Origin of the sequence: Microlunatus spumicola (assembly GCF_039536445.1) — a bacterium.
Lineage (GTDB): Bacteria > Actinomycetota > Actinomycetes > Propionibacteriales > Propionibacteriaceae > Microlunatus > Microlunatus spumicola.
This window is the reverse complement of sequence record NZ_BAAAYR010000004.1, coordinates 493207-550877: the sequence shown is the minus strand read 5'-3', so window position 1 is coordinate 550877 and position 57671 is coordinate 493207. Positions and strand designations below refer to the sequence as shown.

The 57671-nt window shown below is 74.2% G+C and carries 50 protein-coding genes (2 of these 50 only partly in view); 37 read left to right on the top strand and 13 right to left on the bottom strand.

What is annotated here, in order from left to right; all coding sequences use genetic code 11:
• From alr to guaA, 17 genes are all read left to right on the top strand, one after another.
• Nucleotides 1-269 carry the end of an alanine racemase gene (alr, locus tag ABD665_RS15615; RefSeq protein ID WP_344742502.1) on the top strand. 934 nt of this gene lie to the left of the window's left edge, so 269 of the gene's 1203 nt are visible here — the last part of the coding sequence; its start codon lies off the left edge, out of view; its stop codon occupies nucleotides 267-269.
• Nucleotides 269-1378: an alpha/beta fold hydrolase gene (locus tag ABD665_RS15610; RefSeq protein WP_204913539.1), complete on the top strand. Its 1110-nt coding sequence runs from the start codon at nucleotides 269-271 to the stop codon at nucleotides 1376-1378. The genes alr and ABD665_RS15610 overlap by 1 nt, the downstream gene beginning before the upstream one ends.
• A complete protein-coding gene (locus ABD665_RS15605) occupies nucleotides 1375-2064 on the top strand; it encodes a nucleoside/nucleotide kinase family protein (protein ID WP_204913538.1) in 690 nt (229 codons plus the stop codon). Before ABD665_RS15610 ends, ABD665_RS15605 begins: the two co-directional genes overlap by 4 nt.
• A gap of 302 nt (nucleotides 2065-2366) precedes the next feature.
• Nucleotides 2367-4751, top strand: a complete 2385-nt coding sequence (locus tag ABD665_RS15600) for a DEAD/DEAH box helicase (protein ID WP_204913537.1) — start codon at nucleotides 2367-2369, stop codon at nucleotides 4749-4751.
• Nucleotides 4752-4877: 126 nt separating this feature from the next.
• On the top strand, nucleotides 4878-5834 hold the full coding sequence (gene tsaE / locus ABD665_RS15595; RefSeq protein WP_344742501.1) for a tRNA (adenosine(37)-N6)-threonylcarbamoyltransferase complex ATPase subunit type 1 TsaE: 957 nt from the start codon (nucleotides 4878-4880) through the stop codon (nucleotides 5832-5834).
• Nucleotides 5827-6564 (top strand): tRNA (adenosine(37)-N6)-threonylcarbamoyltransferase complex dimerization subunit type 1 TsaB, encoded by a 738-nt coding sequence (tsaB, locus tag ABD665_RS15590; RefSeq protein WP_204913536.1) that lies wholly within the window; start codon nucleotides 5827-5829, stop codon nucleotides 6562-6564. Before tsaE ends, tsaB begins: the two co-directional genes overlap by 8 nt.
• Nucleotides 6561-7166 (top strand): GNAT family N-acetyltransferase, encoded by a 606-nt coding sequence (locus ABD665_RS15585; RefSeq protein WP_204913535.1) that lies wholly within the window; start codon nucleotides 6561-6563, stop codon nucleotides 7164-7166. The genes tsaB and ABD665_RS15585 overlap by 4 nt, the downstream gene beginning before the upstream one ends.
• Nucleotides 7163-8218 carry a tRNA (adenosine(37)-N6)-threonylcarbamoyltransferase complex transferase subunit TsaD gene (gene tsaD / locus ABD665_RS15580; protein ID WP_204913534.1) on the top strand — a complete coding sequence of 352 codons (1056 nt, stop codon included), beginning with the start codon at nucleotides 7163-7165 and terminating at the stop codon, nucleotides 8216-8218. The genes ABD665_RS15585 and tsaD overlap by 4 nt, the downstream gene beginning before the upstream one ends.
• Nucleotides 8219-8398: 180 nt before the next feature.
• Complete coding sequence (locus ABD665_RS15575) at nucleotides 8399-9583, top strand: THUMP-like domain-containing protein (protein WP_204913533.1); 1185 nt, start codon at nucleotides 8399-8401, stop codon at nucleotides 9581-9583.
• A gap of 351 nt (nucleotides 9584-9934) precedes the next feature.
• Entirely contained in the window at nucleotides 9935-10231 is a 297-nt protein-coding gene (groES, locus tag ABD665_RS15570) for a co-chaperone GroES (protein WP_091072411.1), read from the top strand.
• A 42-nt stretch (nucleotides 10232-10273) separates the two neighbouring features.
• On the top strand, nucleotides 10274-11887 hold the full coding sequence (gene groL, locus ABD665_RS15565; RefSeq protein WP_204913532.1) for a chaperonin GroEL: 1614 nt from the start codon (nucleotides 10274-10276) through the stop codon (nucleotides 11885-11887).
• A gap of 527 nt (nucleotides 11888-12414) precedes the next feature.
• Complete coding sequence (locus tag ABD665_RS15560; protein WP_344742500.1) at nucleotides 12415-13050, top strand: sigma-70 family RNA polymerase sigma factor; 636 nt, start codon at nucleotides 12415-12417, stop codon at nucleotides 13048-13050.
• Between the two features lie 344 nt (nucleotides 13051-13394).
• Nucleotides 13395-14882, top strand: coding sequence for an IMP dehydrogenase (gene guaB / locus ABD665_RS15555; protein ID WP_204914983.1), 1488 nt, complete (start codon nucleotides 13395-13397; stop codon nucleotides 14880-14882).
• Between the two features lie 246 nt (nucleotides 14883-15128).
• Nucleotides 15129-16238, top strand: coding sequence for a GuaB3 family IMP dehydrogenase-related protein (locus ABD665_RS15550; RefSeq protein WP_204914981.1), 1110 nt, complete (start codon nucleotides 15129-15131; stop codon nucleotides 16236-16238).
• A 103-nt stretch (nucleotides 16239-16341) separates the two neighbouring features.
• Nucleotides 16342-19167 carry a S8 family serine peptidase gene (locus ABD665_RS15545; RefSeq protein ID WP_204913531.1) on the top strand — a complete coding sequence of 942 codons (2826 nt, stop codon included), beginning with the start codon at nucleotides 16342-16344 and terminating at the stop codon, nucleotides 19165-19167.
• A gap of 74 nt (nucleotides 19168-19241) precedes the next feature.
• Nucleotides 19242-19541 carry a chorismate mutase gene (locus ABD665_RS15540; protein WP_204913530.1) on the top strand — a complete coding sequence of 100 codons (300 nt, stop codon included), beginning with the start codon at nucleotides 19242-19244 and terminating at the stop codon, nucleotides 19539-19541.
• 100 nt (nucleotides 19542-19641) lie between these two features.
• On the top strand, nucleotides 19642-21252 hold the full coding sequence (guaA, locus tag ABD665_RS15535) for a glutamine-hydrolyzing GMP synthase (protein ID WP_425562170.1): 1611 nt from the start codon (nucleotides 19642-19644) through the stop codon (nucleotides 21250-21252).
• Nucleotides 21253-21363: 111 nt separating this feature from the next.
• Here the strand turns inward: guaA and ABD665_RS15530 are convergent, their stop codons facing one another.
• On the bottom strand, nucleotides 21364-22083 hold the full coding sequence (locus ABD665_RS15530; RefSeq protein WP_204913529.1) for a DUF1275 family protein: 720 nt from the start codon (nucleotides 22081-22083) through the stop codon (nucleotides 21364-21366).
• Nucleotides 22084-22232: 149 nt separating this feature from the next.
• On the opposite strand from ABD665_RS15530, the gene ABD665_RS15525 reads away from it, so the two are divergent.
• Genes ABD665_RS15525 through ABD665_RS15505 form a run of 5 tightly spaced genes read left to right on the top strand, consistent with a single transcriptional unit; the run spans nucleotide 22233 to nucleotide 29367 of the window.
• On the top strand, nucleotides 22233-23954 hold the full coding sequence (locus ABD665_RS15525; RefSeq protein WP_204913528.1) for an ABC transporter substrate-binding protein: 1722 nt from the start codon (nucleotides 22233-22235) through the stop codon (nucleotides 23952-23954).
• Nucleotides 23955-23958: 4 nt separating this feature from the next.
• A complete protein-coding gene (locus ABD665_RS15520) occupies nucleotides 23959-24912 on the top strand; it encodes an ABC transporter permease subunit (protein ID WP_204913527.1) in 954 nt (317 codons plus the stop codon).
• Nucleotides 24912-25832: an ABC transporter permease subunit gene (locus tag ABD665_RS15515; RefSeq protein WP_204913526.1), complete on the top strand. Its 921-nt coding sequence runs from the start codon at nucleotides 24912-24914 to the stop codon at nucleotides 25830-25832. Before ABD665_RS15520 ends, ABD665_RS15515 begins: the two co-directional genes overlap by 1 nt.
• Nucleotides 25832-27670 (top strand): gamma-glutamyltransferase family protein, encoded by a 1839-nt coding sequence (locus ABD665_RS15510; protein WP_344742499.1) that lies wholly within the window; start codon nucleotides 25832-25834, stop codon nucleotides 27668-27670. The genes ABD665_RS15515 and ABD665_RS15510 overlap by 1 nt, the downstream gene beginning before the upstream one ends.
• Entirely contained in the window at nucleotides 27670-29367 is a 1698-nt protein-coding gene (locus ABD665_RS15505; RefSeq protein WP_204913525.1) for a dipeptide ABC transporter ATP-binding protein, read from the top strand. Before ABD665_RS15510 ends, ABD665_RS15505 begins: the two co-directional genes overlap by 1 nt.
• Nucleotides 29368-29374: 7 nt before the next feature.
• Here ABD665_RS15505 and ABD665_RS15500 read toward each other — a convergent pair whose 3' ends face one another.
• From ABD665_RS15500 to ABD665_RS15490, 3 genes are read right to left on the bottom strand one after another with little or no spacing between them, the layout of a single operon-like run.
• Nucleotides 29375-29746 (bottom strand): PspC domain-containing protein, encoded by a 372-nt coding sequence (locus ABD665_RS15500; protein ID WP_204913524.1) that lies wholly within the window; start codon nucleotides 29744-29746, stop codon nucleotides 29375-29377.
• A gap of 14 nt (nucleotides 29747-29760) precedes the next feature.
• On the bottom strand, nucleotides 29761-29937 hold the full coding sequence (locus tag ABD665_RS15495; protein WP_204913523.1) for a hypothetical protein: 177 nt from the start codon (nucleotides 29935-29937) through the stop codon (nucleotides 29761-29763).
• Complete coding sequence (locus ABD665_RS15490; protein ID WP_204913522.1) at nucleotides 29934-31325, bottom strand: PspC domain-containing protein; 1392 nt, start codon at nucleotides 31323-31325, stop codon at nucleotides 29934-29936. The genes ABD665_RS15495 and ABD665_RS15490 overlap by 4 nt, the downstream gene beginning before the upstream one ends.
• A 174-nt stretch (nucleotides 31326-31499) precedes the next feature.
• On the opposite strand from ABD665_RS15490, the gene ABD665_RS15485 reads away from it, so the two are divergent.
• Both ABD665_RS15485 and ABD665_RS15480 read left to right on the top strand, forming a co-directional pair.
• Nucleotides 31500-32918, top strand: coding sequence for a PspC domain-containing protein (locus ABD665_RS15485; protein ID WP_204913521.1), 1419 nt, complete (start codon nucleotides 31500-31502; stop codon nucleotides 32916-32918).
• A complete protein-coding gene (locus tag ABD665_RS15480; RefSeq protein ID WP_204913520.1) occupies nucleotides 32915-33622 on the top strand; it encodes a response regulator in 708 nt (235 codons plus the stop codon). The genes ABD665_RS15485 and ABD665_RS15480 overlap by 4 nt, the downstream gene beginning before the upstream one ends.
• A gap of 334 nt (nucleotides 33623-33956) precedes the next feature.
• Here ABD665_RS15480 and ABD665_RS15475 read toward each other — a convergent pair whose 3' ends face one another.
• Nucleotides 33957-34226 carry a GlsB/YeaQ/YmgE family stress response membrane protein gene (locus tag ABD665_RS15475; protein ID WP_204913519.1) on the bottom strand — a complete coding sequence of 90 codons (270 nt, stop codon included), beginning with the start codon at nucleotides 34224-34226 and terminating at the stop codon, nucleotides 33957-33959.
• 169 nt (nucleotides 34227-34395) lie between these two features.
• Between ABD665_RS15475 and ABD665_RS15470 the strand changes: the two genes are divergently transcribed.
• The 3 genes from ABD665_RS15470 to ABD665_RS15460 all read left to right on the top strand — a co-directional run bounded on the left by ABD665_RS15470 (nucleotide 34396) and on the right by ABD665_RS15460 (nucleotide 36283).
• Nucleotides 34396-34737, top strand: a complete 342-nt coding sequence (locus tag ABD665_RS15470) for a hypothetical protein (RefSeq protein ID WP_204913518.1) — start codon at nucleotides 34396-34398, stop codon at nucleotides 34735-34737.
• Nucleotides 34738-34822: 85 nt separating this feature from the next.
• Nucleotides 34823-35269 (top strand): Rrf2 family transcriptional regulator, encoded by a 447-nt coding sequence (locus ABD665_RS15465; RefSeq protein ID WP_204913517.1) that lies wholly within the window; start codon nucleotides 34823-34825, stop codon nucleotides 35267-35269.
• A 117-nt stretch (nucleotides 35270-35386) separates the two neighbouring features.
• A complete protein-coding gene (locus ABD665_RS15460; protein WP_204913516.1) occupies nucleotides 35387-36283 on the top strand; it encodes a TSUP family transporter in 897 nt (298 codons plus the stop codon).
• A 227-nt stretch (nucleotides 36284-36510) separates the two neighbouring features.
• Here the strand turns inward: ABD665_RS15460 and ABD665_RS15455 are convergent, their stop codons facing one another.
• Nucleotides 36511-37743, bottom strand: coding sequence for a phospholipase D-like domain-containing protein (locus tag ABD665_RS15455; RefSeq protein WP_204913515.1), 1233 nt, complete (start codon nucleotides 37741-37743; stop codon nucleotides 36511-36513).
• Nucleotides 37744-37814: 71 nt separating this feature from the next.
• On the opposite strand from ABD665_RS15455, the gene ABD665_RS15450 reads away from it, so the two are divergent.
• Nucleotides 37815-40310 carry a UvrD-helicase domain-containing protein gene (locus tag ABD665_RS15450; RefSeq protein ID WP_204913514.1) on the top strand — a complete coding sequence of 832 codons (2496 nt, stop codon included), beginning with the start codon at nucleotides 37815-37817 and terminating at the stop codon, nucleotides 40308-40310.
• Between the two features lie 804 nt (nucleotides 40311-41114).
• Here ABD665_RS15450 and ABD665_RS15445 read toward each other — a convergent pair.
• Nucleotides 41115-42035 (bottom strand): peptidoglycan DD-metalloendopeptidase family protein, encoded by a 921-nt coding sequence (locus ABD665_RS15445; RefSeq protein WP_204913513.1) that lies wholly within the window; start codon nucleotides 42033-42035, stop codon nucleotides 41115-41117.
• Nucleotides 42036-42246: 211 nt separating this feature from the next.
• The gene (locus tag ABD665_RS15440; protein WP_204913512.1) at nucleotides 42247-43212 is read right to left on the bottom strand and encodes a peptidoglycan DD-metalloendopeptidase family protein; all 966 of its coding nucleotides are present in this window, start codon (nucleotides 43210-43212) and stop codon (nucleotides 42247-42249) included.
• A 252-nt stretch (nucleotides 43213-43464) separates the two neighbouring features.
• On the opposite strand from ABD665_RS15440, the gene ABD665_RS15435 reads away from it, so the two are divergent.
• The 4 genes from ABD665_RS15435 (at nucleotide 43465) to ABD665_RS15420 (ending at nucleotide 47453) form a co-directional block, all read left to right on the top strand.
• A complete protein-coding gene (locus tag ABD665_RS15435; RefSeq protein ID WP_204913511.1) occupies nucleotides 43465-43914 on the top strand; it encodes a cobalamin-dependent protein in 450 nt (149 codons plus the stop codon).
• 73 nt (nucleotides 43915-43987) lie between these two features.
• Complete coding sequence (sucC, locus tag ABD665_RS15430; RefSeq protein ID WP_204913510.1) at nucleotides 43988-45178, top strand: ADP-forming succinate--CoA ligase subunit beta; 1191 nt, start codon at nucleotides 43988-43990, stop codon at nucleotides 45176-45178.
• A gap of 42 nt (nucleotides 45179-45220) precedes the next feature.
• On the top strand, nucleotides 45221-46102 hold the full coding sequence (gene sucD / locus ABD665_RS15425; RefSeq protein WP_204913509.1) for a succinate--CoA ligase subunit alpha: 882 nt from the start codon (nucleotides 45221-45223) through the stop codon (nucleotides 46100-46102).
• Between the two features lie 118 nt (nucleotides 46103-46220).
• The gene (locus tag ABD665_RS15420; RefSeq protein ID WP_344742498.1) at nucleotides 46221-47453 is read left to right on the top strand and encodes an FAD-binding domain-containing protein; all 1233 of its coding nucleotides are present in this window, start codon (nucleotides 46221-46223) and stop codon (nucleotides 47451-47453) included.
• Nucleotides 47454-47464: 11 nt separating this feature from the next.
• On the opposite strand, the gene ABD665_RS15415 is transcribed toward ABD665_RS15420, so the two are convergent.
• From ABD665_RS15415 to ABD665_RS15405, 3 genes are all read right to left on the bottom strand, one after another.
• Nucleotides 47465-48112 carry a response regulator gene (locus ABD665_RS15415; protein WP_204913508.1) on the bottom strand — a complete coding sequence of 216 codons (648 nt, stop codon included), beginning with the start codon at nucleotides 48110-48112 and terminating at the stop codon, nucleotides 47465-47467.
• Nucleotides 48100-49815: an ATP-binding protein gene (locus tag ABD665_RS15410; RefSeq protein WP_204913507.1), complete on the bottom strand. Its 1716-nt coding sequence runs from the start codon at nucleotides 49813-49815 to the stop codon at nucleotides 48100-48102. Before ABD665_RS15410 ends, ABD665_RS15415 begins: the two co-directional genes overlap by 13 nt.
• A 75-nt stretch (nucleotides 49816-49890) precedes the next feature.
• A complete protein-coding gene (locus ABD665_RS15405; protein ID WP_204913506.1) occupies nucleotides 49891-51672 on the bottom strand; it encodes a hypothetical protein in 1782 nt (593 codons plus the stop codon).
• Between the two features lie 184 nt (nucleotides 51673-51856).
• Between ABD665_RS15405 and ABD665_RS15400 the strand changes: the two genes are divergently transcribed.
• From ABD665_RS15400 to ABD665_RS15380, 5 genes are all read left to right on the top strand, one after another.
• On the top strand, nucleotides 51857-53218 hold the full coding sequence (locus ABD665_RS15400; protein WP_204913505.1) for a cell division protein PerM: 1362 nt from the start codon (nucleotides 51857-51859) through the stop codon (nucleotides 53216-53218).
• A 10-nt stretch (nucleotides 53219-53228) separates the two neighbouring features.
• The gene (purN, locus tag ABD665_RS15395; protein ID WP_204913504.1) at nucleotides 53229-53882 is read left to right on the top strand and encodes a phosphoribosylglycinamide formyltransferase; all 654 of its coding nucleotides are present in this window, start codon (nucleotides 53229-53231) and stop codon (nucleotides 53880-53882) included.
• Nucleotides 53879-55471, top strand: coding sequence for a bifunctional phosphoribosylaminoimidazolecarboxamide formyltransferase/IMP cyclohydrolase (purH, locus tag ABD665_RS15390; protein ID WP_204913503.1), 1593 nt, complete (start codon nucleotides 53879-53881; stop codon nucleotides 55469-55471). Before purN ends, purH begins: the two co-directional genes overlap by 4 nt.
• A 66-nt stretch (nucleotides 55472-55537) precedes the next feature.
• Complete coding sequence (locus ABD665_RS15385) at nucleotides 55538-56395, top strand: bifunctional methylenetetrahydrofolate dehydrogenase/methenyltetrahydrofolate cyclohydrolase (RefSeq protein ID WP_204913502.1); 858 nt, start codon at nucleotides 55538-55540, stop codon at nucleotides 56393-56395.
• A 10-nt stretch (nucleotides 56396-56405) separates the two neighbouring features.
• Complete coding sequence (locus ABD665_RS15380; RefSeq protein ID WP_204913501.1) at nucleotides 56406-56720, top strand: DUF3017 domain-containing protein; 315 nt, start codon at nucleotides 56406-56408, stop codon at nucleotides 56718-56720.
• A gap of 31 nt (nucleotides 56721-56751) precedes the next feature.
• Here the strand turns inward: ABD665_RS15380 and ABD665_RS15375 are convergent, their stop codons facing one another.
• Nucleotides 56752-57498, bottom strand: coding sequence for a DUF4190 domain-containing protein (locus ABD665_RS15375; protein ID WP_204913500.1), 747 nt, complete (start codon nucleotides 57496-57498; stop codon nucleotides 56752-56754).
• Between the two features lie 84 nt (nucleotides 57499-57582).
• Nucleotides 57583-57671, bottom strand: the end of a protein-coding gene (locus ABD665_RS15370) for a malate dehydrogenase (RefSeq protein WP_204913499.1). It continues 901 nt past the right edge of the window; the window shows 89 of its 990 coding nt (coding positions 902-990); its start codon lies off the right edge, out of view — the gene reads right to left on this strand; its stop codon occupies nucleotides 57583-57585.

Sequence of the window (57671 nt, the reverse complement as noted above, 5' to 3'; positions counted from 1 at the left end):
GGCACGCCGGCAACGTCGCGGAGGTCGCCGTCCGCGGTCGGCGGGCGCCCGTGCGCGGCCGCATCTGCATGGACCAGCTGGTGGTCGAGCTCGGCCCCGGCGCGCGCGACGAGCCCGGCGACGAGGTCACCCTCTTCGGGACGGAGGCCGACGGCCCGACGGCGGCGGACTGGGCCGCGGTGTGCGGGACCATCGGCTACGAGATCGTCACCCGGGTCGGGGCCCGCGTGCCAAGGCACCACCTCCACGCGACGCCGCAGGACCGCTGATGGCGCGCCCGGCCCCGCGCCTGCCGTCGGTCGCGGGCGTCCTCGCGCTCGCCGCGGGCGCCGTCGCGGTCGGGCTGGAGCTCGAGCAGCGCCTGATCGGCCAGCGGGTCGGGCGGGCGGCCGGGGGCGGCGACAGGATCGTCCTGCCTCGCTCGGAGGGCCCGACGGTCCGGACCCCGGACGGCGTCCCGCTGCACACCGAGGTCGACGAGCGCGCGGACGACCCGCGGGCCGCGTACGGGACGGAGGGCGAGCCGCTGCCCCCGGACGCGCCGACGCTCGTGCTCGTGCACGGCTACGCGCTCAGCCTCGACTGCTGGCTCTACCAGCGGCAGCACTTCCGCGGGCGGGTGCGGCAGGTCCTCTACGACCAGCGCTCGCACGGACGTTCCGGGCACTCCTCGGCCGAGTACTGCCGGGTGCCGCAGCTGGCCGAGGACCTGCGCCAGGTCCTCGCCGAGCTCACCGACGACGGCCCCGTCGTGCTCGTCGGGCACTCCATGGGCGCGATGACGATCATGCACCTGGCGCTCTCCTACCCCGACCTCTTCGGGCCGCAGGTCAGGGGCGTCGCCCTGTTCTCCACGTCGGCGGGGGAGATGGCCGACTACTCGCCGGTCCGCGCGATCCCCGGCTGGGCGTTCTCCAAGGTCGCCCCGCCGCTGCTCGCCGGGCTGAACCGCGTGCCCGAGCTCGTGCAGCGGGGCCGGCAGGCGGGCAGCGACGTCGGCTATGTCGTCACCCGGCGGATGGCGTACGGCTCCGACGTCCCCGGGAACCTGGTCGAGCTCACCAGCGAGATGCTCGGCGAGACCTCGCTCGAGGTGGTCGCCGACTTCTACCCGACCTTCTCCGAGCTCGACGAGTACGAGGCGTTCGCGGTGCTGGGCCGTGTTCCCTGCGCCGTGGTCGGCGGGATCGACGACATGATCACGCCGATCGAGCACACCGACAAGATCATCGAGCTGCTGCCGGGCGCGGCCGCCACCCGCGTGGAGCACTGCGGCCACCTCGGCCTGATGGAGCACCCCGACGTGTTCTCGCAGGCGATCGAGGACCTGTACGCGCGTGTCCTCGCCGGCGCGCGCGATGGCAGGGTGGGGCCATGAGCGTCGCGTCCGCCGGTCCCGCCCGTCCCGAGCCCGGGGCGGACGGGAGCCCCGTGCCGGTGCGGCTGAGCGTGGCCGAGCTGGTCGAGCGGGCCCGACGGATGGCCGTGCCGGGGCAGCGGGCGCTGCTCGGCGTCACCGGTCCGCCCGGGGCCGGCAAGACGACCCTGGCCAGCGCCGTCGTCCGCGCGCTCGGTCCCGACCTGGCCGTGCTCGTGCCCATGGACGGCTTCCACCTCGCCGACCCGACGCTCGTCGCCTGGGGCCGTCGGGAGCGCAAGGGCGCCCCGGACACGTTCGACGTCGGCGGCTACGTGGCCCTGCTGCGCCGGCTGCGCGACCAGCACGAGGACGTCGTGCACGCCCCCGAGTTCGACCGGGCCCTGGAGGCGTCGCTCGGGTCCGCCGTCCCGGTGGCGCGCGAGGTGCCGCTCGTCGTCACCGAGGGCAACTACCTGCTGAGCACCGAGGGCGCGTGGGCCGAGGTCGCCCCGCTGCTCGACGAGAGCTGGTACCTGCAGCTGCCCGACGACGTGCGCGTGGGCCGGCTGGTCCGGCGACGCGAGGGCTACGGCAGCGACCACGACGAGGCGGTCGCGTGGGCGCTGGGCAGCGACCAGGCCAACGCCGACGTCGTCGCCCGCGGCCGTTCCCGCGCGGACCTGCTCGTCAGCCTCGTCGGCTGAGCCCGGCGCCCGACGCGGCTCGCTCGCGATCGGCGTACGCCGGCACACGGTCGCCACCAGGGTGACGAGGGTCGCGCGCGCACGTTTCGACGTGAGGGGCGAAGGACTGTAGACTCGGATCACCCGAGCGGCAAATCCACCTTCGGGACACCCGCGCCCTCCACCGAGAGCGGCGCACCTGGGTTCGTCTTCCCCCTCCTGCTCACGCCTCCCTCCCATGACGGTGGGGTGCGGCAGTCGATCACGGTCGTGGACGTACCTGACCGAGCGGCCCCGTTGTCGGGGCGAGAAGTGAGACACGCATGTCCCCGAAGTCCCAGGGTGCCGACGGCATCCCCAAGAAGCGTTGGTCGGCCGCCGAGCGCGCCGCCCGCGGTCACAGCACCCGCCGGAGCGGCGGCCAGCCTCGTCCGCCCCTGCGCGGCGAGCGCCCCGCCCGCGACAGCGGCGGTCGGAACGACACCGGCCGCGCCCGCGGCGAGTGGTCCACGCGCCCGCCGCGTGACGACCGTCCCCAGCGCGACGACCGCCCCCAGTACAACCGCGACGACCGTCCCGCGTTCAACCGCGACGACCGTGCGCCGCGCAACGACCGTCCGTCGTTCAACCGCGACGACCGGCCGTCGTTCAACCGGGACGACCGCCCGCAGCGCAGCGACCGTCCGTCGTTCAACCGGGACGACCGGCCCCAGCGCAGCGACCGTCCGTCGTACAACCGCGACGACCGTCCCTCGTTCAACCGGGACGACCGCCCGCAGCGCAGCGACCGTCCGTCGTTCAACCGCGACGACCGGCCCCAGCGCAGCGACCGTCCCTCGTACAACCGGGACGACCGTCCCTCGTTCAACCGGGACGACCGCCCGCAGCGCAACGACCGTCCCTCGTTCAACCGGGACGACCGTCCGCAGCGCAGCGACCGTCCGTCGTTCAACCGGGACGACCGTCCGCAGCGCAGCGACCGTCCGTCGTTCAACCGCGACGACCGCCCGCAGCGCAGCGACCGTCCGTCGTACAACCGCGACGACCGTCCCTCGTTCAACCGGGACGACCGCCCGCAGCGGAACGACCGTCCGTCGTACAACCGGGACGACCGTCCCTCGTACAACCGCGACGACCGCCCGCAGCGTGACGACCGTCCGCAGCGGACCTCGTCGGGTCGTCCGTCCTTCTTCGACTCCTACGACGACAAGAAGGCCGGGAACCGGGCGTACGCGGACCGGTCCGACCGGGCGCACCACGCCTCGAGCCCGAACATCAGCAAGGTCCGCCCGCCCCGCGAGCGTGACACCGACCGTGAGCCCGAGAACGTGGACGAGATGACGACCGAGACCGAGAACGTGACCCCGACGCCCGCCTTCGAGGGCACCTTCGCCGACCTCGGCGTCCCCGCCGACATCGTCGCCACGCTGGACGCCCAGGGCATCAGCACCCCGTTCCCGATCCAGGCGGCCACGATCCCCGACGCGCTCGCCGGGCGCGACGTGCTGGGCCGCGGCCAGACCGGGTCGGGCAAGACGCTGGCCTTCGGCCTGCCGATGATCGCCAACCTCACGGGCGGTGGCGGCAAGCCCCCGCGCGGCCTGGTCCTGGTCCCGACCCGCGAGCTGGCCATGCAGGTCAACGAGGCGCTCGAGCCGCTGGCCCGCGTGACCGGGCTGTCGACCGTCCTGATCGCCGGCGGCATGTCCTACGTCCCGCAGCTGCGGGCCTTCTCGCGCGGCGTCGACATCGTCATCGCCACGCCGGGCCGGCTCATCGACCTCATGGAGCAGGGCGAGCTCGACCTCAGCCAGGTCAAGGTCACCGTCCTCGACGAGGCCGACCACATGGCCGACCTCGGCTTCCTGCCGGCCGTCACGACGATCCTCGACACCGTCCCCGGCGACGGGCAGCGCCTGCTGTTCTCGGCGACGCTCGACTCGGGCGTCGGCCGGATCGTCCGGCAGTACCTGAACGACCCGGTCACCCACGAGGTCGACTCGGCGCGGGCCAGCGTCACGACGATGTCCCACCTGCTCGTCCAGGTCGCCCCGCACGACAAGGCGCCCCTGACGGCCGAGATCGCGGCACGTGAGGGCCGGACCATCGTGTTCGCCCGGACGCAGCGCGGTGCCGACCGCGTGGCCGAGCAGCTCCGCGACGCCGGCGTCCTCGCCGGTGCGCTGCACGGCGGCCTGACCCAGGGCGCCCGCACCCGCATCCTCGAGGCGTTCAAGGAGGGGCAGCTGCCCGTCCTCGTCGCCACCGACGTCGCGGCCCGCGGCATCCACGTCGACGACGTGGGCCTGGTCCTGCAGATCGACCCGCCGGCGAGCTCGAAGGACTACCTGCACCGCGCCGGTCGTACGGCGCGCGCCGGCGGCACCGGCGTCGTGGTCAGCCTCGTGCTGCCGCACCAGCGTCGTGAGGTCACCCGGCTGCTCAGCCAGGGCGACGTGCACGCCGACACCATGATCGGGAGCCAGGGCTCGCCCGAGCTCGAGGCGCTCACCGGCGGGCACCGCCCGACCGGCGAGCCGATCGGCGACGCGCAGTTCCGGGCGATCGTCGACCCGCCGGCCCGTCGTCCGGGTCGTGGCCGACCGGCCGGTCGCGGTCAGGGTGGCCCCCGTGGCGCCCGTCCGCCGCGTCGCGGTCCGCGTACGGACCGTCCCGCGCGCAACGAGACCTGGGGCGCCAAGGCCTGACCCCGGCACGACTGATCGTGGAGACCTGTGCACCGACATCGGTGCACAGGTTTCCGCGTTCCCGGGTTCCTCGCCCCCGCTGGAACGTGACCGGAGGCCCGTCCGCCCGTGAGTAACCTCGCTGGCGTGAGCGTGCCCCTGCCCGAACCCGTGGTGGTGGTGGCGTCCCCGGACGACGCGCCGGCCATGGTCGAGGTCGTCCACGCCGCGTTCGGCGCCCGGCCCGCCGTCGACCCGCCGTCGACGGCCGGGGCCGAGACGGTCGGGACGATCGCCGAGGCGCTGCGCCGCGGCGGTGGCGTCTACGCCTCCGTCGACGGGCGGCCCGCCGGCGCGATCCTCGTCGGCAGCACGGCCGAGGGCGTGGCGACGTTCGCCCGCGTGTCGGTGCACCCGGACTTCCAGCGGCACGGCATCGCCTCGGCGATGGTGGCCGCCGCGGAAGACCTCGCCGCCCTGCAGGGCCACCACCGGGTCGACCTCTTCGCCCGCGAGGAGTTCGGCGAGCTGATCACGTTCTGGAGCCACCGCGGCTTCCGGGTCGCGCGACTGGCGCCTCACGGCGTCGTGCTCAGCAAGCGGCTCCCGCACGCGGTCGTCCTGCGCACCGGCGAGGACACGCACGCGCTCGGTCGGCGCCTGGCCGAGCTGGTGCGGCCCGGCGACCTGGTCGTGCTCAGCGGCGAGCTCGGCGCGGGCAAGACCACCCTCACCCAGGGCCTCGGCGAGGGTCTCGGCGTGACGGGTCCCGTCATCTCGCCGACCTTCGTGCTGTCGCGCGTGCACGCCACGCCCGGCGGCCGGCCGACGCTGGTGCACGTCGACGCGTACCGCCTGCGCGGACCCGGAGAGCTCGACGACCTGGACCTCGACCTCAGCGCCCCGACCAGCGTCACCGTCGTCGAGTGGGGCCGCGGCCTCGTGGAGCACGCCTGGGACGACCGGCTCGAGGTCGACCTGCTGCACGACCCGGAGGGTGGCCGCATCGCCCTCGTCCGCCCCGTCGGCGACCGCTGGACCGCCGCCGACCTGTCCGAGCTCGGCCGGACCGCACCCGCCGACGAGGAGGCCCTCCGTGCCTGAGCCCCGTCCCGGCCTCGTCCTCGCGATCGACACGACGACGGACGTCACCGTCGGCGTCGCCCGCGACGGCGTCGTGCTCGCCGGCGACCGCGTGACCGACCGGATGGCCCACGTCGAGCAGCTGGTCCCGCTCGTGCACCGCACCCTCGCGGCCGCGGGCGTCTCCCTGGCCGGCGTCGACCACGTCGTCGTCGGGCTCGGCCCGGGACCGTTCACGGGGCTGCGCGTCGGGATCGTGACGGCCCAGGTGCTGGCCCACGTCCGGAAGGTCGGCCTCCACGGCGTCTGCAGCCTCGACGTGATCGCGCTGGCCCACGCCGCGGCGCAGGACCCGAGCTCCGCGAGCGCCAGCGAGTGGAGGTCATCGGGGGGTGTGGGGGGTCGTCCCCCCTCAGGACAGGGCTTCGTCGTCGCCACGGACGCCCGTCGTAAAGAGGTCTACTGGGCGCGCTACGACGCGGACGGTCGGCGCGTCCAGGGTCCGGAGGTCTCCAGCCCGGACGACTTGCCGCGCCTGCCCACGGTCGGTCCGGCCGCGGACCTCTACGCCGACCGGCTCGACGCCGTGCCCGGTCCCCGCACCCTCGACGCGGGCCTGCTCGCCGCCCACGGTCTCGACCTGCCGTCCGCGGGCACCGAACCGCTCTACCTCCGTCGGCCCGACGCCGCCGAGCCCGCCCGCCGCAAGTCCGTCCTGCGGCTGCCGCCCGGCCAGGCGGTGCGCCGGTGAGCGCCACCGGCCTCGAGCCCAGCGAGGCGTCGCTGCGCTTCAGCCTGCTGCCGGCCCGGCTCGACGACCTCCCCGCGATCCTGCGGCTGGAGGAGGAGGGCTTCGGTCCCGAGGAGCGCTGGAGCGAGCGCAGCTGGTCGGGCGAGCTGCTCGGGCAGGGCCGGACGACGCTGCTCGCCCGCGGTGCCCAGCCCGCCGGCGTCATCGCCCTCAGCACGGTCGGGGAGGTGGCCGACCTGCACCGCGTCGTCGTCGCGCCGGCGTACCGCCGCCAGGGCCTCGCCCTGCGCATGGTCCGCGCCGGGCTGCTCGCCGTGCAGCACCTCGGCGCGCGCCTGGTGATGCTCGAGGTCGAGTACACCAACCTCGGCGCCATCGCGCTCTACCAGCGGCTCGGGTTCGAGCAGGTGCGCGTCCGGCGCGACTACTACGGCACCGGCCGCGACGCCCTCATCCTGCGCCTGTACGACCTGGAGACCTGGCCGGGGCGGTTCGCCCGGGCCGTCGAGGAGACCGAGGCGGACCTGCAGGCCGAGCGAGCCGACGTCCGCGGTGCGGAAGCACTGTCGGGCGGACCCGACCTGACGGAGGAGCGTTCGTGACCGGCCCCTTGGTGCTCGGCATCGAGTCCTCCTGCGACGAGACGGGCGTCGGGATCGTCCGCGGTCACGAGCTGCTCGCCAACGAGGTCGCCTCGAGCGTCGAGGAGCACGCGCGGTTCGGCGGGGTGGTCCCGGAGATCGCCAGCCGCGCGCACCTCGAGGCGATGCTGCCGACGCTCGAGCGGGCCTGCGCCACGGCGGACGTGGACCTGACCGAGGTCGACGCCATCGCCGTCACCGCCGGGCCCGGGCTGATGGGCGCGCTGGTCGTCGGCGTCGCCGCGGCGAAGGCGCTGGCGTTCGCGCTGGACAAGCCGCTCTACGGGGTCAACCACCTCGCCGGCCACGTCGCCGTCGACCTGCTCGAGCACGGGCCGCTGCCCACCCCCTGCGTGGCGCTGCTCGTCTCCGGCGGGCACACCTCGCTGCTGCTGGTCGACGACATCGCGGGCGTCGCCGGGCGCGGCATCGTCGAGCTCGGCTCGACCATCGACGACGCGGCGGGGGAGGCGTACGACAAGGTCGCGCGCCTCCTCGGCCTGCCCTACCCCGGGGGACCGGTGGTGGACCGTGCGGCGGCGACCGGCGACCCGCGCGCGATCGCCTTCCCGCGGGGGCTGACCTCGGGGCGCGACCTCGAGCGGCACCGGTTCGACTTCTCCTTCTCCGGGCTCAAGAGCGCCGTCGCGCGCTGGGTCGAGACCCGGGAGCGGGACGGGCTGGACGTGCCGCTGCCCGACGTCGCGGCGAGCTTCCAGGAGGCGGTCTGCGACGTCCTGACCGCGAAGGCGATCGACGCCTGCGCCGCGACCGGCGCGAAGCACCTGCTGATCGGCGGCGGCGTGGCTGCGAACGGCCGCCTCCGCTCCCTGCTCGCCGAACGGGCGGACGCGGCCGGCGTGACCCTGCGGACCCCGCGGCCCGGGCTCTGCACGGACAACGGCGCCATGATCGCCGTCCTCGGGGCCGAGGTGGTGAACGCCGGCGGTCGCCCGTCGGGACCCGAGCTCGGCGCCGACTCGTCCCTCCCGGTCTCCCGCGTCCTGGTCTGACCCTCCTGCCCGCACCCACCGCCTCCTGCCGCTCGACCCTCGTGACCACTGGTCGGTCCGGGGGCGCGGGGGCTCCGTCGGGCGCTCCGAAGTGACCACTGGTCAGCCAGAGGAAGGGGGCAGGGGCGAGGGGGACAGGGGAGAGGCGACAGGGGTGAGTCCGAGGGGAAGGGGGCGGCGGTGGTGACACGGTTGCCGTACGGGCTCACGCCGGAGGTCCTGGCCGCGGCGGAGGCCGAGGCGGACCCCGGTTCGCTCGGCGCGGGCACCCGGCTGCGCGCGCGCTTCGGGCCCGAGCTCGCGGCGGCCGCGCTGACCCAGGTGACGCTGCGGCGCCGGGCCCGGGCCAAGTTCGGTGACGCGGCCGGCGCGCTGTGGTTCACGCGCGAGGGCCTCGAGCAGGCCACCCGTCCGCAGGTCGCCGACCTGCACGCCGCCCGCTTCGTGGCGGCCGGCGTCTCCCGCGTGGTCGACCTGGGCTGCGGCGTCGCGTCCGACGCGTCGGCGTTCGTCCGGGCCGGGCTCGACGTCGTAGCCGTCGAGCGGGACCCGGCGACGGCCGACGTGGCCCGCGCGAACCTCGCCGTCGCGGTCGCCGCGACCGGCGGCCGGGTCCGGGCGGAGGTGGTCGTCGCCGACGTGGCGGACGTGCTGGCGGCCGGCGTCGAGCCGGGCGCCGGGGTGTTCGCCGACCCCGCCCGCCGGGACGCCCGCGGCCGCGTGTGGCGGGCCCAGGACTTCAGCCCCGACCTCATCTCGCTCCTCGCGCTGGCCGAGGACGGCCGGGCCCTCGGGCTCAAGCTGGGGCCCGCGCTGCCGCACGCCCTCGTGCCGCCCGAAGCCGAGGCCGAGTGGGTGAGCCACCACGGCGACGTCGTCGAGGTGGGCGTCTGGAGCGGTCCCGGCAGCACCCCGGGACGGCGCAGCGCCCTGCTCTGGCCCGGCCTCCGCCTCGTCGCCGAGGGCGGCCGGCCGCCGGTCCGCCCGCCCGGCGCGTACGTCTACGAGCCGGACGGTGCGGTGATCCGGGCGGGTGTCGTCGGCGTCCTCGGCGACCGGCTCGGCGCGGGCCTGCTCGACGAGCAGATCGCCTACCTCACCGCCGACACGTTCGTCGCGACGCCGTACGCCACCGCGTTCGCCGTCGAGCGCGTGCTCCCGTACGACCAGAAGGTCCTGCGCCGCTGGGTGCGGGAGGCGGGTGTCGGCCGGCTCGAGGTCAAGCGCCGGGGCCTGGACGTCGACCCCGCGCAGCTGCGCCGCGACCTCCGGCCGAAGGGGTCCGCGGCGGCGACGCTGCTGCTGAGCCGGACGCCGGAGGGCGCCGTCGCCCTCGTGGTGACGCGGCTGCCTCCGGCGGTGTGAAGCGCACCGCATCGTTTGGCTATTCGCACACAGGTCGTCACAATTGGTACCGGCGCGTGACCCCCGTCGTGCACACGGGGTCCGTCCGCGCCGGTCGTGCCTGCCTCCTGCCCCCCGGAGGTGGAGCCGACGTGCGGCCCCGGATCCCCTCGACCCGGGGCCGTTCACGTACCCGCGCCCGGGTCGCTCGTTCTGGCACTCCGTCTGGGCGAGTGCTAATGTCGGATTAGCACTCCGGACAGGAGTGTGCCAGCGCCGGCCGACGGTCAGCGCCGGCGGACGGGACGGCACCGCGACGACGTCCCGGCCACCTACACCCGTTCATCCGTACACACGTGAAAGGGGCCTGACGTGGCCAGCACGATCAAGCCGCTCGAGGACCGCATCCTCGTCCAGCCGCTCGAAGCAGAGACCACCACCTCCTTCGGTCTGGTCATCCCGGACACCGCCAAGGAGAAGCCGCAGGAGGGCAAGGTCATCGCGACCGGCCCCGGCCGCATCGACGACAACGGCCAGCGCGTCCCGCTGGACGTCGCCGAGGGTGACGTCGTCATCTTCAGCAAGTACGGCGGCACCGAGGTGCGCTACGACGGCAACGACCTGCTGCTGCTGAACGCCCGCGACATCCTCGCGGTCGTCACCAAGTAAGTCCGGCAGCAGCCGAAGACCCAGGACAGAGGAACAGCACACATGGCCAAGATCCTCCAGTTCGACGAGGAGGCGCGCCGCTCTCTCGAGCGTGGCGTCGACATCCTCGCCAACACCGTGAAGGTCACGCTCGGCCCGAAGGGCCGCTACGTCGTCCTCGACAAGAAGTGGGGCGCCCCCACGATCACGAACGACGGCGTGACCGTCGCCCGTGAGGTCGAGCTCGACGACCCGTACGAGAACCTCGGCGCGCAGCTCGCCAAGGAGGTCGCGACCAAGACCAACGACGTCGCCGGTGACGGCACGACGACCGCGACCGTCCTCGCCCAGGCCCTCGTGCACGAAGGCCTCCGCGCCGTCGCGTCCGGGGCCAACCCGGTCGGCCTCAAGCGCGGCATCGACGCGGCCGTGGCGGCCGTGACCGAGCGCCTGCACGCCGACGCCCGCGAGATCCAGACGACCTCCGACATGGCGTCGGTGGCCACCATCTCGGCGCGTGACGCCGAGATCGGCGCGCTCATCGCCGACGCGTTCGACAAGGTCGGCAAGGACGGCGTCATCACCGTCGACGAGTCCAACACCATGGGCACGGAGCTCGAGTTCACCGAGGGCATGCAGTTCGACAAGGGTTACCTGTCGCCGTACTTCGTGACCGACCCGGAGCGGATGGAGGCTGTCCTCGACAACCCCTACATCCTGATCAACTCCGGCAAGATCTCCTCGATGACCGACCTGCTCCCGCTGCTGGAGAAGGTCATCGGCGCGTCCGGCACCCTCTTCGTGGTGGCCGAGGACGTCGACGGCGAGGCGCTCTCCACGCTGGTCGTGAACAAGATCCGCGGCACGTTCACCTCGGTCGCCGTCAAGGCGCCGGCGTTCGGTGACCGTCGCAAGGCCATGCTCGAGGACATCGCGATCCTCACCGGCGGCACCGTCGTGGCGCCCGAGGTCGGGCTCAAGCTCGACCAGGTCGGCCTCGAGGTGCTGGGCCGTGCCCGCCGCGTCGTGGTGACCAAGGACAACACCACGATCGTCGACGGTGCGGGGGAGGGTGACGCCGTCAAGGCGCGCGTCGCCCAGCTCTCCTCCGAGATCGAGCGGACCGACTCCGACTGGGACCGCGAGAAGCTGCAGGAGCGGGTCGCCAAGCTCGCCGGCGGCGTCTGCGTGATCAAGGTCGGCGCGGCCACCGAGGTCGAGCTCAAGGAGAAGAAGCACCGCATCGAGGACGCCGTGTCCGCGACGCGTGCGGCCATCGAGGAGGGCATCGTCGCCGGTGGCGGCTCCGCCCTCATCCACGCCGTCAAGGCGCTCGAGGGTGACCTCGGCCTGACGGGCGACGAGAAGACCGGCGTCGGGATCGTCCGCCGCTCGGCCGTCGAGCCGCTGCGCTGGATCGCCGAGAACGGTGGCGTCCAGGGCTACGTCGTCACCGCGAAGGTCGCCGAGATGGAGCCCGGCTCGGGCTACAACGCGGCCACCGACGAGTACGTCGACCTCATCGCCGCGGGCGTCATCGACCCGGTCAAGGTCACGCGCTCCGCGCTGGCCAACGCCGCCTCGATCGCCGCGCTGCTGCTCACCACCGAGACCCTCGTGGTGGAGAAGCCCGAGGAGGAGGAGCCGGCTCCGGCCGGTGGGGGTCACTCGCACTGACCCCAGGTCCGAGCCTGGAGCTCGAACGCCCGAACGAGGCCGTCCCGCCACCCGGCGGGGCGGCCTCGTCCGCGTTCCGGGGGCTGCTGCGGGCCCGCGTACGCGGAGGTCGGCGTGGGGTTCGTCAGGCGGTCGCGCCGCTCACCGGTCGCGAGGGCCGGGCGGTCGAGAGGTACACCCGCCGGGAGGTCCGGGCGGTCGAGAGGTGCAGCGGCTGGGAGGTCGGCCCGGCCGAGAGGTGCACCCGTGACGAGGACCGTCCCGCTGAGTAGCACGCCGGCTGTGAAAAGCGGCCAGTCAAGTAACGCAACAGGTGAACAATCACAAGTTGGTAACGATGCACGAAATTGGTACGTATGACAACGTTAGTCATTGAGAATTGACCATGAAGCGGTCGGGGGATCCTTCAAGCAGGACTCAGGTCAGCTCGTGACCTCGCAGGACCTGTGATCACCTCGGCGGGGGCCCAGGGTGCCACGGGAGCTCGTACCAGCTAACCATCCACTCGGGGAGTGAATGGAGTTCCGGTGCCGAACACCGACCTCAGCCAGGCCCTCTCAGACCACGACCTCGTCGCCCGTGCACGCGCCGGGGAGGTCGTCGCGATGAACCTGCTCATCACGGCGGTCCGCAAGGCCGTCCACCGCTACACCCGGGCCCGCCTGTCGACGTACAGCGGCGGCGCCGAGGTGGCCGAGGACGTCACCCAGGAGGTCTGCCTCGCCGTCGTGGACGTGCTGCCGCGCTACCAGGACCACGGTGCGCCCTTCGCCGCGCTCGTCTACGCGATCGCCTCGAACAAGGTCGCCGACGCCCAGCGCCGCTACGCACGGACCCCCGTCCACGTCGTGGAGGAGCTGCCGGAGCAGGCCGAGCCGGCGCTCGGCCCGGAGCAGCAGACCATGGTCCGCTCGGACGTCGAGGCCGCGCTTGCGCTGCTCGAGCGGCTCCCCCCGCGGATGGCCCAGGTCGTCCGGCTGCGCGCCGAGGGCCTCAGCGCGGACGAGGTCGGCGCGATCGTCGGCCTGACCGCCAACGCCGTCCGCGTCACCCAGCACCGCGCGCTCACCCGCCTGCGTCGGCTGGTGGCGGACTCCGCCGACCACCGCGAGCGCTTCTCCGACCGGGCGACGACCCGGCCGGACGTCCGGGTCGCGGCCTGAGACCCGGTCGCCCGCACCAACGCCCGTCCGTGGTCGTCGTCGCGCCCTGCCCGCGTCCGCACACCCCTCCCGGTGTGCCCACGCGAGCAGGGTGCGTCGGCGCCGGGCGGCGGGGGAGCGGGCCGCTGCCCACGTCCCCGGCCCGCACCCCGGCGCGCGTCCCGGCCTGAGGCCCGGCCGCCCGTCCGCGGGACCGGGCCGGCCTCCGCGCGCGGCTAGAGTGGGACCTCCGCCCGTGCGAGAAGGAATGTGCCGTGCCGTTGTTCCCCGGACACCAGCCCTCCGGCGACGGAGGCCGTGAGGCCCCGCAGCCCGACCACGACGACTGGGCCTCCGGACCCGGGGTGCCCGCCCCGTTCGCGGCGCTCGGCCTGACCTTCGACGACGTCCTGCTCCAGCCGTACGAGAGCGACGTCATCCCCTCCGAGGCCGACACCTCGACCTGGGTGTCCAAGCGGATCCAGGTCAAGGTCCCGCTGATCTCCTCGCCGATGGACACGGTCACCGAGTCCCGGATGGCCGTGGCCATCGCCCGGCACGGCGGGCTCGGGATCATCCACCGCAACCTGTCGATCGAGGACCAGGCCCACCAGGTCGACGTGGTCAAGCGCTCCGAGGCCGGCATGGTCGACGAGCCGATCACCATCTCCCCGGACGCGACCATCGGCGAGGCCGACGCACTCTGCGGGCGCTACCGCATCTCCGGCGTCCCCGTCGTCGACCGCGACCTGCGCCTGCTCGGGATCGTCACCAACCGCGACATGCGCTTCGAGAGCGACGCGTCCCGCCTGGTCCGCGACGTCATGACCCCGATGCCGCTCGTCACCGGCGAGGTCGGCATCAAGGGCGAGGACGCCATGCGGCTGCTCGCCACGCACAAGATCGAGAAGCTGCCGCTCGTCGACGCCGGCGGCCGGCTGCGCGGCCTGATCACGCTCAAGGACTTCGTCAAGGCCGACCAGTACCCGGACGCCAGCAAGGACGACCAGGGCCGGCTCCGCGTCGGCGCGGCGGTCGGCTTCTTCGGCGACTCGTGGAAGCGCGCGATGTCGCTGGTCGAGGAGGGCGTGGACCTGCTCGTCGTCGACACCGCCCACGGCCACTCGCAGGGCGTGCTCGAGATGGTGCGCCGCCTCAAGGCCGAGCCGACGGCCGCGCACGTGGACGTCGTCGGCGGCAACGTCGCGACGTACGCGGGGGCCAAGGCCCTCGTCGAGGCGGGCGTCGACGGCGTCAAGGTCGGCGTCGGGCCGGGCTCGATCTGCACCACCCGCGTCGTCGCCGGCGTGGGCGTCCCCCAGGTCACCGCGATCCACAACGCCGCCCGCGCGTGCGGCCCGGCGGGAGTTCCGCTGATCGGCGACGGCGGCCTGCAGTACTCCGGCGACATCGCCAAGGCCCTCGTGGCCGGCGCGGACACCGTGATGCTGGGCTCGCTGCTCGCCGGCTGCGACGAGAGCCCGGGTCAGCTGATCTTCGTGAACGGCAAGCAGTTCAAGACCTACCGGGGCATGGGCTCGCTCGGCGCCATGGCCTCCCGCGGGCGCTCGGCGTCCTACTCCAAGGACCGCTACTTCCAGGGCGACGTCACCTCGGACTCCAACCTGATCGCCGAGGGCATCGAGGGCCAGGTGCCCTACCGCGGCCCGCTCGCGGCCGTGGCGTACCAGCTCGTCGGCGGCCTGCGGCAGTCGATGTTCTACACCGGCGCCGCCACGATCCCGCAGCTCCAGGAGCGCGGCTCCTTCGTCCGGATCACCTCCGCCGGCCTCCGCGAGTCCCACCCCCACGACATCCAGATGACCGTCGAGGCGCCCAACTACTCCGGCTGAGAGCTCACGCTGCTCGTCCGTCGCGTCACAGGACTTTCACGTTTACGTGAAAGACCTCTGCTCTGCACGGCAGATCTGCCGTGGTGAGTACCGGACTTTCACGTTTACGTGAAACTCCTGGGACTCGTACGCACGGCTGACGCACGGCTAACGCGCAGCGCTCGCGGCAGGGCGGGCCCGGCGAGCGCCCGTGGGGTGGCGCAGGTTCGCGGTCGGTGCGGGCGATGCAGGAGGATGGGGCCCATGGTGGTCGAGATCGGGCGGAACAAGCGGGCCCAGCAGGCGTACGCGTTCGACGACGTGTCGATCGTGCCCTCGCGGCGTACGCGGGGGGACGAGGAGGTGTCGCTGGCCTGGCGCATCGACGCCGGGACGTTCGAGTTCCCGCTGCTGGCCGCGCCGATGGACTCGGTGATGTCGCCGCAGACGGCGATCCTGCTCGGCCGCCTCGGCGGGCTGGGCGTGCTGAACCTCGAGGGCCTGTGGACCCGCTACGAGGACCCGGAACCGCTGCTGGAGGCGATCACCGCCGAGCCCGACCCCGCCGCGGCGACGCGGGCGATGCAGGAGATCTACGCCGAGCCGATCAAGCCCGAGCTGATCGGGGCGCGGATCGCCGAGATCCGGGCCGCCGGGGTCGTCGCCGCGGGCGCGCTCTCGCCGCAGAACACCCAGGCCTACGCCAAGCACGTCGTCGACTCGGGCGTCGACTTCTTCGTCATCCGCGGCACGACGGTCTCCGCCGAGCACGTCTCGCGCGACGTCGAGCCCCTGAACCTCAAGCAGTTCATCTACGACCTCGACGTCCCCGTGATCGTCGGCGGCTGCGCGACCTACCAGGCCGCGCTGCACCTGATGCGCACCGGTGCGGCCGGCGTGCTCGTCGGCTTCGGCGGGGGAGCGGCGGACACCACGCGGTCGGTGCTCGGCGTCGCCGTCCCGATGGCCTCGGCCACGTCCGACGTCGCGGCCGCCCGCCGCGACTACCTCGACGAGTCCGGCGGCCGCTACGTGCACGTCATCGCGGACGGCTCGGTCGGCCGTTCCGGCGACATCGCGAAGGCGATCGCCTGCGGCGCGGACGCCGTCATGGTGGGCTCGCCGCTGGCCAAGGCCGAGGAGGCCCCGGGACGCGGGTTCCACTGGGGCCCCGAGGCGTGGCACGCGACGCTGCCGCGCGGCGAGCGGGTGCACTACGGCACGGTCGGGACGCTCGAGCAGATCCTGCTCGGCCCGTCCACCGTCCCGGACGGCACCATGAACCTCGTGGGTGCCCTGCGCAAGGCGATGGCCACCACCGGCTACTCCGACGTCAAGGAGTTCCAGCGCGTCGAGGTCGTGCTCGACCGCCTCTGAGGCATCAGGAGAACCCCCGGGGCATTAAGAGAACCCCCAGCAGAATTGCCCGAACTCCCTTAGCGTCGTCCGCGTCAACCGGCGGGGCGATCAAGGGAGAACCATGCCTGCAGCACGCGCGTGGGCGGCCGTCCTGGCCGGCGTCGTCGTCGGGGTGACGGTCGTGACCGTGCCGACCGCCACCGAGGCCGCACCGTCGACGCCCGCGGCGTACCGCAAGGTCGACCGGACGCTCGGCAACGGCCTCGGCCGCCTACTCGCCCCGATGAACAAGCCCGGAACCCCCACGGCGAGCCCGAACGCCCGGTCCGGCCGGCAGCGTCCGAGCGGCCTGCGGGTCGACCAGGAGTCGCTGGCCGTCCGCGACGCCGAGGGTCGGGTGCTGGTCGACCTGACCCCGCAGGCGGGCGTGGACCGCGCGGGCTTCCGTCGTGCCGCGGAGGCGGCGGGCCTGGTGGTGCAGGCCGTCGACCCGGGGCGCGGCACCCTCGAGGGGTTCGTCGGGCCGGCGGACGTCCCGGCCCTCGCCGGCCTCGCGGGTCGCGGCAGCCTGGCGCAGGCGGTCCGGCCGCGGGCGAGCGTCGGTGACGTCACGTCGCAGGGCGTCGCGCTGCAGCGCGTGGACCGGGTCCAGCGTTCCGGCGTCGACGGAGCCGGCGTCACCATCGGCGCCCTGTCCGACTCGTACGACACCGCCACCCGCACCGTCACCGGGCAGCCCCTCACCGTGCACGCCGCGGACGACGTGGCGAGCGGCGACCTGCCCGGCCCCGGGAACGCGGCCCACCCCGACCCGGTGGTCGTGCTCGACGACCGCGGCCTCGGCGGGCTCGACGAGGGCCGCGCGATGCTGCAGATCGCTCACGACGTGGCGCCCGCCGCCAGGCTCTGCTTCGCGAGCGCGCAGGTCGGGGAGGTGCAGTTCGCCGAGAACATCCGCCGCCTCGCCGACCCGCAGGGCCCCTGCGGCGCGGACGTCGTCGTCGACGACATCGCCTACTTCGACGAGCCGATGTTCTCCGACGGCATCCTCAGCGACGCCGTCGACGACGTCGCCGGGCAGGGCGTCCACTACGTCACCTCGGCCGGCAACCAGGGCAGCAACCAGGCGTGGGACGCCCCGCTGCGCCTCGTGGACGTGGACGACGCGGTGAAGGGGTCGAACCTCGATCTCCGTGCCGTCGACCCCGCCCTGTACGACGGCGGGTTCGTCGACCTGAAGCAGGGCAGCGGAGTCGACGTCGCCCAGAACCTGGCGCTCGGGCCGGACGGCGGGCTGATCGACCTGCAGTGGGACGACCCCGTCGACCTCGACGGCCCCACCCTCGGCCGGCCGTGGTTCTCCGGCTCCGGCACGATCACGAGCGCCGAGCGCACCGCCACCTTCGCCTTCACCCCGACCGACGAGCAGGAGGGGAAGACCGTCCAGTTCCGGGCGGACGGCATCCCCAGCGGCACCACGGACCTCGTCATGACGGTCACCGCGCCCGACGGCACCGTGCTCGCCACCTCCGACACCGGCAGCTCGGAGACGTTCGCGGCCGAGCTGGACCAGGCGGGGGCGTACCGGGTCGACGTCTCCGGCTACGAGGGCGAGACGGGCGACTTCACGGTCGACGTCAGCCCGGTCGAGGAGCCGTCGGGCGTCACCACCGACCTCAACGTGCTGCTCTTCGGCCCGGACGGCACCTTCCTCGGCGACGCGGCCGACGTGAACGCGGCCACCGGGCGTCCCCTGGAGCTGCTGCCGATCTCCGGCCTGCCCGAGGTGCAGATGGTCGTCAGCCGGTCCGGGACCGGCGCGGTCGGGGCGCACCGGCTGCGCACGGTCCTCTTCGGCGACGCCGAGCTCGCCGAGCACGTCGACCCGGGCGACGCCGGCGTCTTCGGCCACGCGACGGCCCGTGGGGCGACGGCGGTGGCGGCGTACGACCCGTTCGGCCCCTTCCTGCCCGAGCCCTACACCGCGGTGGGCGGGACGCTCACGGTCACCTACGACTCGGCCGGCCGCCGGCTCCCGGCGCGCGACCGGCCGCGCAAGGTCCCGCAGGTCGCCGGGGCCGACGGCACGGACACCACCTTCTTCGGCGCCGACAGCCCGGCCGACGCCGACGACGCACCGAACTTCTTCGGCACCAGCGCCGCCGCCCCACACGTCGCGGGGATCGCGGCCCTCGTGGTGCAGCAGGCGGCCCGGAAGGGCGCGACCCTCACCCCCGTCGAGCTGCGCGAGCGGCTGCAGGACGCCGCGTACGCGCACGACCGGGACCCGTTCGCGGCCGAGGGGAAGGCCGCCGGCGTCACGCTGGGCGCCGAGGGGGCGCAGTCCCCGGAGACCGGCCGGGTGCCGGGGTCGATGACGGACACGCACTTCTTCACGCTGCGCAACCGGACCGGGAAGACGATGCGCTCGGTCACCCTCGACGGGTCCACGGCGAGCCCCAGCGCGCTCGGACTGCAGGGGACCTCCCCCTCGGCGGGTGTCGTCTTCGACCCCCGTCCGTACGACGCCACCGGTCCGCGCGGCGACGTCGGGTTCCCCTTCACGATCGGCTCGACCGCCGGCGGGCTGAAGGCGTCCACCGTCTCCGCGGCGTACGAGGGTCCGACGGGCGACGGCCGCTACCGCCGGCTCGTGCTGACCTTCGCCAAGGGCCTCGAGCGGGGCGACCGGCTCGAGTTCGGCGTCGACCGCGACCTGGCCCGCTCCGGCGACGGCACGGCGGACGAGGGCAACGGCGCGGACGAGCTGGGTGGCGCGACGCTGCTGCCGTCGGGCAAGAAGGTCAAGGACGGGCTGACGTTCACGGTGCGGCGGACCAGCGGCGGGCGGACCGCCGGCGAGCTGCGCAACGACCTCGGACACGGCTTCGAGCGGGTGGACGGCTACGGGCTGGTGGACGCCGAGGAGGCCGTGCTCGGGCGCTGAGGCCCGCCACGGGGTCGTCCGAGGGGGACGTGCGGGGCGGGTGCCCGATCCGGACGTTCACTACGATGACCGCCATGGACCAGGACGTGGCGGCCGAGCTGGCCCGGTTGCGGCACAGCATCGACAACATGGACGCCGCCCTCGTCCACCTGCTCGCGGAACGTTTCGCCGTCACGCAGCAGGTCGGGGTGCTCAAGGCCGCGCACGGGCTCCCGCCCGCCGACCCCGCCCGCGAGGCCCAGCAGATCGCCCGGCTCCGGGCCCTCGCGGTGGACGCGCGGCTCGACCCGGAGTTCGCCGAGAAGTTCCTCGGCTTCATCGTCGCGGAGGTGGTCCGGCACCACGAGGCCGTGCTGCGGGACAGCCCGGTCTGAGGACCAGCCGGCCCGTCGTCGTGCGCCTCGAGGACGTCGTCCCGTGCCGTCCGGCCGCACCCCTAGACTCGGTCCTCGCCCGCGAGAGAAGGACGTCCGCATGAGCACGACCGACCCGACCGAGCCGACGCCGCTGCAGGCGGTGGGGGACCACGACCTGGTGGTGGTGATCGACTTCGGCGCCCAGTACGCGCAGCTGATCGCGCGCCGCGTCCGCGAGGCCCGGGTCTTCTCCGAGATCATGCCGCACACGGCCACGGTCGAGCAGATCATGGCCCGCCGCCCCAAGGCGATCATCCTCAGCGGCGGACCGCAGTCCGTGTACGCGCCGGGCGCCCCGCAGGTCGACAGCGCCCTCTTCTCGTCCGGGGTCCCCGCGTTCGGGATCTGCTACGGGTTCCAGGCCATGGCCTCCGCGCTCGGCGGCGACGTCGCCCGTACGGGACTGAGCGAGTTCGGCCGGACCAAGGCCCGCGTCGACGTCCCCGGAACCCTCCTGCAGGGCCTGCCCGACGAGCTGGCCGTCTGGATGAGCCACGGCGACTCGGTCGAGTCGGCGCCGCCCGGGTTCACCGCGCTGGCCGGGTCGGCCGGGGCGCCGATCGCCGCGTTCGAGGACACCGACCGCGGGTTCGCGGGCGTCCAGTGGCACCCGGAGGTCCTGCACACCCAGGCGGGCCAGAAGGTGCTGGAGCAGTTCCTCTTCGACATCGCCGGCTGCAAGCCGGACTGGACGCCGGCCAGCATCCTCGACGACGCGATCGCGGCCGTCCGCGCCCAGGTCGGCGACAAGCGCGTGATCTGCGGGCTGTCCGGGGGCGTCGACTCCGCCGTGGCCGCCGCGCTCGTGCAGCGCGCGGTCGGCGACCAGCTCACCTGCGTGTTCGTCGACCACGGCCTGCTCCGGGCCGGCGAGGCCGAGCAGGTCGAACGGGACTTCGTCGCTGCGACCGGGGTCGACCTCGTCGTCGCCGACGCGGCCGACCAGTTCCTCGACGCGCTCGCGGGCGTGACCGACCCCGAGACCAAGCGCAAGATCATCGGGCGGGAGTTCATCCGGACGTTCGAGGCCGCCGCGCGTGGCGTCGTCGAGCGGGCGGGGGAGGCCGACGGCGGGGACGTCGAGTTCCTCGTGCAGGGCACGCTCTACCCCGACGTCGTCGAGTCCGGCGGCGGCGAGGGCGCGGCCAACATCAAGAGCCACCACAACGTGGGCGGCCTGCCCGACGACCTGCAGTTCGCGCTGGTCGAGCCGCTGCGCACGCTGTTCAAGGACGAGGTGCGCGCGGTCGGGCTCGAGCTCGGCCTGCCGCCGGCCATCGTCTGGCGCCACCCCTTCCCCGGTCCCGGGCTCGCGATCCGGATCATCGGCGAGGTCACCCGCGACCGCCTCGAGATCCTCCGCGCGGCCGACGCCGTGGCCCGCGCCGAGCTGACCGCCGCCGGGCTCGACCGCGACGTCTGGCAGTTCCCGGTGGTCCTGCTCGCCGACGTCCGCTCGGTCGGCGTCCAGGGCGACGGGCGCACGTACGGCCACCCCGTCGTGCTGCGTCCCGTCACCAGCGAGGACGCGATGACCGCCGACTGGAGCCGCCTCCCGTACGAGGTCCTCGAGTCGATCAGCACCCGGATCACCAACGAGGTCCGCGAGGTCAACCGCGTCGTCGTCGACATCACCAGCAAGCCCCCGGGCACCATCGAGTGGGAGTAGGCGAGGCCTGATCCGCCCGGGCGTACCTTCCGCGCCCGCGCGCACCCTGCAGGGTGCGCCTCACCGCAGAAGGTGCGCCTCGCGGGTGGAGGAGCGCCCCGCAGGTGCCGGTCAGGCGGCGGAGCCCGCCTCGGCGTGGCGGAGGTCGGCGCGCCGGGCGCGGTGGAGCAGGCCGAGGGCGACGGCCATCAGGACGCCGGCGAGGACGAGGGCGTACGAGCCGCTGAGGTAGCGGATCACCGCCGCGGACGCCAGGGCGCCGAGGCCCATCGTGACGATCGCGCCCACCCGACGGAACCAGGCGGCCCCGGCCCCGCCGGCGAGGCGGCTGTCGCCGGCCAGGTTGACCATGGTCATCGTCACGACGACCGTGGACAGGTCGCGGATGCCGGTGTGCTTGACCGCCGAGGCCTGCGCGCCGAGCAGGAGCGCGAGCACGCCGGTGATCACGATCATCTCGGTGGTGCCGAGCCGGCCCAGCACGAACCACAGCCCGGCGAGCACGAGCGTCCCGACGGTCGTGCCGAGCAGCACCCACATCGACGACCGCGGCAGCTTCACCCCGGGCGTCGCGCCGCGGCGGGTGAGGCGCGAGCCGAGGGCCGCGCCGAGCAGGAAGGTCAGTAGCGCGACGAGGTTGTTGAGCACCGGGATGTCCGCGACGCCCATCAGCCCGAACCCGATGAACAGCACGTTCCCGGTCATGTTGCCCGTGAACACCCGGTCCAGGGCGAGGTAGCTGACGCCGTCCACCGCCCCGGTCGCCGCCGTCAGGACGAGGAGCGCGGTCGTGTACTCGCGCTCCGCCCAGGTCTGCCCGTGTGCCGCCATCGTCCGTCCACCCGCCTCGAGTCCTGCGTACGGCCGCGGACGTTACCCGCCGTCCACCCTCCGGACAGCGGGGGCCGTCCCCACGGGACGAAACCCAAGGAAATGCTGAAGCCCCTTCCCCTCGGAGGGTCCGGCGTGCTTGGTTTTCGTTGAACGATTCGCGAACGGGTCGTGAACCAGCCCCGTACGGCCACCCCGAGGAGCCCGTCCTGCCCACCCACGCCGGTACCGCCCCGACGCCCGCGACCCGGGCGCGCGGCCCGCTGCTGGTCCTCGTCGCCGCGGTCCTGCTGCTGCTGCCCGGCTGCTACGCCGTGCAGCGGCCCGAGGCGGCGCCGCCGCGGCCGGACCACCCCTCGGACCCGGTGGGGGACCGTGCGGTCGAGGGGGGCGGGGACCTGGTGATGGGCCTGTCGGCGGAGCCGGACAAGCTCGACCCGACGACGTCGTCCTCGCTCTACACGCGCTACGTGATGAACACGATCTGCGAGAAGCTCTACGACATCGACGCCTCCGGCAAGGTCGTGCCGCAGCTCGCGAGCGCGCTGCCCGAGGTCTCGAAGGACGGGAAGACCGTGACCATCGGGGTCCGCGACGGCGTGCGGTTCGCGGACGGCACCCCGCTGGACGCCGAAGCCGTGAAGACGACCCTCGAACGGAACCTCACGCTCAAGACCTCCGCCCGCAAGAGCGAGCTCGGGCCCGTCGCGTCGGTGGAGGCGCCCTCGGCGCGCGAGGTGGTGGTCCACTACGAGACCCCGTTCGCCCCGCTGACCGCGGCGCTCGCCGACCGCGCCGGCATGATCATGTCGCCGAAGGCGCTGGCCGACCTCGGCGACAAGTTCAGCGAGCACCCGACCTGCGTGGGCCCGTTCAGCTTCGTCTCGCGGGTCCCGCAGACGTCGATCACCGTGCAGCGCGACCCGATGTACTACGCGGCCGACCAGGTGCACCTCGACACGATCACCTACCGGATCATGTCCGACGCCAACATCCGCGCCGCCAACCTGCGCTCCGGCGACATCCAGGTCGCCGACTCCATCTCCACCCAGGACGTCGACGCGCTGGTCAAGGAGCGCGACGTCGGCCTGCTGCAGACCAGCTCGCTCGGCTACCAGGCGATGACGATCAACCTCGCCAACACCGACGGCGCCGGCGAACCGCCGAAGCAGATCGACACCCCGCTGGCCAGCGACCCGCGCGTGCGGCTCGCGCTCGCGTACGCCGTCGACCGCGGCGCGCTCGTGAACTCCGTCTTCAACAACTGGTACGAGCCGGCCTGCTCGCCGATCCCGCCGACCTCGCCGTACGCCAGCCCCGGCGGCGAGGCGTGCGTGCCGCACGACCCGGCCAAGGCGCGCGAGCTGCTCCAGCAGGCCGGGGTGCCGATCCCGTTCCCGATCACGGTGAAGACGTCGAACACGGCGGAGGCGCTGCGCTACGCGGCGGCCCTGCAGGCGGCGCTCGAGCCCGGCGGCTTCGCGATGCGGATCGAGCCGGTGGAGTACTCGACGCTGCTCGACCAGCAGACCGCCGGCGACTTCGACGCGATCCTGCTCGGCTGGTCCGGCCGCATCGACCCGCACGGCAACATGAACAGCTTCCTGGTCACCGGCGGCGGCAACAACTACGCGGGCTACAGCAACGAGGTCGTGGACGACGGCATGGCCGAGGCGGCCCGGTCCACCGACACCGCCGAGCGGGCCCGGATCTACGCCGGCGTCATGGAGCAGGTCCGGAAGGACAACCCGATCATCTACCTCTACCGCGTCCGCAACCTCGCCGCGTACACGAGCACGGTCGGCGGCGTCGAGGTGTTCCCCGACGGGGTCGTCCGGCTCAGCCGCGCGGCCTTCCTGAGGGAGGGGTGACGACGTGGCGCGCTACCTGCTGAACAAGCTGTGGCAGGCCGTCGTGACGCTGCTGCTCTCGGCGCTCGTCGTCTTCGTCGGCGTCCGGGCGCTGCCCGGCGACCCGGCGCTCGCGCTGGCGGGCGAGGAGGCCGACCCGGCGACGCTGGCCGCGGTCCGCGCCGACCTCGGGCTCGACCAGCCGGTGATCGTGCAGTTCGGGCGGTTCCTGTCGAACCTCGCCCACGGCGACCTCGGCACCTCGATCCGGACGGGCACCCCGGTCACCGACCTGCTCGCGGCCACCCTGCCCGTGACGATCTGGCTGGCGCTGTACGCGACCGTGCTCGCGGTGATCATCGGCGTCGCCGGCGGGGCGCTGGCCGCGACCTACCGCGGCCGCTGGCCGGAGTGGGTGGCGAACGCCTTCTCCCTCGGCGGGCTCTCCGTGCCGCACTTCTGGCTCGGGCTGCTGGCGATCCTCTACCTCGCGGTCTCGCTCGGGGCGTTCCCCGCGTCGGGCTACGTCCCGGTCAGCCAGAACCCGCTGCGTGCCCTCTACTACCTGACCCTGCCCGCGGTGATCCTCGGCACCGGCCTCGCCGCCGTGGTGATGCGGCAGACCCGCTCGTCGATGCTGGAGACGCTGTCGACCGACTACGTCCGGACGGCCCGCGCGAAGGGCCTGCCGCGGGGGAAGGTGCTGCGCGACTACGCCCTGCGGAACTCCCTGATCGTCGTCGTGACGATCATCGGCCTGCAGCTCGGCGGCCTGATCAGCGGCGCGGTCGTCACCGAGCGGATCTTCGGCCTGCCCGGCTTCGGCAAGCTCACGCTCGACTCCGTGTTCAGCCGCGACTACCCGGTGATCCAGGCCGTCGTGGTCGTCGTCACCGCCGCGTACATCGTGATCAACCTCGCCGTGGACGTGCTCTACTCCGTGATCAACCCGCGGATCCGTGTCGGAGGGGAGTCCTGATGGCGATCCAGGTGGTGCCCGCGGAGGCGGTTCCGGCGTCCTCCGGCGAACCGTCGGCCCCGGACGGGAGCGGCCTCGGCGACGGACGCCGCCGCGTGCTGCGCAGCCTCCTGCGGAACCCGCTCGGGCTGGTCGGCGGGGGGCTGCTGCTCCTGATCGTCCTCGTGGCGGTGCTCGCGCCCCTACTCGCGCCCTACCCGCCCACGCAGGTGCACTTCGACACCCCGTTCCAGCGGATCGGCACGGTCGGCTTCTGGCTGGGCAGCGACGACCTGGGCCGCGACACGATGTCGCGCGTCATCTACGGCACGCGCGCCTCGCTCGAGGTCGGGGTGCTGTCGGTGGCGCTGGCCGTCGTGCTCGGGGTGCCGCTCGGCCTGGTGTCGGGCTGGTGGCGGACGCTGGACGCCTTCGTGGCCCGGCTGACCGACCTGCTGCTGGCCTTCCCGTTCCTCATCCTCGCCGTCGGGCTGGCGGCCATCCGCGGGGCGAGCCTCACCAACGCGGCGCTGGCCCTCGGCATCGCCCAGGTGCCGACCATGATCAGGGTCGTCCGGGCGGAGACGCTGCGCTGGCGGAGCGCGGACTTCGTCTCGTCGGCGCGGGCGATGGACGCGAGCAGCGGCTGGATCCTCTTCCGCCACATCCTGCCGAACGCGGCCTCGGCCGTCATCGTCCAGGCCACGGTGATCATGCCCGTCGCGATCATCGGGGAGGCGACCCTGTCGTTCCTCGGGCTGGGCATCCGCCCGCCGGCGCCGAGCCTCGGCATCATGCTGTCCGACGCGCAGCAGTACATCTTCCGTGCGCCGTCGGCCGCGGTCATCCCCGGTGTCGCGATCGCCGTGATCTGCCTCGCCTTCAACTTCTTCGGGGACGCCCTGCGCGACGCCCTGGACCCGACCACCTCGAGCCGCTGATGCCTCCCACGACCTCCGCGTCGTTCTCCTCGCCCTTCACCTCCACGCCGCCGGCGCCCCTCACCCGGCCGGACCTGCGCGGCACGTTCGGCATGGTCGCGAGCACCCACTGGGTGGCCAGCGCGACCGGGCAGTCCGTCCTCGAGCGCGGTGGCAACGCCTTCGACGCCGCCGTCGCGGCCGCCTTCGTGCTGCACCTGGTCGAGCCGCACCTCAACGGGCCGGGCGGCGACCTGAGCGCGTTGATCCACGTGCCGGGGGAGGGGCCGCAGGTCCTGATGGGCCAGGGGCCGGCGCCGGCGGGCGCGACGATCGAGCACTACCGCGCCGAGGGCCTCGACCTCGTGCCGGGCGCGGGCGGCCTGGCGGCGGCCGTGCCGGGTGCGGTCGACGCGTGGCTGCTGCTGCTGCGCGACCACGGGACGTTCGAGCTGGCCGACGTCTGGTCGTACGTGCTGGGCTACGCCGAGAACGGCTACCCCCTCGTCGAGCGGGTCGCCGCCACGGTCGCCTCGGTCCGCGAGCTCTTCACGCGGCACTGGACCACGTCGGCCGACTTCTGGCTCGTCGACGGCGAGCCGCGGCCGACCGGCACCCTGATGACCAACCCCGCGTACGCGGCCGTGCTCCGCGGGCTCCTCGACGCCGGTTCCGGCGCGGGCAGCCGCGAGGAACGGATCGACGCGGCGCGGACCGCGTGGGCGACGGGCGTGGTGCCGCAGGCCGCCTGCGCGCTGCTCGCCGAGCCGCACCGGCACTCCGACGGCCGCGACCACGCCGCGGTCGTCACCCCCGCGGACTTCGCGGCCCACCGGGCGAGCTGGGAGCCGGCGACCACCGCGCAGTTCCGGGGGTGGACCGTCGCGAAGAACGGGCCGTGGGGCTCGGGACCCGTGCTGCTCCAGGCCCTGAAGATCCTCGAGGGCTACCCCGACGACGAGCTCGACCCCGGGACGGTCGTCGGCGCGCACCACCTCGTCGAGGCGCTCAAGCTCGCGCTGGCCGACCGCGACGCCTGGTACGGCGACCCCGACCCGGCCGCGGGCGAGGCCCCCGTCCCGCTCGACGTCCTGCTGTCCGACGCGTACGCCGCCGAGCGCCGGGCGAGCATCACCGACGACGCGTCGGAGCGCCCCCGTCCCGGCGACGTGCCCGGACGGACCGCGTACGAGGCCCCGCTGCGCGAGCAGTCGCCGGACCCCGACGCCGAGGGCGTGGGGGAGCCGACCGTCTCGCGCGTCGGGGCGACCCGCGGCGACACCTGCCACCTCGACGTCGTCGACCGCTGGGGCAACCTCGTCTCGGCGACCCCCAGCGGCGGCTGGCTGCAGTCCTCGCCGCACGTCCCCGAGCTCGGCTTCTGCCTCGGCTCGCGGCTGCAGATGGTGTGGCTGGACGAGGCCTCGCCCTCGCGGCTGCGCCCGGGGCGTCGGCCGCGCACGACGCTGAGCCCGACCCTGGTGCTCCGCGACGACGCCGGCGTCGCCGCGCTCGGCACGCCGGGCGGCGACCAGCAGGACCAGTGGCAGCTGGCCTATCTGCTGCGCACGCTGGTCGGCGGATGGACGCCGCAGCAGGCGATCGACGCGCCGACGCTGCACACGACGGCGATGGCCGGCTCGTTCTGGCCGCGGACCTGGACCCCCCGCGGCGTCGTCGCGGAGGACCGGCTCGGCGCCGAGGTGCTGGACGGCCTCGCGGCCCGCGGGCACGCCGTCACCCCCGCCGGCGGCTGGACCCTCGGCCGGCTCTCGTCGGTCACCCGTGACCCGGAGACGGGCGAGCTCGGCGCGGCGGCCAACCCGCGCGGCGAGCAGGGCTACGCGGTGGGGCGCTGATGAGCACGCCCGAGACCGCCCCGGAGACGGTGCCGGTGCTCGAGGTCCGCGACCTCGAGGTCGGCTACCGCACCGAGGGGCAGCTACGCACCGTGCTGCACGGGGTGTCCTTCACGATCGGCGCCGGCGAGCGGCTGGCCGTCGTGGGGGAGTCCGGCTCGGGCAAGTCGACGACGGCCGCCGCCGTGCTGGGGCTGCTGCCGGGGTCCGGCCAGGTCACCGGCGGCTCGGTCGCGTTCCGCGGCGAGGACGTCACCCGCCCCTCGTCCGCGCGCCTGCTGCGGCTTCGCGGCCGCGAGATCGGGCTCGTCCCCCAGGACCCGATGTCCAACCTCAACCCCGTCCTGCGGGTGGGGCGCCAGATCAGCGAGACCCTCGTGGCGCACGGCGTCGCGACCGGGGCCGCGGCGCAGCAGCGGGCCGTGGAGCTGATGGGCGAGGCGGGCATCCCCGACGCCGCGCGCCGGGCCCGGCAGTACCCGCACGAGTTCTCGGGCGGGATGCGCCAGCGCGTGCTCATCGCTATCGCGCTCGCCTGCAACCCCCAGCTGCTCGTCGCCGACGAGCCGACGTCGGCCCTGGACGTCACGGTCCAGCGCCAGATCCTCGACCACCTGGAGACCCTGCGGGCGGCGCACGGCACGTCGCTGATGCTGATCACCCACGACCTCGGGCTCGCCGCGGACCGCGCCGACCGGGTGATCGTCATGTCCAAGGGGGCGATCGTCGAGACGGGGCCGACGGCACAGATCCTGCGCGACCCGCAGCACGAGTACACCCGGCGCCTGGTCGAGGCCGCCCCGTCCGTGTCGTCGGCCCGGGCCCGCGCGTCCCTGCGGACGCAGGCCCGCGCGGCCGGTCCCGACGCCGCCCACGAGGGCACGGCCGGGGAACCGCGTACGGACGTGCTGCTCGAGGCGGTCGGGCTGACGAAGCGCTACCGCCTGCGGGGGCAGCGGGGCCAGGAGGTCCTCGCCGTCGACGGCGTGTCGTTCGACGTGGCCCGCGGCACCACCACGGCCGTGGTGGGGGAGTCCGGTTCCGGCAAGACCACGGTGGCGCAGCTCGTGCTCGGCCTCGAACGGCCGACCGAGGGCGAGGTGCGGATCGACGGCGAGGTGGTCGAGACGGCTCGCGGTGCGCGGCGCCGCGCGATCCGGCGGGCCATGCAGCCCGTGTTCCAGGACCCCTACGCCTCGCTCGACCCGACGTACTCGATCGAGCACGTCGTCGACGAGCCCCTGCGGGTGGCCCGGGTCGGCGACCGGGCGTCGCGCCGCCGCCGCGTCGGCGAGCTGCTGGACCAGGTGGCTCTGCCCGGCTCGGTGGCCCAGCGACGCCCGAGCGAGCTCTCCGGCGGCCAGCGCCAGCGCGTGGCCATCGCTCGCGCGCTCGCCCTGGAACCGCGCCTGGTCGTCTGCGACGAGGCCGTGTCCGCGCTCGACGTGCTCGTCCAGGAGCAGACGCTCACGCTGCTGTCGGACCTGCAGGACCGGCTCGGCCTGACCTACCTCTTCATCACCCACGACCTCGCGGTCGTGCGCCAGATCGCCGACGACGTGCTGGTCATGCAGCGCGGGCGGGTGGTGGAGCGGGGCAGCGTCGACGACGTCTTCGCGGCCCCGGCCACCGACTACACCCGCAGCCTGCTCGACGCGATCCCCGGGGCGGAGTTCTTCGCCGAGCAGGCGGTCTGAGCCGGGCTCAGAACGGGCGGTCCTCACGCCGGGGCGGGTCGGCCGGGGCCGCCGGCGCGGCGGGCGGCGTGCCCCAGGTGCTCGGCGGGGTCTGCGCGCTGGGGTCCTGCGCCCACGGCGGGCCGCCCGCGCCCCAGACCGGGTCGCCGACCTGGCCGACGGGGGTCCGCGGGGCCACGTCCTCCTCGGGCAGCAGGAAGAGCGCCACGAGGTAGGCGACGACCGGGATGCCGGTGAAGAGCGTGAGGACGACGGTGAGGACGCGGACGAGGTTCGCGTCCATGTTCAGGTACTCGGCGACCCCGCCGCACACCCCGCCGACGTAGCGGTCGGTCCGGCTGCGACGCAGTCGGCGCGGTCCGGTGGTGGGCTGGCTCATGGGTGGTTCCTTTCCTAGGGGCGACGGGACAGGGCGAGGCCGGCGACGCCGACCACGACGAGGACGACCGGGGCGACGATCTTGACCAGCGCCCAGCTCACCGGGCCGACGAGGGCGTTGGCGAGGACGGCGAGGGCGAGGCCGAGGAAGCAGACCCCGGTGACGAGGGCGACGACGTCGAAGCGCTTCACGAGCGGACCTCCACGACGCCGGTGTCGACCCGCAGATCGAGGGTCAGGGTGTGCTGGCCGGCGGCCGCCGGGACGACGACGCGGTCGCCCTTCAGCTCCGACCCGCTGGCCAGGTGGCTCCCGTACGCCTGCACGTCCCCGGTGTCGACGACGTAGCGCAGGGCCACGCCGGTGCCGGGCGGCGTCCGGACGACCACGCGCCCGGTGTCGACCACGGCGGTGTACGTCGCGTCGGAGGTCAGCGTGACCCCGGTCAGGTCGACCTGCAGGTCGCCGGTGTCGAGGTTGTCGCCGCCGGCGGGGAAGGCGGCGGCCGAGGTGTAGGCGACGGGGTGGTCGAACATCCTCGCCGGACCGTGCCCGGCCCCGGCCTGCGTCGGCGTGCCGAAGCCGGAGAGGACGACGGCCGTCACGGCGAGGAGGGCGGCCGCAGGCAGCATGCCGCGCGCCCGGCCCCAGCGGGTGGCGGCGACCAGGCCGAGCGCGAGCACCAGCAGCCCCGTGCCGGCGTAGACGGCGAGGCCGACCGCGAACCCGAGTGCGTCGGCGACGCCGAGACCGATCCAGGCCAGCCCGAGCACGGTGACCGTGACGAGCCGCAGCCGACGGGCGGAGAGGCGGGAGCCGGGGCGGACGGCCGGCACCGGAGCCACGTCCGGCTCGGCGTAGAGCCCGACGGGGTCCGGCTCGGCGAGGAACGCGTCCCGTGCGGCCTGCTCGGGATCCACGGGCGGGAAGGGCGGCGGGGGCGGCGGCGCGGCGGTCGGCGCCAGCGGCCAGGTCGTCTGCGGCTGCGTGGAGCCGGTCGGCGGGGCCGCCGGGCCCCAGACCCCGCTGCGGACCTCGCGGACCCGGGCCTGCCAGGCGGTGGCGGCTTCGCTGAAGGGCGTCGGCGGACCGGCCCAGGTGACCGGCGGAGCCTGCGGCGCGGGGGCGTCGGCGGCCGGCGTGCCCGGGATGGGCGCGGGCTGGCCCGAGAAGGCCGACTGGGCCGAGCGGTTCCGGCGTACGCGGGGGCGGTGGAAGCCGAACCACCACAGGGCCAGCAGCGCGAACGCCGGGGCCAGGCCGAAGGGGCTGACCGCCGAGAAGACGGCGAACGACACGACGCAGGCGACGACCACGAGCGTGGTCCACAGCTCGCGCGGCCAGCGGGCGACCGCCCCGCCGAGGACGTCGTCGACCGCGGCCCGGCCCGTCGTGCCCACGGGGAGGAGCAGCCAGCCGGCCAGGTAGAGGACCACGCCGACGCCGCCGGTGAGCGCCAGGAGGACGAAGCCCACGCGGACGAGGACCGGGTCGAGGCCCCAGCGGGCCGCGACGCCGCTGCACACGCCGGCCAGCTTGGCGTCGCTGACCGATCGTCGGAAGGTGCTCGTCGGGGGCATGTGCCCATCGTGCCCACCCGAGGGGCCCCGGGGCATCGGGGACGACCCCCGTCCGCCCCGTACCCGTACGTCCGGGGGGCCGTCGTCGGACCGGTGGGGGACGAGGCTCTCGGGGACGGTTCGGGGACGTCCCTGCTGGCCGCGTCCCCTCCCGGGTGGGACCCTGGAGGGGAGATGACGACACTCGAGCCCGGACGCGCGCCCCAGGCGGTCGACGCACGGGACGATGCCCAGGACCACGCGCGCGACGACGCGCGGGAGCTGACGGAGGGCGCCACGACCACGCCGGTGCCGAGCATCGCCCCCGTCCCGGCGCCCGTCGGTGGGCCGGCCCCGGGTGCCCCGTCCGCGAACCCGGCCCCGGTCCGCCGGGCCGCGCGGGTCAGCGAGGGCGCCGTCCTCGGGGGCGTCTGCACCGGGCTCGCGCAGTACTTCGGCTGGCCCGTCCTGGTCGTCCGGATCGTGTTCGTCGGGCTGGCCCTGGCCCAGTTCTTCGGGGTGCTCGCGTACGGCGCCCTCTGGCTCCTGATGCCCGCGGCCAGCTCCGTCGCCGCCCCCGGCCTCGAGTCCGCGACGCGCAGCGGCATGCGGCCGGGCGGCAGGCCGCGGCGACGTTCCGTGGACTGGGGCACGGTGCTCGCGCTCTCCGCCCTCGGCACCGGCCTGCTGTGGCTGGTCCAGACCAGCGGGCTCGGGGTGTCGCAGCGCCTCTTCTGGCCGGTCGCCTTCGCGTGCGCCGGTGCCGCGCTGGTGTGGCGGCAGGCCGACACGTCCGCGCAGCAGCGCTGGCGCGCCGAGGCCGGCGGTCGCGTCTGGCTCGCGCCGTTCGTCGCCCGGGGTGGCTGGCCCGCCCTCGTCCGGGTGATCGTCGGCCTCGGGCTCGTGGGGGCGGCGTTCGGGCTCGTGCTGGCGCAGTACAGCCAGCTCGCCCAGCTGCCGCAGGTCCTCGCGATGACCCTGCTGGCCCTGGCGGGCCTCGCGGTCGTGCTCGCACCCTGGCTGCACCGGTCGCGTACGGCGCTGAACGAGGCCCGCGCCGAGAAGGTCCGCGCCGACGAGCGGGCCGACATGGCCGCCCACCTGCACGACTCGGTGCTGCAGACGCTGGCCCTCATCCAGCGCCAGGCCGAGGACCCGCGGGCCGTGTCCCAGCTCGCCCGCCGCCAGGAGCGCGAGCTGCGCGGCTGGCTCTACGCCGACGACGTGCCCGAGGCCAGCCTGCGCGCCGCGTTGACAGCCGCCGCCGCCGAGGTCGAGGACGAGCGCGGCATCCCCGTGGAGGTCGTGATGGTGGGCGACTGCGACACCTCCGACGCCGTCCAGGCCCTCGTCCGGGCGGCCCGCGAGGCCATGGTCAACGCCGCCAAGCACTCGGGCGCGGACAAGATCGACGTCTACGCCGAGGTCACCGACGCCGAGGTCGAGGTGTTCGTCCGCGACCGCGGGGCGGGCTTCGACGTCGACGCCGTCGCCGAGGACCGCTACGGGGTCCGTGGCAGCATCCTGAACCGCATGACCCGGCACGGTGGCCGGGCGAGCATCCGTTCCCGCCCCGGGGACGGCACCGAGGTACGACTGGAGGTCACCCGATGACGCAGCCCGACGGCCTGGCCCAGGGCGGTCCGAGCGCGGCGCCCGCCGCACCGTCCCCCGACCGCGCACCGCTGCGCGTCGTCGTCGTCGACGACCACGCGATGTTCCGTACGGGGGTCAAGGCCGAGATCGGCCGTTCGCTCGACGTCGTCGGCGAGGCCGAGGACGTCGACTCCGCCGTCCGGGTCGTCCTCGCGCACCGGCCCGACGTGGTCCTCCTCGACGTCCACCTGCCCGGCGGCGGCGGGGCCGAGGTCCTGCGCCGCGTCCACGAGCGCGAGCCCGACCAGCGCTTCCTCGCCCTGTCGGTCTCCGACGCGGCGGAGGACGTCATCGGCGTGATCCGCGGCGGCGCGCGCGGCTACGTCACCAAGTCGATCAGCGGCCCCGAGCTCGTCGACGCGGTCCGCCGCGTCGCCGAGGGCGACGCCGTGTTCTCGCCGCGCCTCGCCGGCTTCGTCCTCGACGCCTTCTCCGGCGCCATCGACGTCGCCGCCGTCGACGAGGACCTCGACCGCCTCTCCGTCCGCGAGCGCGAGGTGATGCGCCTGATCGCCCGCGGCTACGCGTACAAGGAGGTGGCGAAGGAGCTGTTCATCTCGATCAAGACCGTCGAGACCCACGTCAGCAGCGTCCTCCGCAAGCTCCAGCTCTCCAACCGCCACCAGCTCACCCGCTGGGCCACCGACCGCCGACTGGTCTAGCCCCGGCTGGCCCGTGCCCCAGAAACGCTGACTCCCGACCACCGAAGCGGTCGGGAGTCAGCGTTTCCTCGTTCGGGCACGGTGGGGAAGCGCGTACGCCGGCGTCTGCTCGCTCTTGCGACGCCTGCGCGTGTTCAAACACGCGCAGACGACACAAAGGCGAGCAGACGCGAGCCTGGGGCGACTCGGTGGCTCGGGCGACGCGCTTCGTTGCTGCGTCTTCGCCTTCGGCTCGGGAGCGACCAGGCGCAGCAGCCGTGCGCCCGCGAAGACCCCAGAAAGCACGACACCCCGACCGGTCCAGAGGACCGGTCGGGGTGTCGAGGGTGGTGCGTCAGGCGCGGGCGCCGCGGGCGCGCACGCGGGTGTAGATCAGGAGCACGATGATCGCGCCGATGATCGACCCGATGATCCCGGCGGGCTGCAGGAAGCCGTTGCCGTTGTGGAAGATCAGGTAGCCGATGAAGCCACCGACGAACGAGCCGATGATCCCGAGCAGGATGGTCATCGGGATCGACATGGACTGACGGCCGGGGACGATCAGACGCGCGAGCGCGCCGGCGATGAGGCCGATGACGATGAGGCTGATGATGAGTCCGAGCATGTGGTTCTCCTGTGTTCGTGGGACCGCGCCTCGTGGGGTTCCGGCAGGTGCCGGTCGGCGCGGTTCTCGCGACTCAACGTTAGTGCACAAGCCTTCTCGACAGCGGTGTCTGAGGGGCGCGTCCGCGTCGCAACCAGGGGTGGTCAGGTCTTTCCCGTAGGGTCGCGCCATGGCCGTGGCGCAGCACCTCCTGGTGCTGCTGCACCTGGTGGCGTTCGCCGCCCTGCTGGGCGGCTCGCTCGTGCAGCTGCGCACCCGGGACCCCGAGATCAGCACGGCGATGCTGCACGGCGCGTGGGTCGGCCTGGCGAGCGGCGTGGCCCTGTGGGTGCTGGCCGGGACGTTCGACCTCCGGGTCGAGCTGTGGGCCATGGTCGTCAAGACCGCGGTCGCCGCGTTCGTCACCCTGCTGGTCGTCCTGAACCGCCGGTTCTTCTCGATCCCGCGCGGCCTGCTGCGCCTGATCACGGTGCTCGTGCTGGCCGAGGCGGCCGTCTCGGTGTTCTGGTGAGCGCGGAGTTGGCCCGCCGGGAGAGGATGGCGGTCGTGCTGCCCTGTCGCGTCCTCCCCGAGACCGTGGTCCCCGAGGCGGCCCGGTGAGGCTCTCCGCCCGTGTCGACTACGCCCTGCGCGCCATGAGCGAGCTCGCGGCGGCCGACGCCCCCCGGACCGTGGACCAACTGTCCGCGGCCCAGCACATCCCGAACAAGTACCTCGAGAGCATCCTCGGCGAGCTGCGCCGCGGCGGCCTGCTGCGGAGCCAGCGCGGTCCCGAGGGGGGCTACCGGCTGGCACGTCCGGCCGACGCGATCAGCATCGCCGACGTCATCCGGGCGCTCGACGGCGAGCTCGCGAACGTCCGCGGCAGCCGACCCGAGAACCTCGAGTACGCCGGTTCCGCCCAGCCGCTGCAGCAGGTCTGGATCGCGCTCCGCGCGTCCGAGCGGCAGATCCTCGAGGGCGTGTCGCTCGCGAACGTCGCCCGCGCCGAGATGCCCGAGCTCGTGGCCGGGCTGGTCGCCGACCCGGCCGCCTGGAGCTGACCTTTCGACCGCACCCCGCCCTGGTGCTGAGACGAGCACACGCGCGTACGCCCGTCGCCTAAGGTCTGTCGAGTATCCCTAGCGACCTGCTAGGCAACGTCGACCAAGGAACGTGGCATGCGCAAGCTGATCGTCCTCGCCCTCGTGGGCCTCGTCGCCCAGCTCGTCGACGGCAGCCTCGGCATGGGCTACGGCGTCACGTCGTCGACGCTCCTCGTGGTGGCCGGGCTCACCCCGGCCGCCGCCTCGGCCTCCGTGCACTTCTCCGAGCTCGGCACGAACCTCGCCTCCGGCGTCGCGCACTGGCGGCTGCGGAACGTCGACTGGGGCGTCGTGACCCGCATCGCCGGGCCCGGCGCGATCGGCGCCTTCCTCGGCGCGACGCTGCTCTCGCACCTGTCGACGGAGTCGGCCGCCCCGGTCATGGCGACGATCCTGGCGCTGCTCGGCGCGTACATCCTGGTCCGTTTCGTGCTCGGGTTCCGGCCGCGGATCGCCGGCCGGCCGGGAGCCCGGCTGCTCGCTCCGCTGGGCCTGGTCGGCGGGTTCGTCGACGCGACCGGCGGTGGCGGCTGGGGGCCGGTGGCGACGCCCGCCCTCCTGGCCGACGGCCGGATGGAGCCGCGCAAGGTCATCGGTTCCGTGGACACCTCGGAGCTCGCGGTGAGCGTTGCCGCGAGCCTCGGCTTCCTCTTCGGCCTGGGCGCCGCGGGCATCAGCTGGAGCCTGGCCCTCGCGCTGCTCGTGGGCGGCCTCGTCGCGGCCCCGCTCGCGGCCTACCTCGTGCGCGTCGCCCCGACGCACCTGCTCGGCGTGGCCGTCGGCGGGATGATCCTCTTCAGCAACGTCCGCACCCTCCTGGGGTCGACCGACGCCTCCGACCCGGCCCGCTACGCCGCCTACGGCCTCATCCTCGTGGTCACTCTGGCCGGTCTCTACGCCGCCACCCGTCGCCACCGCCGCACGACCTCCGCAGCCGCGGCGCAGGAGGAGAAGGTCCCCGCGTCGGTCTGAGCGCGAGTCCAGGTGCAGCAAGCCTGGACACCGCCGAACCGCACAGCACGCCGAACGCAGGCAGGCAGCCAGCGGACCCCGAGGGCGAGCCAGTGAGGACGGGTCGCGGCCTGCGCTGGACGACGAGCGAGGGACGACGACGCGGACCTCGCCACGAGCGGGGCCGCCGTCGTCCCGAACGAGGAGGAAGCGCAGGTCGTGAGCGACCCGCCGCAGCGGCTCGGCCTCTAGAGCAAGGGCCGGAACGGGGTGAGCACCGTCTCGCTGACCTTCGCCAGCGGGTGCCGGGCGCGCCAGCGTTCCCAGGTCATCTCGACCGTGTTCGAGGAGTCGACCTCGAAGATCGTCTCGAGCTGGCGGGCGACGGCCTCGTTGTAGATCTCGGCGTTGATCTCGTAGTTGCCGTGCAGGCTGAGCCGGTCGATGTTGGCGGTCCCGATCGTCGACCACTGCCCGTCGATGGTCGCGGTCTTCGCGTGCACCATCGCGTCCTGGTAGAGGAACAGCCGCACGCCGCCGCGCAGCAGCACCCCGTAGAAGCCCCGGGAGACCCAGTCGGCCACGACGTGGTTGGACTGCGCCGGGACGATGATCCGCACGTCCACGCCGCGGCGCGCCGCGCGGACGAGCGCCCGGACCATGTCGGAGTCGGGGATCAGGTAGGCGTGCGTCAGGTAGATGTGGTGCGAGGCGCGGTCGAGCGCCTCCAGGTACATCGCGCGGATCGGGTAGACGAGGTTGCGCGGGATGTTGCGGTGCACGCGCAGGTCGGCGTGCCAGGTGTGGCCGCCGAGGTCGGGCAGCGACGCGCGGCGCCGGGACGCGTAGAGGTTCCAGTAGTCGATGAACGCGTTCTGCAGCTCCCACACGGCGTCGCCGGTGAGGCGGGCGTGGGTGTCGCGCCAGTCGGTCGCGTAGAGGCTGCCGATGTTGTAGCCGCCGACGAAGCCGACCGCGTCGTCGACCACGAGGATCTTGCGGTGGTCGCGCCCGCTGTTGCGCAGCGGCCGGAACGGCGACGCGACGAGCGGGTGGCGGCGTACGGCGACGTTGCGGGGGAGCCTGTAGAAGCTCGGCCGGACGACGAGGTTGGCGAAGTGGTCGTACGCCACGTAGACCTTGACGCCCCGGTCGGCCGCGGCGATCAGCGCGTCCTTGAACGCCTGGCCGGTCGCGTCGCCCTTCCAGATGAACGTCTCGAAGAACACCCGCGACCGCGCCTGCCCGATCGCGTCGAGCATGTCGCGGTAGAGGTCCTCGCCGTAGGTGTAGAGCGTGACCTCGGAGGCGCCCGCGGTGACCGAACGCGGCGGCACGCGCGGGAAGTGCACCGGGCGCCGGCCGCGCTTGCGGTAGAGGTCGACGGCCACGAGCGTGAGCATCGTGGCGCCCTGCACGGCGGCGACGGCGAGGGCGGTCCGACGGAGCACGGAGCCCACCGTCATCCGCCTGCGCCGCATGTGCTCAGCGTACGCAGCCTCGTCGTCGCGTCCGGCTCGCTGTCGGTGCCGGCCACTAAGGTGGGGCCGTCATGAGCAGCCCGTCCTCCGCACCACCGGCCACCACGACGTCGCACCGGGGGCCGGGTGAGGGTGGTCAGGCCACCGACCGCCCGCGGCGCCCGCGCGGCGACGAGCTGCTCGAGGGCCTCAACCCCCCGCAGCGCGAGGCCGTGCTGCACGAGGGGGCGCCCGTCCTCGTGGTCGCCGGGGCCGGCTCGGGCAAGACCCGCGTGCTCACCCGCCGGATCGCCTACCTCGTCTCCGAGCGCCACGCCCACCCCGCCTCGATCCTCGCGATCACGTTCACGAACAAGGCGGCGGCCGAGATGCGGGGCCGCGTCATGGACCTCGTGGGCAACCGGGCCAAGCTGATGTGGGTCTCGACCTTCCACTCGGCGTGCGTGCGGATCCTGCGCTCCGAGATCGGCCGCTTCGGCATGACGCGGACGTTCTCGATCTACGACGACGCCGACAGCAAGCGGCTGATGCAGCTCGTGGCGAACGACCTCGACCTCGACGCGAAGAAGTTCCCCGTCCGGGCCCTGATGAGCTGGGTGTCGAACAACAAGAACGAGCTCGTCGACCACGAGACCGCGCGCAGCAGGGCGGAGACCCCGCTCGACGAGACGTTCGCGAGCGCGTACGCCGAGTACCAGCGGCGGCTCTCCGCGGCGAACGCGCTCGACTTCGACGACCTGATCATGACGACGGTCCACCTGATCCAGGCGTTCCCGGACCTGCGGGAGACGCTGCGCCGGCGGTTCCGGCACGTGCTCGTCGACGAGTACCAGGACACCAACCACGCCCAGTACGTGCTCGTGCGCGAGCTGTGCGGCGAGGACGACCCGGACGTCGAGCCGGGCGGGGCCGACGGCCGTGCGATCTCCGCGCCCGAGCTCATGGTCGTGGGCGACTCCGACCAGTCGATCTACGCCTTCCGGGGCGCGACGATCCGCAACATCAACGACTTCGAGACCGACTTCCCGGGCGCCTCGGTGATCATGCTCGAGCAGAACTACCGCTCGACGCAGACGATCCTCAGCGCCGCGAACGCGGTCATCCGGCTCAACCCGGCGCGCAAGCCCAAGAACCTGTGGTCCGACGCCGGCGACGGCCCGCTGATCCAGGGCTACGTGGCCGACACCGAGCACGACGAGGCCCAGTTCGTCGCGGGCGAGGTCGCGCGGCTGCGGGACGCGGGGGAGGGCCGGCTCGGCGACGCCGCCGTCTTCTACCGCACCAACGCGCAGTCGCGGACGTTCGAGGAGGTGTTCATCCGGTCCGGCCTGGCCTACAAGGTCGTCGGCGGGGTGCGCTTCTACGAGCGCCGCGAGGTCCGCGACGCGATCGCCTACCTCCGCGCCATCAGCAACCGCGCCGACGACGTCTCGGTGCGCCGCATCCTCAACGTGCCCAAGCGGGGCATCGGCGACAAGGCCGAGGGTGCAGTGTCAGACCTCGCCGCTCGCGAGCGCATCAGCTTCGGCGAGGCGCTGCGCCGGGTGGACGACATCCCCGGGCTGGCGACGCGGTCGGCGAACCAGATCCGCGGGTTCGCGGCGCTGCTCGACGCGCACGAGGCGATGGTGGCCGAGAACGCTCCGGCCGACGCGATCCTCACCAGCGTGCTGGACTCCTCGGGCTACCTCGCGGAGCTGCAGGACTCGGCCGACCCGCAGGACCAGACCCGCCTGGAGAACCTCGTGGAGCTGGTGAACGTCGCCCGCGAGTTCGTGGACGGGGTCGCCGCGCTGGCCGCGGACGGCTTCGACGCGCAGGACCTGGCCGACCTCGAGGGCCTCACCGGACTGACGCCGGGCCCGGACGGCTCGGTGCTGGCCAGCCCCGACCTCGACCCCGAGGCCGACCTCGCGGCGGGCGCGGCCGAGCCGGACCCGTCGCTCGGCGCGTTCCTGGAGCGCGTGGCCCTCGTGGCCGACAGCGACCAGATCCCCAGCGACCACGGCGGCCAGGGCGTCGTGACGCTGATGACGCTGCACACGGCCAAGGGGCTGGAGTTCGACCAGGTCTTCCTCACCGGGCTCGAGGAGGGGGTGTTCCCGCACCAGCGGGCGCTCCAGGACCCCGACGAGCTCGCCGAGGAGCGGCGCCTCGCGTACGTGGGCATCACCCGCGCACGCAAGCGCCTGCACGTCTCGCGCGCCATCACCCGCGCGGCGTGGGGCAGCCCGCAGCACAACCCGCCGAGCCGGTTCCTCGACGAGATCCCGGCGACGCTCGTGCACTGGCAGCGGACCGAGCGCGCCGTGACGAGCTGGCGCAACACGTCGGCCACGTCGAGCGGCGGCGGCTGGCGGGACCGGTCCGGCCCGAGCGGGGTCAAGCCCAAGGTCCGGACGATCCCCGTCGTGGCGGCGGGGGACCGCGTGCTGCACTCCACCTTCGGCATGGGCAAGGTGCTGAGCACCTCCGGCAGCGGCGACGACGTGAAGGCCGACGTCGACTTCGGCTCCAGCGGCGTCAAGCGGCTGGCGCTCAAGTTCGCGCCGCTCGAGAAGCTCTAGGCCCCGTACGACGACGGCGCCCGCCCCGCGGTGCGGGACGGGCGCCGGCCTCGTCTGGTGTCGGCCGGCAGACGCCTCTCGGCGAGTGGCCGCTCGTGGCGGCTAAGGGTGAGGCCCGGGGTCATGATCCGGCCGACGGGAGTATCTAACCAGGCTCCCGGCGGTTGTGTTCCCGGTTCCACGGGCTCGGTGCCCACCGATCCCGAACGGTCCGCGTGGGCCTGCTCACACCCGACCGGACGGGGCTGGAGACGCAGCAGCGTCCGCCCCACGGGGTGGGACGGACGCTGCTGGAAGTTGGTGTCGACCCGCAGGCGCCTCTCGGCGAGTGGCCGCTCGTGGCGGCTAAGGGTGAGGCCCGGGGCCATGATCCGGTCGACGCTCATCACAACGGGGCGCCCACCGGTTCTGTTCCGCCGGGCCGACCCTTTTTCCGACGTCGTCCGGTCACCGGGGGAGCCCGTCCCGAGCGACGTCTGGAGAGACGACAGCGCCCGCCCCGCGGTGCGGGACGGGCGCTGTGGACGTGTGCTGTCGACCGGCAGACGCCTCTCGGCGAGTGGCCGCTCGTGGCGGCGAAGGGTGAGGCCCGGGGTCATGATCCGGTCGACGCCCATCACAACGGGGCGCACGCCGGATCTGTTCCGCCCCGCCGAGCCCTTTTTCAGGAGAGCCCCGCCGCCCGCCGAGGCCACCGGGCCCGCGTACGGGAGGCGGTCAGGGACAGAGCCCGGAGACCGCCCGAAGACAGCACAGCGCCCGCCCCGCGGGTGCGGGACGGGCGCTCGGGGGTCGTGCCGAGGGTCAGGGGTTGAGGCGGTGCGCCTTCAGCCAGCCGAGCGGGTTGACCGCGCGGTAGACGTCGCCCGGGGTGATGCCGGCCGGGTAGATCTCGAAGTGGACGTGCGGGCCGAACGTCCGGCCGGTCATGCCGACCGCGCCGACCGTCTGGCAGCCGCTGACGCTCTGGCCGACCTGCACGGACACCGTGGACATGTGGGCCATCAGGCTCTGGGTGCCGTCGGAGTACTTGATCGCCACGTAGTTGCCGGCCCAGCCGCTGGCCGGACCGCGGCCGGCGTTCGTGACGACGCCCGAGGCGGGGGCGCGCAGCGTGGTGCCGATCGGGGCCGCGAAGTCGAAGCCGGTGTGGTAGCGCGCCCAGCTGCCGACCTGGCCGAAGGTCGCCGCCACGCGGTAGCTCGCCGCGGGCAGGCAGGTCTTGCCCTTCGCGTCGCCCTCGTTGTCGCTCGGCGCGTCCGTGGTGGGGAGCTTGGTGCCGGACTTCTTGGCCTCGGCGAGCCGGCGGGCCTGCGCGGCCGCGTCGTCGGAGGTCTCGGCCAGCTTCTTCTCGCGCTGGTCGACCTGCTTGCCGGCGGCGGCCGCGGTGATCTTGTCGTCGGTCTTGGCCAGCTCCTCGGCCCGCTGGTCGGCGAGGCTCTTGACCTTGGCCGGGTCGAGCGGGGTGCGGGAGACCGAACGGCTGGTGAGGGACGCGCCGTCACGGGCGCCGGTCACGGTGGGCACGGAGACCTGGGTCCGCGGTGCCGCTCCGGCGTCCTGGGCGTTGCCGCCGAGGGCGAACGAACCGGCCACGCCGAGCCCGAGGGCCGAGACGGCGAGCGCCGCCGCTCCGTGCTGCAGCCAGCCGCGCCGGTTGTGGCGCACGTCCTCGAGGAGAGCCCGCCTGGCGTGGTCGCGCTGCGTCGGGAGCGTTCTCGGCACTGATCACCTCGTGCAGCGTCCGGGCGTGGGCCCGTCCCGCCGCGGTTCGTGGGGGGTATCGCGGATGGTGGGGGCCCGGCCGCCGCCAGGGGGGTGCAGCGAGCGGGCCTCGAAAACCATAACGGAACCGTAACGAGAGGCAAAACATTCTCATACCACTGTTGAAGCTGGTACTACCTCGACGTGCGGGGCGCCGAGACGCCCACGGCGGTCAGTGCGTGACGACGCCGATGCTGCGGAGCCAGGGCGTGGGGTCGACCGCCTTGTAGACGTCGCCGTAGCGCACGCCCGTCGGGTAGAGCTCGAAGTGCAGGTGCGCCCCGAACGCCCGGCCGGTCTCGCCGACGTAGCCGATGACCTCGCCGGCCTGCACGGTCTGGCCGACGGTGGCGGACATCCGCGACATGTGCGAGTACATCGTCGTGTGACCGTCGGTGTGGCGGACGGCGACGTGGTTGCCGGCCCAGTCGCCCGAGTTCCCGGCGAAGACGACGACGCCCGGCAGCACGGCGTGGATCGGGGTGCCGTACGCGGCCCGGAAGTCGAGACCGGTGTGGTAGCTGGACCAGCTGCCGCGGGCGCCGAACTTCGACCCGACGACGCCGGTCGAGATCGGCAGCGCGCCCTTGGTCCCCGGCGGCAGGGAACCCACGGTGCCGGTGACCGGGACGGTCGCCTGGCCGGTGAGCGTCGGGTCGGGGAGCGTGGGGTCGACGGCGGTCGGGTCGGCCTGCAGGCCGGCGTCCACGGCGGCCTGGCGCGCGGCGACCGCGGCGGCGAGCTTCTGCGCGGCGATCGCGGCTGCGGCGGTCTGCGTGGCGGCCTGCTCGGCCGAGAGCTGCTGCTGCCGGGCGGTGCCGGCGGCGGTCAGCGAGGCGCGGGCGACGAGCTGGGCGTCCTTGGCGAGCGCGTCACCGCGCTGGGCGGCGACCTCGGCGAGCAGGGCGGCTTGGAGGGCGGTGCTGCGACGCGCGGCGGCGGCGGGGTCGGCCGGGGTGCTCTGCACGCGCGCCGGGCGGGTGGTGCCCGCGTCCGCGTCGGTGGTGAGCGGCAGGGAACCGGCCGCCAGCAGGCCCACGACGGCGATCAGCAGGGCGAGGATGGTGTTGGTCGCGAGCGTGCGCTGCTCGCTCCAGGCCTGGTGGGACGCCCGGTGCAGCGTGGCGGTGGTGGACACGTCGGTTCCCTTGTTCTGAACGCCGGGGACGGAGACGTCGAAGGCGCCCCGACGGCCTACCCAGCGATGCGCACGCCCCACTCTTCGACGTCCGTAATTCTAGGTCGGCGAGGGTCCGCCCGAGCGGATCGTGACCGATTCGCGACCCTCGTGTCCCCGGTCCGGGTGACCGCCCGCCGGGAGGTCACCCGCTCCGTACGCGGCGGGACCCGGGCCGGTGCCCGCGGCCGGGCCCTGACTAGGCTGAACGGCATGGTGCCGGGGCCGACGCAAGACCGCCGGACGGGTCCGCAGCGGACCGTCCCGCGGCGCGTCGTGGTGGCCAAGCCGGGCCTCGACGGCCACGACCGCGGCGCCAAGGTCGTCGCCCGGGCGCTGCGCGACGCCGGCATGGAGGTCATCTACACCGGCCTGCACCAGACGCCCGAGCAGATCGTCGCCACCGCGCTGGCCGAGGACGCCGACGCGATCGGGCTCTCCGTGCTCTCCGGGGCCCACCTCACGCTGTTCGCCCGGGTGCTCGACCTGCTGGCCGCGGAGGACGCGTCCGACATCGTCGTCTTCGGGGGCGGGATCATCCCGCAGGCCGACCGGGCGGAGCTGCTGGAGCGCGGCGTCGCCGGGGTGTTCGGGCCGGGCGCGAGCATGGCCGACATCGTCGCCTGGGTCCGCGAGCACGTCCCGGAGCGCGAGGTCGGGTAGGACCCACGTAGGCTCGTCGATCGACCACGATCGACTCGGCGCCGTTCACGCAGGCGCCTCAGGAGGACCACGGATGGACCTGTTCGAGTACCAGGCGCGCGACATCTTCGAGGCCCGGGGCGTCCCGGTCCTGCGCGGCATCACCGCCACCACGCCGGAGCAGGCGGTCGAGGCCGCCCGCCAGCTAGGCACGCCGGTGGTCGTGGTGAAGGCGCAGGTCAAGACGGGTGGCCGCGGCAAGGCGGGCGGCGTCAAGCTGGCCCGCTCGCCCGAGGAGGCCGGCGAGAAGGCCGCCGAGATCCTCGGCATGGACATCAAGGGCCTGACCGTCGAGACCGTCATGGTCACCGAGGGCGCCGACATCGCCGAGGAGTACTACTTCTCCCTCCTGCTCGACCGCGCGAACCGCCGCTACCTCGCGATGTGCTCGAAGGAGGGCGGCATGGAGATCGAGCAGCTCGCCGTCGAGCGCCCCGAGGCCCTGGCCCGGATCCCGGTCGACCCGATGGTCGGCATCGACGAGGCCAAGGCCAAGGAGATCGTCGCGGCGGCCGGCTTCGACGCCGACGTGGCGACCGAGCTCGAGCGTGTCCTGCAGCTGCTGGGCGGCGTGTACGAGAGCGAGGACGCGACCCTGGTCGAGGTCAACCCGCTGATCAAGACGGGTTCCGGCGGCATCGTCGCCCTCGACGGCAAGGTCTCCCTCGACGAGAACGCGGCGTTCCGGCACCCGGACCACGCGGGGCTGGCCGACACCTCCGCGGAGGACCCGCTGGAGGCGGCGGCCAAGGCCAAGGGCCTCAACTACGTCAAGCTCGACGGCTCGGTCGGCATCATCGGCAACGGCGCGGGGCTCGTCATGAGCACGCTCGACGTGGTCGCGTACGCCGGCTCCGGGCTGCCCGGTGCGCCCAAGCCCGCGAACTTCCTCGACATCGGGGGCGGCGCGAGCGCCGAGGTCATGGCGAACGGCCTCGAGATCATCCTCGGCGACGCCCAGGTGAAGAGCGTGTTCGTGAACGTCTTCGGCGGCATCACCGCCTGCGACGCGGTGGCCAACGGGATCGTGCAGGCGTACGCGCTGCTCGAGAGCCGCGGCGAGGCCGTCACCAAGCCGGTCGTGGTGCGCCTCGACGGCAACAACGCCGAGCTGGGCCGGCAGATCCTCGTCGACGCCGGGCTCTCCGGCCTCGAGCAGGTGGACACGATGGACGGCGCCGCCGCCCGGGCCGCCGAGCTGGCCTCGCAGCCGGCCGCCGCCTGACCGCCCCCGACCACCAGCGCGCAAGCAACAGGAGCACAGAGAATGTCGATCTTCCTCAACGCTGACAGCAAGGTCATCGTCCAGGGCATGACCGGGTCCGAGGGCCGCAAGCACACCGCCCGGATGCTGGCCTCGGGCACCAAGATCGTCGGCGGGGTGACCCCCGGCAAGGGCGGGCAGTCCGTCGACTTCGACGGCACGAGCGTCCCCGTCTTCGGCTCCGTCGGCGAGGCCATGGAGGCCACAGGCGCGGACGTCACCGTGATCTTCGTGCCGGCCAAGTTCACCAAGGGCGCCGTCGTCGAGGCCATCGAGGCCGAGATCCCGCTCGCCGTCGTGATCACCGAGGGCGTCCCGGTCAAGGACTCCGCCGAGTTCTTCACCCTCTCGCAGGGCTCGAAGACCCGCCTCATCGGCCCGAACTGCCCCGGCCTGATCTCTCCCGGGCAGTCCAACGCCGGCATCATCCCGGCCGACATCACCCCGCCCGGACGCATCGGGCTGGTCAGCAAGTCCGGCACGCTGACCTACCAGATGATGTACGAGCTCCGCGACATCGGCTTCTCCTCCGCGGTCGGGATCGGCGGCGACCCGGTCATCGGGACGACGCACATCGACGCGCTCGCGGCGTTCCAGGCCGACCCCGACACCGACGCGATCGTCATGATCGGCGAGATCGGCGGCGACGCCGAGGAGCGGGCGGCCGAGTTCATCAAGGCGAACGTGACGAAGCCGGTCGTCGGCTACGTCGCCGGGTTCACGGCGCCGGAGGGCAAGACCATGGGGCACGCCGGCGCCATCGTGTCCGGCGGCGCGGGCACCGCCGCGGGCAAGCAGGAGGCCCTCGAGGCCGCCGGCGTGCGCGTCGGCAAGACCCCGAGCGAGACCGCGCAGATCATGCGCGAGGTCATCGCGGCCCTCTAGCCGCTCCGCTCACCGACGACGGGTGGGATCGCGCACCGCGATGGTGCGGGATCCCACCCGTTCGTCGTTCCGGGGGGCGTCGGCATCCGGGAGGGCCTGACCCGACGAACTCTCACCCGTGCCGCTGCTACCCGTCCCCCCGTCCACGGCCGACGGCGCGAGCGTGGCGGACGTCGAGCGGTGGGTCGCCGAGCACCTCGGTGACCTGACGCTCGAGGGGCCCGACGGCGTCCGGGCCGGCGGCTTCGACGGCGGCCAGGCCGCGGCGGACGCGGCCCTGGCCACGCTGGACATCGACGGCTACGCGCGTACGCGCAGCACCGTGCTGCCCGAGGAGCGCCGTGGATCGAGCCGGCTCTCCCCGTACATCCGCTACGGCCTGCTGCCGCTGCCGCGCGTCTGGGCCGCGGTGCAGGACGCCCCGTCCTTCGACCGCAAGCGCTTCCGCGACGAGCTGCTGTGGCAGGAGTACGCCCGCCACCTCTACTCCCGTCTCGGCAGCCGCCTCCGCTCCTCGCTCCGCAACCAGTCGCCGACCGAGGGCCGGCAGACCTGGGACCGCCCCGCCTGGGACCGCTCGATGGCCTGCATGGACTTCGTCGTCGGCGAGCTGCACGACGAGGGCTGGGTCGTGAACCAGACCCGCATGTGGCTGGCCTCCCAGTGGGCCGTCCGGGCGGGCGCCGACTGGCGCGAGGGCGAGCAGGAGATGTTCGTGCACCTGCTCGACGGCTCGCGGGCCGCGAACGGCCTGGGCTGGCAGTGGACCACCGGCACCGGCAGCTCCAAGGCGTACGGCTTCAGCCGCTGGCAGGTGCAGAAGCGGGCGCCGCAGCTGTGCCGGCGCTGCCCGCTGCGCGACGCGTGCCCGATCGAGGAGTGGCCCGAGGTGCGGCTGGAGCGGGTGCCGGACCGCGCCGACCTGACCAAGGGGCCCGTCCCGGCGGGCCCGGACGCGGTCGAGGGCGAGGGCGGCGAGGTCGTGTGGCTGACCGCGGAGTCGCTCGGTGACTCCGACCCGGCGCTGGCGCACGACGAGACCCGGCCGGCGGTGTTCGTCTTCGACGAGCCGCTCCTCGCGCGGCTCCGGCTGTCGGGCAAGCGCCTGGTGTTCCTGGCCCAGACCCTCGGCGACCTCGCCGGGCGTCGTGCCCTGGAGGTCCGGCGGGGCGACGTCGTGGAGGAGCTGCGCGGCCGCCGGCTCGCCGCGACCTGGACCCCGGTGCCCGGCTGGCACCGCCGGGCCGCCGCGCTGCAGCCCGTCGAGGTCCACCCGTGGCTCTGGCTCGCCCGGCCGGGCACGACCTCGGTCGGCAGCTACACCGCCTGGCGGCGCGACCTCAAGGTCTAGCGCCCGGTCGCTCAGCGCGCGAGGTAGCGCAGCACGGCGAGCACCCGGCGGTGGTCGTCGGCGCCGTCGGGGAGGCCCAGCTCGGCGTAGATGTTCGAGATGTGCGCGACGACGCCACGCTCGCTCACGCCGAGGCGTCCGGCGATCGCGGCGTTGGTCCGCCCCTCGGCGATGAGGGCGAGGACCTGGCGCTGGCGACCGGTCAGCCGTTCGACGGCGCTGTCCGCGCGGCTCACCCGGGCGAGCATCACCTCGACGACGTCGGGGTCGAGCGCGGTCGCGCCCTCGGCGACGCGGCGCACGTCGGCCGTGAACTGGTCGACGTCCGCGACCCGCTGCTTGAGCAGGTAGCCGACCCCGGCCGGGTTGGACCCGATCAGCTCCACCGCGTAGCGCCGCTGGACGAACTGGGAGAGGACGACGACCCCGGTGCCCGGGTGCTCGGTGCGGATCCGGATCGCCGCGCGGAGCCCGTCGTCGGCGAGGCTGGGCGGCATCCGCAGGTCGGTGAGCACGACGTCGGGACGTCCGCGGCCCACGGCCTCCAGCAGGCCGGGTGCGGTGGCGGCCGTCGCGACCACGTCGAAGCCGGCCGCCTCCATCATCAGCACCAGCCCCTGGCGCAGCAGCGACTCGTCCTCGGCGATCACGACGCGCACGGGAGCACCACCTCGACGTGCGTGCCGCCGCCCACGGGGCTGTGCACGTCGAGCCGGCCCTCGAGCGCCTCGACCCGGTCGGCGATGCCGCGCAGCCCGGCGCCCGTCGGCCGGGCCCCACCCACGCCGTCGTCGCGCACGGACAGGTGCAGCGAGCCGTCGCGCTCCGCCACCACGACGTGCAGCACGGTGGCCCGCGCGTGCCGGACCGCGTTGGTGAGGGCCTCGGCCAGGATGAAGTAGGAGTTCGTGGCCAGCGCCGGCGGCAGCGTGCCTGCGCCGACGACCTCGAGGCGGGCGAGGACGGGCAGCCGGTCCACGAGGTCCTCGGCGGCCGCGGGCAGGCCCCGTTCGAGGAGCAGGGCGGGCATGACCCCGTGCACGACGTGACGGAACTCGGTGATCAGCACGTCCAGCTCGCGGCGGAGCCGGTCGAGGTCGGTGCGCGTGGCCTCGTCGTGCGAGGCCGCGGCCAGCCGCCCGGCGTGCAGGGCGGCGAGGGTCAGGCGGCTCTGGAGCACGTCGTGCAGGTCTTGGGCCAGCTGGCGGCGCTGCCCGTCGGCGACCTCGACGACGCGGGCCCGGGAGGTCCGTAGCGCCTCCTGCTCGGCCAGCAGCTCGGCCCGGAGACGTTCGCGCTCGAGCGCGACCGCGAGCACCCGGCCCGCCTGCTCGACCGGCGAGGGGTCGCCGAACAGGGTCTGGTCGTAGGTGAGGGTCACCCCGGCGTCCGCCCCGCCGCGCCCGAGTACGCGGACGGCCCCGCGGTCCGGGTCGAGGTGGAGGGAAGCCGCCCGGCCGTCGCCGTCGATGAGCCGCCCGCTGGCGGGCCGGGAGAACAGGACCTCCAGCGAGGGGTCGCCCAGCGTGGAGGCGAGCAGGTCGCGTACGGAGTCGTCGACCTGGCCGCGGGACCCGAGCCAGGCCGCCAGGTCCTCGAGGTCGCCGGTGCGGGCGAACCCGCCGCGCAGCACCCCGGCCGCGAACACGAACGGCAGGACCGCGAGGCCGACCGCCTGGACCACCCCGAGGGTCGTGGCGTCGAGGTCGAGCAGGGGGGTCAGGACCCGGGCGCTGAAGGGCAGGAACAGCAGCAGCGCCATGCCGTAGCCGTAGACGACCGACAGCACCCAGCGCTCGCCGGTCCCGGACGGGGCGGCGCGGACCCGCCGGGCCAGCCGCACCACGGCGACGACGAGGATCGCGGCGCCGACGAGGGAGCAGGCCGTGCGCAGCCCCTCGAGGTCCGGGCCCGGCAGGACCACCGGCAGCTGGCGGACGAGGACCGCGACCGTCAGGGCGACCACCAGGCCCCGGTCGAAGCGGGCCGCCACCCGCCCCGACGGGAAGGCGAGGACCACGAGCAGGGCGGCCGGGATCGGGGTCTCGGCGAGCAGGAGGCCGAGCCCCTCGAGGGGTGCCGGCAGACCGGTGTCGGCGAGCGAGGCCCCGAGGACCAGCAGGCCGGTCACGCAGAGCAGCAGCCCGGTGCGGTTCGACGGACGCCGGCTCCACGCCAGGGCCCCGACGAGGACGAAGCCCGCCCCGGACGCGGGGAGCGAGGCCGCGAGGACCATGTGCTCGGTGGCGTGCCCCACCGTGAGCGCGATCTCCAGCACCCCGACCGCGGTGGCCGCGACGGCCAGCAGGGTCAGCGCGGAACGCAGGGGACCCCGCCGCAGCGCGAGCCGCTCGATCAGCACGAGCACACCCTCCGGGCTCCCGCCCGGCCCGTCAACCGACCTGGGTCCGGTGCGTCGCCCGGTGGAGGGGGTGGGTCAGGACTGCTGCGTCGCGCGCTGGACGGCGCGGACCGCGACGGTGTTCCAGTCGTCGCCGTCGACGTCGAGGCCCTTCTGCGGGTTGAGGAAGACGAAGGCGACCTTGTCGCCGGAGGCGGCGATGCCGACCCGGAAGCGGGTCGTCGTGCTGCCCGCCTTCTGCTCGACCTCGGTCGTCCAGCCGGTGACGGGGGTGCCGTCGGCGGAGGCGACGCCCGTGACCTTGGTCGGGGAGTCGACGGTCGCGGTCAGCTTGCGCTCCTTGCAGCTCGACCAGTCGCTCCGGACCTTGTCGACGAGCTTGGTCGCGCTGGCCGCGTCGCGGGCGGTGAGGACGATCTCGTTCAGCCCGAAGATGCCCGGGACGTCCTGCAGCAGGTAGACCCGCGAGCTCTTGTCCGTGGCGGCTGTGGTCGACCAGTTCACGGACTCGCACTGCGAGCCCGAGAAGTCCTCGCTCGGCGCCTCGACCGGCGTGCCGACCCAGGGGGCGGTGTTCGAGCCGACGGGCGGCAGGTCGCCGGTGGCGAGGAAGCCCGGCTCGTCGCCGCCCGCGGGCGGTGGGCTGTCCTTGGTGCTCACCGTCGTCGGGCAGGTCCCGCCGGCGGCGGTGCACTGGGTGGCGACGACCGAGGACAGGGCCTTGGTCACGTCGTTGACGTTCAGGGCGGTCTTGCCCGGCGTCGCGGCGTCGACGACGTCGAGGGCGCGGCCGGTGCGGCTCATGACGACCCAGTGCTGGGTGCGGGCGTCGCCGTCGGTCGACTTCACCGCCACGGCGGTCGAGGCGTCCCCGACGCCCTCGACGGAGCGTCCCGTGAACAGCCAGTCCCCGGGCACCGCGCAGGTGCCGAGCGCGCGGGCCGTCACCGTGAACGCCTGGGTGGCGTCCTCCACCGACGCGTACGCCTGGGCCACGTGCAGCGCGGTCGGGCCGCCGTCGCCGCTGGCCGCGAGGGTGCGCGTGATCGTCTGCTGGGCGGTCGGTGCGCCCTCCAGCGGGTCGCTGCCGAGGCAGGCCGGGCCGGACCCGTCCGGGACCGGGCCGCGCACGGTCGTGCCCGCGGTCCAGGTGCGCTTCGAGCTGATGGAGCGGGCGCCCTCGGGGGCGAGCATCGAGGTGTCCTCGAGCAGGGCCGTGGGCGCGGGGGAGCCGGGCGCGGCCGTCGCCCCGGTCGCGGTCTGGCCGGGGTCGCTCCCGGCGGCGGGCTGGTCGCGCACCCCGACGACGGCGTAGCCGATCGCCAGGCCGACGACCACCACGGCCGCGACCGCGCCGACCAGGAGGGCCAGGCGGGCGCGGCTGCCGAGGCGCCGCGGCCGGTCGTCCAGCTCGTCGTCGTCCAGGGCGGATACGGGCCGACCGGTCCGGTCGTCGCCACGGCCCGTCGTGCGGGGCAGCAGGGTCGTCGCGTCGTCCTCGACCGGGCGCGGGCGCGGCGTGAAGTTCAGGCGGCCGGCGCGGGTCGGCCCGGCCTCGTCGGGCTCGTCGTCGGAGGGGGTGCGCACGGTGGCCGCGTCGGCGTCCGGCGCGGCCTCGCGGAAGATCGGGCGGGGCTCGTCGTCGCCGGTGCGGCCGTCGGCGTCGGTGCCCGTCCCGGCCGCGCCGGCCGTGCCCGCCGTCGGCGTGCCTCCGGGCGAGGTCGTCCCGGCGTCCTCCGCCGGGCCCGTCGCGCCGGCGTCCGGGGTCGTCGGGGCCTCGGGGTCCGGGCTGCCCGTCGTCGGGTCGCCGGCGCCGAAGGCGCGGCGCGGGCGGGGCTTGGATCGGTCGTCGGCCATGGGCTGGAACGTGCTCCTCGTGGCTGTTGCTCGTGGTCAGTACGGGCACACCGCGACGCCACGTCATCGTCGGTGCTGAGCCCGGGCGTCGGATCCACCTCAGGCGAGGACCACCAAACTTTACCCCTGGTGGGGCGTGTCCCGCCCTCGTCGGGAGGCGGGCGTGGGAAACGATGGGTCGGACATGGCTTCGTTGACCTCCCCCCGTCGTCCCGACACGAGCGAGCGGCACCGCCTCGTCCTCGAGGCATCCGAGGCCGTCCGCGAGGACGACCGCACCGACGTCGACCCCGTCAGCTGGCCCGTCGCCGCCGTCGTGGGCGGCCTCGCCACGGCCGCCGCCGGGTGGGTCCTGGTGAGCGGGCTGGTCGTCCTCGGCTGGCTCATGGGCGACGACGCCGGGCTCCCGGCGGCCCTCGAGCTCGGGACCCGGCTGTGGCTGCTGGGCGGCGGCGTGCCCGTCGGCGTCGGCGGCCTCGACGTCAGCCTGGTGCCCTGGGGCCTCACCGCCGTGACCGCCGCGCTGCTGTGGCGCTTCGGCGCGTACGCCTCCCGCCGGGTCGCGCCCGCCGGCAGCACCGGCCCGCTCGTCGTGGCCCTCGTCGTGACGCTCGCGTACGCGCTGCCCGTGCTCGGCACCGCGGTCTTCCTCGGCGAGCCCTGGCGCGCGCCGGGCCGCTGGGCCGCCGTCGTCCTCGTCCTCCTGCTCGCCGCCCGGGTCGGCGCCGGCCGCGGGGTCGGGCGGCCCGTGGGGTCCACCTGGCCCGTCGCGGTCGCCGGCCTGCCGCGCGCCGTGGCCGGCGCCGTGGGGGTGCTGCTGCTGGCCGGCGTCGCCGTCCTCGTCCTCGGCCTCGTCACCGGCTGGGACCGCGTCGTCGACCTGAACGACGCCCTCCGCGCCGGCTCGGCCGGCACCGCGCTGCTCGTGGTCCTCCAGGCGTGCGTGCTGCCCAACGCCGTCGTCTGGTCCGGCTCGTACGCGCTGGGCGCCGGCTTCAGCCTGGGCAACGGTTCGGTGGTCGCGCCCGCCGCCACCTCGATCGGCGTGCTGCCGGGCCTGCCGCTGCTCGGCGCGCTGCCGGCCGAGGGCCCGGGCAGCACCCTGCAGCTGTGGTGGCTCGTCTGCGGCGCGGTCGCGGGCGCGTTGGCCGCCTGGCTCGTGCTGCGCGACGGCGGCACCCGCCGGATCGACCTCTCGACCCTGCTCGGCGGGCTCGCCGGCGTGGTCGCCGGGCTGGTGTTCACGGGGCTGGCCTGGACCACGAGCGGCGACCTGGGGTCGGTCCGGCTGACCGGCCTGGGACCGCGCCTGCTCCCGCTGCTGGTGATGAGCACCACGACGCTCGGGCTGTCCGGCGTCATCACCGGGGCCGTGGTCGGGATCGTGCGGCACCTGGGCCGCCTTGCGGCCGGGACCGCGGAGGCCACGGACGACGGTGCCGACGTCGTGGACGCGGAGGACCGCGCCGACCTGGAGCAGACCGAGGTGGTCGGGCGCACCGGGGTCGACGACGCGACGGAAGAGACCCAGGAGATCCCTCGGTAGGGTGGCCGCCGTGCCCGACCCCGCCCAGCCCGACCTCGTAGAGCGGACCGGAACCACCCCGGCCCGGCTGGTCGTCCTCCTGTCGGGCACCGGGACGCTGCTCCAGGCCCTCCTCGACGCGAGCGCGGACCCCGCGTACGGCGCCGAGGTCGTCGCCGTCGGGGGCGACCGGCCCGGCGTCCTCGGGCTGGAGCGGGCCGCCGCGGCGGGGGTCGAGACCTTCGTGCACCCGCTCGACGCCGGCGCCGACCGGGCCGCCTGGGACGCCGCGCTCGCCGAGCGGGTGGCCGCGTACGCGCCCGACCTGGTGGTCAGCGCCGGCTTCATGAAGCTCGTCGGCCCGGGCTTCCTGGCCCGGTTCGGCGGCCGCATGATCAACACCCACCCGGCCCTGCTGCCCGCCTTCCCCGGCATGCACGGCCCCCGCGACGCGCTCGCGTACGGGGTCAAGGTCGCCGGGGCCACCGTGTTCCTCGTCGACGCCGGGGTCGACACCGGCGTCGTGCTCGACCAGGCCGTGGTGCCCGTCCTCGACGACGACACCGTCGACTCCCTGCACGAACGGATCAAGGTCGCCGAGCGCGACCTGCTCGTCTCCACCACCCACGCGCTGGTCACCCGCCCCTGGCGCGTGGTCGGCAGGAAGGTCCACTGGGACCAGTGACCGCACAGACCGCACCCACCACCCCGACCGCCGGCGACCGCATCCCCGTGCGGCGCGCCCTCGTCTCGGTCTACGACAAGACCGGCCTCACCGACCTGGCCGCGCGCCTCGTCGAGGCCGGCGTCGAGATCGTCTCCACCGGCTCGACCGCGAAGACCATCGCCGCCGCCGGCCTGCTGGTCACCGCCGTCGAGGACGTGACGGGCTTCCCCGAGTGCCTCGACGGCCGCGTGAAGACCCTGCACCCGAAGGTGCACGCGGGCCTGCTGGCCGACCTGCGCCTCGAGACCCACCGCAGCCAGCTCGACGAGCTCGGCATCGCGCCCTTCCAGCTGCTGGTGAGCAACCTCTACCCGTTCACCCAGACCGTCGCCTCGGGCGCCTCGGAGGAGGAGTGCATCGAGCAGATCGACATCGGCGGGCCCGCGATGGTCCGGGCCAGCGCCAAGAACCACGCGAACATGGCCGTGCTGACCTCCCCGGAGCAGTACGGCGAGCTGACCGAAGCGCTCGCCGCCGGCGGGACCACGCTCGACCAGCGCCGGCGTCTCGCGGCTGCGGCCTTCGTGCACACGGCCACATACGACGTCGCGGTCGCCTCCTGGATGGGCAGCGTCCTGACCGACTCCAGCGGCGGCGACGGGTTCCCGGCCTGGACCGGCGCCACCTGGGACAAGTCGGCCACGCTGCGCTACGGCGAGAACCCGCACCAGGCCGCCGCGCTCTACCGCACGGCGGGGGAGGACGGTTCCCTGGCCGGTGCGGAGCAGCTGCACGGCAAGGAGATGTCCTACAACAACTACGTGGACGCCGACGCCGCGCGCCGGGCCGCGTACGACTTCACCGACCCGGCGGTCGCGATCATCAAGCACGCCAACCCCTGCGGCATCGCGGTGGGCGCGGACGTCGCGGAGGCGCACCGCAAGGCGCACGCCTGCGACCCCGTCTCGGCCTTCGGCGGCGTCATCGCCACGAACGTGCCCGTCAGCGTGGCCATGGCCGAGCAGGTCGCCGAGGTGTTCACCGAGGTGATCCTGGCGCCGGGCTACGAGGACGGCGCGGTGGAGGTCCTGGCCCGCAAGAAGAACATCCGCATCCTGGTCGTGGAGCCGCTGGCCCCCGGCGGTACCGAGTTCCGCCGGATCGACGGCGGCCTGCTCGTCCAGGAGCGCGACACCGTCGACGCCGAGCACGACACGGCCGCGGGCTGGACGCTGGCCTGCGGCGAGCCGGCCGACGCGGCCACGCTGGCCGACCTCGAGTTCGCCTGGAAGGCGTGCCGCTCGGTCAAGTCCAACGCGATCCTGCTCGCCCACGACGGCGCCTCCGTCGGCATCGGCATGGGCCAGGTCAACCGGGTCGACTCGAGCCGCCTCGCGGTGGCCCGGGCGGGGGACCGGGTGGCCGGTTCCGTCGGGGCGTCGGACGCCTTCTTCCCCTTCCCGGACGGCCTGCAGATCCTGCTCGAGGCCGGCGTGAAGGCCGTGGTGCAGCCCGGCGGCTCGGTCCGGGACGACGAGGTCGTCGAGGCCGCCCGCGCCGCCGGCGCCACGCTCTACCTGACCGGGGCGCGGCACTTCTACCACTGAGCCGCACCCCCGGGCGCGAGCCCGGACCCGTACGACCACGCACCGGAACGACCGGAGGTAGGACCCATGACCGCAGAGACGCTGGACGGCAAGGCGCTGGCCGCCACCATCAAGGCCGAGCTCAAGGAGCGGGTGGCCGCGCTCGCCGAGCAGGGCATCGTGCCCGGGCTCGGGACCGTGCTCGTCGGTGACGACCCCGGCTCGCACTCGTACGTGCGGGGCAAGCACCGCGACTGCGCGCAGGTCGGCATCGCCTCGATCGAGGTCGAGCTGCCGGCGTCGACCAGCGCGGCGGAGCTCGAGAGCCGGATCCGCGAGCTCAACGACGACCCGGCCTGCACCGGCTTCATCGTCCAGCTGCCGCTCCCGGGCGCCCTGGACGACGGCTGGGCCCTCGGGCTCGTCGACCCGGGCAAGGACGCGGACGGGCTGCACCCGGTCAACCTGGGGCGCCTGGTCCTCGGCGAGCCCGGGCCGCTGCCCTGCACCCCGCGCGGCATCGTCGAGCTGCTGCGGCGCAACGGCATCGGGCTCAGCGGTGCCGAGGTCTGCGTGATCGGCCGCGGGACCACCGTCGGGCGCCCGCTCGGCCTGCTGCTCACCCGCAAGAGCGAGAACGCGACCGTGACGCTCTGCCACACCGGCACCGTCGACGTCGCCGAGCACACCCGTCGGGCCGACATCGTCATCGCCGCGGCCGGTCGGCCGGGCCTGATCACGGCCGACATGGTCAAGCCGGGCGCGGTCTGCGTCGACGTCGGCATCACCCGGACCGAGGCCGGCCTGGTCGGCGACATCGACCCGAGCGTCCGCGAGGTGGCCTCCTGGGTCGCCCCGGTCCCCGGCGGCGTGGGTCCGATGACGCGGGCGATGCTGCTGACGAACGTCGTCGAGCGGGCCGAGGCGCTGGCCTCGGCTCGCTGAGGTCAGGGGCGTGGGTCCCGGGACACGCCAGCGCGACCCGGTCGGGGGCGGTTCCGTCCGTCCCCGCCGCCAGTGGCCGCTGCTGCTCGTCTCCGCCCTGGTCCTGGGCGGCGTCGTCGCGGCCCTGCTGGGCCCCGACACCTGGCGGGCCGGCTGCCTGGTCGTCGGCGGGGCGCTCGTCCTGGGCGCCCTGCTGCGGCTCGTGCTGTCCACGCGGCGGGCGGGGCTGCTGCGCGTGCGCAGCAAGGCCTTCGACGTCGGCGTGATGCTGCTCGCCGGCGGCGCGATCCTGGTCCTGAGCGTCGTCGTCCCCGCCGGCCGCTAGGCCGACGGGGACGAGGAGGACGCCGCGGGGGTCAGCTCGACTGGGAGATCGCGACCACGGCGATCAGGCCGTAGACCACAATGAAGATGCCCCAGAGCACGACCCCGATGATGCCGAGGATGCGGCCGGTGACGACGGTCGACCGGTTGTTGTAGGCCGCCGGGTTGGCGTCGATCTCCTTGAGCGCCTTGTTGCCCGTGGTGATGGCGAAGATGCCGCACACGAAGCAGACGACGAGCCCGAGGATGCCGAGCACCAGGACCGTGGTGCCCGACGGGTGCGTCTGCGGGGCCATGCCGTAGCCGCCCTGGTAGGCGCCGCCGTAGGGCGACGGCTGGCCGTAGGGCGCGGGCTGGCCGTAGGGGGCCGGCTGCCCGTACGGGCTCGCCTCGCCCGGCTGGCCGTACTGGCCCTGCTGGCCGTACTCGCCACCCTGCTGACCCGGCTGGCCGTACTCGCCGGGCTGCTGCCCGTACTGGCCCGGCTGCCCGTACTCGCCGCCCTGGGGCTGGCCGTACTCACCGCTCTGCTGCCCGTACTCGCCCTGGGGCTGGCCGTAACCGCCCTGCTGTCCGTAGCCCTGGTCGGGCTGCTGGCCGTAGCCGGACCCGGGCTGGCCGTAGCCCTGGTCGGGCTGGGCGGGCTGCTCGCTCGAGCCGTACGAGGACGGGCCCGGCGTCGCGGAGGACCCGCTCCCGGACTCGCTCGATCCCGGCTGCTCGTAGGGGTTGGACTGACCGCTGGGCTCGTCCCTCTTCGGCTCGTTCGGCTCGCTCATGGCGCATGAGCGGGTCGGTGCCGTGGTCCGACGCCCGCGGGACGGTGTCCGGACGGGCGCCGCGCGCCCGTCCGGACCGACGGTCTAGGAGACCAGGCCGAGGGAGCGGACCGCGTCGCGCTCCTCGGTCAGCTCCGCCACGGTGGCGTCGATCTTGGCCTGCGAGTAGTCGC

Coding starts and splice junctions, on each gene's coding strand:
- ABD665_RS15610 (WP_204913539.1), top strand. CDS start 269: ATGGCGCGCCCGGCCCCGCGCCTGCCGTCGGTCGCGGGCGTCCTCGCG.
- ABD665_RS15605 (WP_204913538.1), top strand. CDS start 1,375: ATGAGCGTCGCGTCCGCCGGTCCCGCCCGTCCCGAGCCCGGGGCGGAC.
- ABD665_RS15600 (WP_204913537.1), top strand. CDS start 2,367: ATGTCCCCGAAGTCCCAGGGTGCCGACGGCATCCCCAAGAAGCGTTGG.
- groL (WP_204913532.1), top strand. CDS start 10,274: ATGGCCAAGATCCTCCAGTTCGACGAGGAGGCGCGCCGCTCTCTCGAG.
- ABD665_RS15545 (WP_204913531.1), top strand. CDS start 16,342: ATGCCTGCAGCACGCGCGTGGGCGGCCGTCCTGGCCGGCGTCGTCGTC.
- ABD665_RS15540 (WP_204913530.1), top strand. CDS start 19,242: ATGGACCAGGACGTGGCGGCCGAGCTGGCCCGGTTGCGGCACAGCATC.
- guaA (WP_425562170.1), top strand. CDS start 19,642: ATGAGCACGACCGACCCGACCGAGCCGACGCCGCTGCAGGCGGTGGGG.
- ABD665_RS15530 (WP_204913529.1), bottom strand. CDS start 22,083: ATGGCGGCACACGGGCAGACCTGGGCGGAGCGCGAGTACACGACCGCG.
- ABD665_RS15515 (WP_204913526.1), top strand. CDS start 24,912: ATGGCGATCCAGGTGGTGCCCGCGGAGGCGGTTCCGGCGTCCTCCGGC.
- ABD665_RS15510 (WP_344742499.1), top strand. CDS start 25,832: ATGCCTCCCACGACCTCCGCGTCGTTCTCCTCGCCCTTCACCTCCACG.
- ABD665_RS15505 (WP_204913525.1), top strand. CDS start 27,670: ATGAGCACGCCCGAGACCGCCCCGGAGACGGTGCCGGTGCTCGAGGTC.
- ABD665_RS15500 (WP_204913524.1), bottom strand. CDS start 29,746: ATGAGCCAGCCCACCACCGGACCGCGCCGACTGCGTCGCAGCCGGACC.
- ABD665_RS15490 (WP_204913522.1), bottom strand. CDS start 31,325: ATGCCCCCGACGAGCACCTTCCGACGATCGGTCAGCGACGCCAAGCTG.
- ABD665_RS15485 (WP_204913521.1), top strand. CDS start 31,500: ATGACGACACTCGAGCCCGGACGCGCGCCCCAGGCGGTCGACGCACGG.
- ABD665_RS15480 (WP_204913520.1), top strand. CDS start 32,915: ATGACGCAGCCCGACGGCCTGGCCCAGGGCGGTCCGAGCGCGGCGCCC.
- ABD665_RS15475 (WP_204913519.1), bottom strand. CDS start 34,226: ATGCTCGGACTCATCATCAGCCTCATCGTCATCGGCCTCATCGCCGGC.
- ABD665_RS15470 (WP_204913518.1), top strand. CDS start 34,396: ATGGCCGTGGCGCAGCACCTCCTGGTGCTGCTGCACCTGGTGGCGTTC.
- ABD665_RS15460 (WP_204913516.1), top strand. CDS start 35,387: ATGCGCAAGCTGATCGTCCTCGCCCTCGTGGGCCTCGTCGCCCAGCTC.
- ABD665_RS15455 (WP_204913515.1), bottom strand. CDS start 37,743: ATGCGGCGCAGGCGGATGACGGTGGGCTCCGTGCTCCGTCGGACCGCC.
- ABD665_RS15450 (WP_204913514.1), top strand. CDS start 37,815: ATGAGCAGCCCGTCCTCCGCACCACCGGCCACCACGACGTCGCACCGG.
- ABD665_RS15435 (WP_204913511.1), top strand. CDS start 43,465: ATGGTGCCGGGGCCGACGCAAGACCGCCGGACGGGTCCGCAGCGGACC.
- sucC (WP_204913510.1), top strand. CDS start 43,988: ATGGACCTGTTCGAGTACCAGGCGCGCGACATCTTCGAGGCCCGGGGC.
- sucD (WP_204913509.1), top strand. CDS start 45,221: ATGTCGATCTTCCTCAACGCTGACAGCAAGGTCATCGTCCAGGGCATG.
- ABD665_RS15405 (WP_204913506.1), bottom strand. CDS start 51,672: ATGGCCGACGACCGATCCAAGCCCCGCCCGCGCCGCGCCTTCGGCGCC.
- ABD665_RS15400 (WP_204913505.1), top strand. CDS start 51,857: ATGGCTTCGTTGACCTCCCCCCGTCGTCCCGACACGAGCGAGCGGCAC.
- ABD665_RS15385 (WP_204913502.1), top strand. CDS start 55,538: ATGACCGCAGAGACGCTGGACGGCAAGGCGCTGGCCGCCACCATCAAG.
- ABD665_RS15375 (WP_204913500.1), bottom strand. CDS start 57,498: ATGAGCGAGCCGAACGAGCCGAAGAGGGACGAGCCCAGCGGTCAGTCC.